The sequence below is a fragment of the Roseococcus sp. YIM B11640 genome, assembly GCF_049727625.1.
GTDB lineage: Bacteria > Pseudomonadota > Alphaproteobacteria > Acetobacterales > Acetobacteraceae > Roseococcus.
On sequence record NZ_JBBJOZ010000007.1, the window covers coordinates 1 to 54,398 of the forward strand.

Below are 54,398 nucleotides of genomic sequence, written 5' to 3' on the forward strand. Positions count from 1 at the left end.
GTCGGATTATCGCCGTCCGAATGCGGCGGTGGATGGGTACGCGCTGCGTCTGACGTATATGCGGAACAACTTCCGTGCGGATATCGGTTCGACGCCGATGGGTTTCGCGAACCCGACGGTGGTGGGCGGTGCGGAGGTGGTTCCGCGGATCAACGAACAGTGGCGGGTGCGGCTGACCTTCGAGCGGCGGGCGGTGACGGACAGCCTGCTGTCCTATGCAGGACTGCGCGAGAAGGACTGGGTCACCAANCGGAGGTGGTTCCGCGGATCAACGAACAGTGGCGGGTGCGGCTGACCTTCGAGCGGCGGGCGGTGACGGACAGCCTGCTGTCCTATGCAGGACTGCGCGAGAAGGACTGGGTCACCAACTGGGGCGGCGTCGTCAGAACAGGCGGACGCGTCCAGTTGGAGTACACGCCGGTCGGCAGGTTCGGTGCCTTCGCCGGGATCGGCGGCTATAGCGTGCAAGGCCAGAACGTTCAGTCGAACACCAAGATCGACGCGGGGATCGGTGCCTACTATTCGGTGCTGCGGGAGCCGAGGCAGAACCTGACGCTGGCGGTCGGCGCCTTCTACATGGGCTACGACCACAACCTCAGCGGCTTTACCTTCGGCCAGGGCGGCTACTTCAGCCCGCAGCAGCACATCATCGGCCAGGTGCAGGCGGAGTATATCGCGCGCTGGGATGACTGGTCGTTCCGCACGGTGGGGGGCATCGGCTACCAGGCGTATCGCACCTCCTCCAACGCGGCTTTCCCGACGAACAGCGCCATGCAGGCGCAGCTGCAACAGGCAGCGGTGCTCGACCCCACGATCCAGACGCAGGTGCGAGGGCAGCGGAGCGCGGGCCTGACCGGCTCGGTCTTTGCCAACCTGGAATACGCGATCAATCCGAACCTGCGCGTGGGCGCGGCGGGCCGCTACGAGCGCGTGGGCAATTATGACGAGGCCGTGGGCCTGTTTTATCTGCGTTGGCGTCTCGACCGCCCGCGCGCCGATCTGGCACCCTATTACGAGGGCGCGCCCTACCCGACGCTCAACGTGAACGATCCCATCCAGTCCAGCTTCCGGCAGGGAAGGCCCGAATGGATTCAGCTTCCGCAAGGCGCGACGCGTCCGACCTGGTGAGGCGCGCGGTGCGGCGCCTGGGCGCCGCACTGGCCCTCTCCGCCCTGGCGCTTCCCGCGCTCGCCGCGTGCCCCGTGGTCAATCGCGGCCAGCCGCTGCCGTGGGAGGCCTCGATCAGCGAAGTGCCCTGGCCGCCCTGGCGCCAGGCGGCGGATGCGCTGACGCAGACGCTCCGCACCACCGATGTCTCTCGCGCCCGCGTCGTCTTCATCGGCGACTCGCTGACGGCGGGATGGCACCCGCAGATTTTCCAGATGTTCTTCGGCAATCTGTCGCCGCTGAACCTCGGCGTGGGCGGCGATGCAACCCAGGGCATGCTCTGGCGCTTGCAGAACGGCAACTGGCCCGCGGCATTGCGGCCGGAGCTGATCGTCCTGATGATCGGCACGAACAATCTGGGCTTCGGCTCCTCGCCCGAGAATGTCGCGATCGGCGTGGGACAGATCATCGCGCGGCTGCAAGGCCTCGCGCCGAACGCGCGCATTCTGCTGCTCGGCATTCCTCCGCGCGGCGCGACGGCCGCGGACCCGCTGCGGGCGACGGTGGCGCGGACGAATGCGCTGATCGCGCCTTGTGCCGACAACCGGCGCGTCTTCTACGCCGATCCCGGCCCGCTGCTGCTGGATGGCGCGGGCAACCTCCAGGACTTCGTGGCCTTCGACCAGCTGCACCTGTCGATGGTAGGCTACGCCATCATCGGGGCGATCATTCAGCCGGCCGTTCGGCAACTGCTCCAGCGGTAGGGTGCAGCCCTACCGCGCGAAGAAGGCGCGCTCCTCGGCCGTGATGGGCTGGCCCATCACGCGCTCCGGAATCTCCCAGATGATCAGGCGCGGCGGCGCCTCGCGAAAGGTCGCGCCGGCGAAATAGGCCGAGGCGGCACCTGCGAAGCCGCCGCCCGCCTGCGCGAGGTTCGTCACCTTGGCGCCGAGCGCCTGCTGCAAGGCGCCATGGAAATTGGCGTTCACCGAATAGGACGATCCGATCAACGCCACCTGCGGCGCGCCTTCATCATCCAGCAGGCCGCCGCCCGAGGCGGGCTCGTCCGTATGGGCGAGGTGCTGGCGGTCGATGGGCGGCCGCAGCCCATCGGGCAGGATATCGAGGCCCATCAGGCGCAGAAGGTCACCGGGGCCTGCCGTCTCAGCCGCATCGTGCCGTGTCGTGAAGCCGCCGGGGCGGTCGATGGTCGCGGCTTGCGCACCTGCGGCGATGGCGGCGGCGGCCGCGGCGGCGCCGTCCTGATTCCAGTGCGTGTCGGTCCGCCAGTAGGCCGGGCGCTGGGCGGCCAGCGCCTGGAGCGGTTCCAGCAGCGAGATAGGGGCCAGGCCCTGCGCCCGCATCGTGGAGAGAAGACGGGCGTAGCGCGCCTCGGATTGCGCCGAGATGGGCGCGCCGCACAGTTCCGCGTGATGGACGCGCGCCTTGTCCGGCACGACGGCGACGATCAGCGTGACATTCTGCGCGGCGAGCCGAGCGCGGATGCGGGCCAGCGCCTCCGCGCGCTCCGCCATGACGCGGTCGGCATCCGGCCAGGGCCGGAGCTCCTCGTTGAGGAAGAGCCAGCCGTTGCAGCCAACGCGCACCTGGGGCCCACCCGAGTGGAAGAACCGCCAGCGGAAGAACCCGCCGGCAGCGCGTGCCCAGGGGTCGATGGGCAGGTTGTGCGCCATGATGTGGTTGACGGCCGCGGCGGTGCGGCCGGCGAGGAAGGCCTCGCCATTCAGCGTCGGCTGCAGCCTTTGCTGCGCGGCGGGAAGCGCGATGGCCCGGACGCCCTCCGTGAAGCCCCAGGCCAGGATGGCGATGACCAGCACCGCTTGCCAGACCGCGATCTTTCGAAGCCAGTTCTGCATCGGTCGGGCTCCCTCAGAACTGGAAATAGAGGAAGGGGACGGCGGCACGGCTGTAAAGCAGGATCATGCCGAGGACGAAGCCCGCCAACGGTCCGATGGCCCAGACGTAGCGCCATGCCACCGGCATCTCCGGCACCGGCCGCAGGAAAGGCAGGCGGTGGCCGAGCAGCGGCAGGTAGACCAGCACCACCGCGATAAGCATGCACCACCACTGGTCGGGCGTGACCTGCCAGGCCAGGGCGTCGGAGATGTGCAGGCTGCCCGGCAGGAACATGGCGCCGTACATCGCGAAGGCGTTGTGGACGTCATGCGCCCGGAAGGCGACCCAGCCGACGATCACTGCCAGCATCAGCAGCATATTCCCGATGACATAGGGCATCGGCCCGTTGCCCGCGCCGCGCCAAGCGCGATGGATGGCCAGCCACCCGCCATGCCAGAAGCCCCAGAGGATGAAGGTCCAGTTGGCGCCGTGCCAGAAGCCGCCGATCACCATGGTGAGCAGCAGGTTCACATAGGTGCGGACTGGTCCGCCCCGGTTTCCGCCGAGCGAGATGTAGAGGTAGTCGCGCAGGAAGCGGCTGAGCGTCATGTGCCAGCGCTGCCAGAATTCCTGGATGTTCCCGGCGAGATAGGGGTTGTTGAAGTTCTCGGGGAAGCGGAAGGCGCACATCTGCGCGAGGCCGATGGCCATCGCCGAATAGCCCGCGAAGTCGAAGAAGAGCTGTAGCGTGTAACCGATGGCGCCTGCCCAGGCATCCGCCATGCTGGGGTTCGGCAGTGCGTAGACGCTGTCCACCATGGGCGAGATGGTGTCGGCGATGAGCACCTTCATGCAGAAGCCGATCATGAAGCGCCGCGCGCCTAGGCCGAATTTCTCCAGCGTATGGACCCGGTTCTTCAGGTCGTCCTCGATCTCCGCATAGCGCACGATCGGGCCGGCGATGAGCTGGCTGAAGATGGCCTTGTAGGCCGCATAGGCCACGAAGTTCCGGCTGACCGGAACCGTGCCGCGCCAGACGTCGACCAGATAGCTGACCGATTGCAGCACGTAGAAGGACAAGCCGATCGGCAGGATGATCTCGGACCACGGCGTCGGCGCGAGGCCGAGCGCGGTCACGGCGTCGTTGTAGGTCTGAACGCCGAAATTGGCGTATTTGAAATAGGCCAGGACGCCCAGGATGACCGTGAGGCCGAAGGCGAGAAGGCGGTTCTTCGTCGTCCCCGCCGGCGTCCGGTCGATCAGCCGCGCCATGGTGAAGGTGAAGACCGTGACCGCCACCAGCAGGCCGAGGAAGTCCACGCGCCACCAAGCGTAGAACGCCCAGGACAACAGCAGGATCGACCAGTTCCGATACCGCGCAGGCGTCAGGAAGTAGATCGCGAAAAATATGGGAAGGAATAGAAATAGAAATTCGAAGGACGCGAAAATCATCGGCGATAGCCTCCATGCGAGGCGCGGCGCACCAAAGGCACGGCAGTATCGCAATCAATAGCGCAGGCCATTGAGTTACCTCGATTCGCGCGGGGGAGCGGCAAATCGCGCTTAGCATTGCAGATGAGAGTTCCGCAATGCCGCGAAGAACGATTCAACTTGAGGTTGCGGCCACCCCGCAGTATGCGCGGGCAGGCTGAGCCTTCGCCATTTCCAGCACGGCCGGAAGCGCACTAAACTCCGCCGCGAATGGCACAATTTGCGGGATGAGCTCGTGCAGGATTCGATGAACGACCCGAACACCCTCACCTACATCGCGCGCAAGAGCGTGCCGTCGCAGTGGCGCACCTTTCTCCGCGCCCTGATGGAGACGTTGGAGAGTCATCTCGACGGCAGCGGGCGCGAGGGGATGATGCGGCTGGTGGGCGCGCGGATGGCGGCGCTGATGCCGCTGCCGGCCTGCGCGACGATGGCCGAGCTGGAAGCCCGCATCAACGACGCGCTGGCCGCGGCCGATTGGGGCTATGTGCAAATGAGCCTCGATATGGGCAACCGGGCCATGGTCCTGCGCCACGTGGCGGCGCCGCTGGTCGGTACGCATTCGGATGTCGCCGGCAATTGGGTCGGCTCGGTGCTGGAGGGGCTTTATGGCGGCTGGCTCGGCAGCCAGCCGGGCGCCGAGCCCGGGACGCCGGTGCGGCGCGTCGGCCCCGAGGCCGGGGCGGTTGTTCTGAAATACGCCAAGGCGGCCTGAAAACAGAAAACCCGCCGCCATCGCTGGCGGCGGGCTTCCTCAGGGCAGCCTTCGAGGTCAGGCCGCGGCGCGGATCGCGGCCTTCTTCACATCCTCGCCGACGGCGCCCGCGAAGGTCTCGAAGTTCTTCTCGAACAGCGAGACCAGCTTCTTCGCCGTCGCGTCATAGGCCGCCTTATCGGCCCAGGACTCGCGGGGGTTCAGCACCTCGGCCGGAATGCCGGCGACGGCCTTCGGAATGGCGAGGCCGAAGAACGGATCCGTTACGAACTCGACCTTGGCCAGCGAGCCGTCCAGCGCCGCGCGCAGCAGGGCGCGCGTGTGCTTGATCGACATGCGGCTGCCGGTGCCGTAGGCGCCGCCCGTCCAGCCGGTGTTCACCAGCCACACCTGCGCGCCGTCCCGGGCGATCAGCTGCTCCAGCATCCTGCCGTAGACTTCCGGATGGCGCGGCAGGAAGGGGGCGCCGAAGCAGGTGGAGAAGGTCGCCTGCGGCTCCTTGCCCAGGCCCTTCTCCGTGCCGGCGACGCGTGCCGTGTAGCCCGAGAGGAAGTGGTACATCGCCTGCGCGGGCGTGAGCTTGGAGATCGGCGGCAGCACGCCGAAGGCGTCCGCCGTCAGCATCACCACGTTCTTCGGCAGGCCACCCATGCCGCCCGGCGCCGTGTTGGGGATGAACTCGATCGGGTAGCAGCTGCGCGTATTCTCGGTGTAGCGGTTGTCCTCGAGGTCGAGCTTGCCGTGCTTGTCGGCGACCACGTTCTCGAGCACGGCGCCGAAGCGGTGCGAGGCGTCCCAGATCTGCGGCTCGGCCTCCTTCGAGAGCTTGATGACCTTGGCGTAGCAGCCGCCCTCGAAGTTGAAGACGCCCGTCTCAGTCCAGCCGTGCTCGTCATCGCCGATCAGCGCGCGCTCGGGGTCGGAGGAGAGCGTCGTCTTGCCCGTGCCGGAGAGGCCGAAGAACAGCGCCGTGTCGCCGTCCTTGCCGACGTTCGCCGAGCAATGCATCGGCAGCACGCCCTGCGCCGGCAGCAGCCAGTTCATGACGGTGAAGATGCTCTTCTTGATCTCGCCCGCGTAGCTGGTGCCCGCGATCGCGATGATCTTCTGCTTGAAGGAGAGGCCGATCAGCGTGGTCGAGCCCTCGCGGCCGCCATCCTCGGCCGGCACGGAGTCCAGCTCCGGCGCGTGCAGGATCGTGTAGTCCGGCGTGAAGCCCTCGAGCTCCGCCTCGGCCGGGCGGATGAACATGTTGCGCGCGAACAGGGCGTGCCAGGCGTTCGTCGTCACCAGGCGGACCTTGATGCGGTACTTCGGGTCGGCGCCGGCGTAGAGATCCTGCGTGAAGAGCTCCTTCTGGCTGCCCAGATAGCCGCGGACGCGCTTCAGGAAGACCTCGTACTTCGCGGCGTCGAGCTTCTGGTTGACCTTGCCCCACCAGATCTCGCCGGTCGTCTCGGGCTCGTCCACCACGAACTTGTCGGCGACGGAGCGGCCGGTGTGCTGGCCGGTGAGGCCGATGAAGGCGCCATCCGCCGAAAGCCGGCCTTCGCCGCGCGCCATGGCGAATTGCACCAGCGGAGCCGCGGTCAGATTGGCGTGCACCGGGTTCGTCGTGGTGACGCCGGTGCCGGCGAGGGAGGTAGCGGTCATTCGTGAGTTCCCAGTGGAGCGATCGCCAGGGCCGGTGGCCCCGGTGGCCCGCCTATCGAGGACAGATACGTCGGAATTAGGGCGGCTAAGTAGCACGCGCAATGGCGGCTCCGCACAGGCTTGCCATGAATTTTTTCGCCTATGCCCAGGCAGGCGTCATTGCTGCGGCGCACTCTTGTGCAGGCGGCCTTCGCGCGCGCCCCGGATCAGATTCATCCGAACATCTTCGGGGCTGGCGGCGGGCGTGAAGAAGGCCCAGCGGCGCACGATCTCCCCGGAAATCAGGTCGATGCCGTCCGGATCCAAGGCGCTGATGCGCCACGCGCCGGTCGCTTCGCCTAGCAGCCCCTCGGCGATCGCGCTGATCGCATCGGCGTGCTCGTCGTTCACATGGGCGATGATCCCGGCCTCCGCAGCGCTGACGGAAGCCAGGGCGGCGTGATCCGGCAGCAACTTTGCGAGGGGAAGCCTGATCGCGCGGGCAAAGCCGCCCACGAGTCGCGCCTCGGCCGGGACGACGCGCCAGAGCCCGAAATCCCCAAAGCCGGCATAGAGCGCCGCATAGGGATGCCGGGCGAGCCAGCGCGCCTTCAGCGCCTCATCCTCGATCCGCTCGGCGGTGCCGGTCACGGTCACGCGCGGCATGGTCTGCGGATTGGCCTCCGCGGCCTCGCCTTGGAAGAGCAGGGCGCAGCGCGGCTCCCGCTTCAATTGCCGCGTGTGCTCCGAGAGGTCCGAGAGCCAGAGCAGGATCGAGAGATCCGGCGCGGCGGCCGGCGTTACCAGCCCGGCATGAGGCTGGCCGTCTTCCTGTGTCGCGAGCGTGGCGAAGGCGGCCGCGCGGATGATGCGGCGCGCCTGGAATCCCGGATCCTCGGTCATGGGGCCAGCCTAGGCGCTTCTCACCGGAAGGAGCAGGCGAAGCGGATCTGCGCACCTACCTGAACGGGGGTCGGCGCGCCGGTGCCCGAGGGGTTGTGAACCTGGAGCGACAGGAAGGCGATGTCCTTCTGCTCATAGGGGTTCAGGTCGAAGTGGCCGATCGGTCGCACGACGGTGAAGTTCCCGATCCGGCTGATGGCCAGCATGGTGGCCGTCATGGCGCGGCGATTGGGATCCAGGTTCTGGAACTGGCCGTGATACTCCACCTCCGCGGTGCGGCCGTTCGATAAGACATTGGAGTAGAAGGAATTCGCAACGAGGGTGTTGTTGCAGAAGCTGGGCCGCTGCGCCATGGCGGGTGCGGCGAGGCAGCCCACCGTAACGGCGGCCCATGCGAGGGTTCGGGCGATAGGGGTCATGGCTTCAAGATCTCCTGGGTTCCCGCATAGCGGACCGCCCCTGTCTTCGGCCATTCGGCTTTACGCATCGGGAGGATAGGCGCCGGCCTATGGTCAAAGCCGGAGATTGCGAATCTCCCCGTCCTGCGTCTGTTTTGTGCCCGAATCGCTGCCTATACAGGGCTTGAAGGAGGCACGCATGCCGCAAACCATCGCCCTCGTGGACGACGACCGGAACATCCTGACCTCGGTCTCCATGACCCTGGAGCAGGAAGGCTATCAGGTGCGCACCTACACGGATGGCGAAAGCGCCCTCCAGGGCCTGATGAGCAAGCCGGTCGACCTCGCCGTGCTCGACATCAAGATGCCGCGCATGGACGGGATGGAACTGCTGCAGCGCCTGCGCGCCCGCAGCGCCATGCCGGTCATCTTCCTCACCTCCAAGGACGAGGAGGTGGATGAGCTGATGGGCCTGCGCCTCGGCGCCGACGACTACATCACCAAGCCCTTCAGCCAGCGCCTGCTGCTGGAGCGCATCCGCGCGCTGCTGCGACGCAACGAGGCCATCAAGCAGGAGAGTAGCGGCAATGTCGCGGGCGGGCTTCTGGTGCGCGGCGACCTGACGCTCGACGAGACGAAGCACACCTGCCTCTGGAAGGGAAAGCCCATCCAGCTGACCGTCACGGAGTTCCTGCTCGTGAAGGCACTGGCGCTGCGCCCTGGCCTCGTGAAGAACCGCGACCAGCTGATCGACGCGGCCTATGGCGAGAACATCTATGTGGACGACCGCACCATCGACAGCCACGTGAAGCGCGTCCGCAAGAAGTTCCGCGCGCAGGATGACGAGTTCGCACAGATCGAGACGCTCTACGGCATCGGCTACCGCTACAAAGAGCAGTGATTCTCTGCCCTCAGGCGCCGGGTGCCGGGAAACAGTCGCGCAACTCGGGCAGGGACGTGATGCGCAGGCACGCGCCGCGCTCCCTGGCGTCATGCACCTCGCCCCAGAGGCCGCGCGGGATGAAGACGGGATGCATGCCCGCGGCGCGCGCCGGCTCCACGTCGTTGTCGAGCCTGTCGCCGACATAGGCGATCTCGGCCGGGGCCGCGCCGGTCGCCTTCAGCACCTCCGCGAAGAAGCCCGGCTCCGGCTTGGACACGCCCCATTGCGCGGAGGTCGCGATGAAATTCGCGCCGAGGGCCAGGGCTTCCAGCGCCTCCGCGACGCCGGGCGGCTGGTTGCCCGCGATGCCGACCTTGAGCCCCGCCTCGCGCAGTGCGGCGATGCCGGCGCGCACATCCGGATAGAGGTCGGCCTCGCCGGGGATCTCCAGCCCGTTGAGCCGCGCGCGATGGGCCTTGATGTCCACATGCGGCGCGAGCTCGCGGATTGTGCCGCCGATACCCTTCTCCGCCGCGATGCCCTCGCGCAGCTTCTGGGTGAAGTCCGCCTCGCTCAGTTCCAGCACCTCGGCCCAGCCACGGATGAGGCGCGCTTCGTCCACCAGCACACCGCCGACATCGAAGACCACCCAGGAAATCACCACGTCAGCTCCATCACGGAGATGCGGTTCTCCGAGAGCGGCACGCCGCGCCCGACCAGCTTCTCCTCGTTGAAGAGGGCGTAGACGGCCGTGCCCGCGCGCCCGGCGGGGAGCGAGCGGGTGGCCGAAGCGATGCTCGCCACACCCTCGCGCTTCTCCACCACTTCCTCGTTGTCGATCAGCACGACATCGCGCGGCCAGGAGAAATATCCGCGCGGGCGGACGAGCCGCACGAGGCAGCCCGCGCCGCGCTCCGCCTCGGTGATCGCCGCTGGCGGACGGAGGTTCACGACGCTCGACGAACGCGGGAAATGCGGGCGGAAGAAATGCGCGATGGGATGGCCCGGTACGGTCAGCACGATCTCCACCGGCATGTAGCGCCAGGCCGGCAGCACCGCGGTGCCCCAGGCGCCGTCCGCGCCCGTCGTCATGCTCAGCAGCGCGTCACCCTCGCGCTGGCCGAGCCAGTCGAGCGTGAAGACCTCGACCGTCGCGCCCGCGACCGGGCGATTGGTGGGGACGCCGTTGGAAAGCCCGGTCACGATGCCGCCGATGCGCGGCCGTTCCTCCGGCATGACGCTGAGCGTCAGGGGCTCGCGCCCCGCGATGTGCTTGAACTGCTCGCGGAACGCACGCCAGTGATAGGCGGTCTCGCGATGGTCGAGGCCGGGCAGCAGGATGTTGGTGGCGCCGCGCAGCGCCGGCCCCTCCTGCGTGACGCCCGTCGGCGTGCCGGGACGACCGACATAGCGGCCGTCGGGCTGGGCGTAGAGGTCGTTGTCGGAGCGGATCGTGAGGAAGCTGACGCCCTTGGTCACCTCGCTCGCGCCGCCGTTCAACCGGCGCAGGAAGGGCGCGCGCCCGTTGAACTCGCTGCCCGCATTGAACTCCCAGTCGTAGACGCCGTGATTGGGCGTCCCGCAGGTGATCGCGTGACTGACCTGGGCCGCGCCCTCGGGCCGCGAGACGACATCGCGGATGGGATAGCCGCCGCGCGAATTGCCGATCAGCGCGACTTTCGCAGCACCCGTCCGCGATCGCAGTTCGGCGATCGCGGCGGCCACGCGCTCCGTCTGCTCGGCGCTGGAGCTGCGGTCGGGCTGGGGCACCGCGTCATCCGCGCGGGCGAGGGGATCGGGCAGACTGATCGCCATCAGCCGTTCGCGCGGCCAGGCATTGGATTCGAAACGCCAGAGCGTCGTCATCCACAGCGCGGCATGGTCCCCGTTGCCATGCACGAAGAGGATCGGCGTCGGCGCCTCCTGCGCGCTCGCCCGGCGAAGGAAGGGCAAAGCCAGGCCGGAGCTCAGCAGGGTGCGGCGCGCGATCGACATGCTCAGCTGTCCAGCTTGATGCCCAGCTCGCGGATCAGCGGGCGCCACAACGCGTTCTCGGCCGCCACGAAGGCCTCGAACTGCGCGGGCGTCCAGGGCTGGTAGTCGATGCCGAGCGTCCGCATGCGGGAGGTGATCTCGGGCGACTGGATGGCGTTGATCATCTCGCCCGAAAGGCGGGCGATGATGGGTGCGGGCGTGCCCTTCGGCACGCTCATCCCCTGCCAGCCATAGGCAACGGTGTTCGGGAAGCCGAGCTCCGCCATGGTCGGTACCGTCGGCGCGTCGGGCGTGCGCGCGTCGGTCAGCGCGGCGAGCGCGCGGACCTTGCCGTCACGGATGAAGGGCAGGCCGGTCGCCGTGTCGATCACCACGCAATCCACCTGACCCGCCAGAAGATCCTGCATGGCGGCCGGGCCGCCGCGATAGGGCACATGCGTCACGTCGATATTCGTGCGGCGGCGTACCAGCTCCATCGCCAGATGGTGCGGCGAGGCGACGGCCGGCGTGCCGTAGGTGATCGAGCGCGTGCGCGAGGCCGCCAGCAGCCCGGCGAAATCCGTGGGCGAACCCTCGGGCCGCACGACGATGTAGAGCGGGAAGCGCCCGATGAAGCCCACACCGGCGAGATCGGTGTCCGGATTGTAGGGCAGGCGGGAATAGAGCGCCGGATTGTAAGAGAGGATGCCGTTGTCGACATGCAGCCAGGTGTAGCCATCTGCCGGGGAGCGCACGACCGTCTCGCTGGCCAGAACGGCGCCGCCGCCGGGCCGGTTCTCCACCACGACGGTCTGGTTTAGGCGCTGGCTCATCGCCGCGCCGATCAGCCGCGCGAAGGTGTCGGAGGCGCCGCCCGGGGGATAGCCGACGATCCAGCGAAGCGAGCGTTCGGGGAAGCCCTGCGCACCAGCGGCGAGGGGCGTGGCTGCGCCTATGGCGGCGGCGGCGCGAAGCAAGTCTCGGCGAGGCAGCATGCCCGGGGTCTCCAGATATCGGGCTGCCATCATGCGGGCGTCAGGAAACACTTCCAAGCCCGTAGGCGAAGCCTGCCCGTCACGCCCAGAGGGCGCCGCCTTCGGGAAGGGCAGGATCGGTGAGCAGACGGTTCCTCCCGCCGCGTTTCGCGGCATAGAGCGCGGCATCGGCACGGGCGGCCAGCCGGGCCGGCGCCTCTCCCGCCTCGGCCCAGGCGAGACCCATGGAGACGGTGATCCGCAAGACCTCTCCCTCCGCCTCGACGGGCGCGGCCGCGATGCGGGCCCGCAGCGTCTCGGCCTCGTGCGCCGCTTCCGAAAGCGCGTGGTCCTGGAGGATGAGCGCGAATTCCTCTCCACCGAAGCGCGCGGCGAGGAGGCTCTCCGACGGCACCGGGAGCATCGCGGCGAGATGGCGGAGGACGAGGTCGCCCACGTGATGGCCGTGCCGGTCATTCACCGACTTGAAGTGGTCGACGTCGATCATCACCAGCGCGGCGGGCCGTCCCGGCAACTCGGCCAGCGCGGCGCGCAGCGCCTCGTCGAACCGGCGGCGGTTGGCGAGGCCGGTGAGCGGGTCGGTGGTGGCGAGGCGCCGGGCCTCGCTCAGCTCGGCCTGGAGCGCCTGCGTCTGGCGCGAGGTCTCGTCGAGGCGCCGCGCTGCGGCCTCGCTGCGCCGGGTCGCCTCCCGGGTTTCCTGGAGCAGGCGCATCAGCACGTCCCGCAGGCCGGCATCGTCATCCGTCGCGGCCTCCGAGACCGATTCGAGCGAGCCGCCATAGCGCAACGCCGCGTCGCGGGCGCCGCTGACCGCGCCCACCGCCTCGCGCACCGCACCGTCCAGCCGGCGCGACATGTCGAGTAAGGCGCGCGATTCGGATTCGGCCGCGAAGAAGCGGTCGTGCAGCGCGGCCATGGCGGCCTGGTCCAGCATGCCATCGGTGCCCAGCAGCCCATCCATGGCGGGCACCAGCCCGGGCTGCGACCCTTCATGATAGCTGAACCAAACGAGGTAGTTGGCAGGCGTCGGCGGCAGCCTGTGCGTGAGCATCGAGGAGATGGCCGCATGGGCGAAGGCCAGGCTCGCATCCTTCGGCCCCGTATCCTTCGGCAATGTCTCGGCCGGCATGTCCCTCTCTCCCGCGCGCTCCGCGCCGGACTAGCAGCCGGGAAGTGAAGATTGGGTTGTCAGCCGAGACCGGTCAGCATCTTCACCAGCAGCATCCAGAGGGGCAGGGTGAGGATGGAGAGGAAATGCTCGGAGGAGGTGATGGCGGCCATGAGCGGCGCATCGCCCCCCATGGCGCGCGCCATGACGTAGGAGGTGGCCGCCGTGGGCAGCGCCATGAACAGCACCGCCATCGCGGTGGGCAGCGGTTCGAGGCCCAGCCAGAGGCAGATGCCCAGCGTGATTGCTGGCACCAGCAGCAGCTTCACCGCCGCCGTCGCGAGCTGGAGCGGCACCCGGTCCGTCAGCGCGCCGGCGGAGAGCGCGGCGCCGACCGCCAGCAGGCCGAGCGCCACCGAGGCACGGCCCAGGGATTCGAGGAGCGGCTTCACCCCCGGCGGCAGCCCGCCCAGCCAGGCGACCAGGAAGCCCACGACGCAGGCCAGCATCAGCGGGTTCATCATGATCTGCCGCAGGATGGGCCAGGGCCGGAACCCCTTCTCCGAGGCGAAGGCCGTGTTGCTGACGAACTGCACGAAGGGAACGATGAGCCCGGAGGAGACGGCGCCGAGCGCCAGTCCCGGCAGCCCGAACATGGCCCCGGCCACCGCGAAGCCGATCAGGTTGTTGAAGCGGATGCCCCCCATCAGCACGCTGGTCATCGAGGCGTGCGGCTGGCGGAAGCGGCGGGACACCAGCAGCGAGAGCACCGTGCCGCTGCCGAGGCCCACCCAGATCGCGGCGAGCATGCCCAGAATCGGCACCTCGCCCAGCTTCACCGAGCCGATGGCGGCCACCAGGAGGGAGGGCAGCAGCACCCAGAAGATCAGCCGCTCAATCCCCGCCCAGAAGACGTCATGCGGCAGGAGCTTGCGCTTCAGCAGCGCCCCGAGCGCCAGCATCCCGAAGCACGGCACGAAGGCGTCGATGTAGGGCAGCACGTCAGGCGCCGAATTCGGCGGGCAGCGATGGTTCCGGCGGCTGGTGGTGCGCGGCCCCCTGGCTCGCGAGATCGCGGAGGCAGGAGGCCTCGGTGCGTTGCGCGAGCCCGCCGGCCCGCGCCTGCACATGGGCGACGCGCGGGCCGCCCTCGGCGCTGTAGAGCACGATGTCGATCTGGCAGCCCGCGGTCGAATAGAGCCAGATCTGCGCGACGCCTTCCTCGCGCCGCATCAGCGGCTCCCCCAGCGTGGCCCGGACCGCCTCAGGCGAGGCGCCCAGCAGGGCTGAGGGCGCGCGGGGCGTCTGGATCCGCGGCGCAGTCGCGCCCTGCGCCGCGACGCGGCCAGGGACTGAGCGGGAGGGCTGAGGTGCGACGGGCGCGGACGCGCCCGCGCCCAAGGCTTCGAGACTGGCCCGGTGGGATGCCAGGGCGGCCTGCGCGGCCTCCACCTCCCGGTCCGGCCCTGCGGCGACGCAGGCCGGAAGCAGAAGAGGAAGAAGGAAGATCCAGCGCGGCATCCCGCGAATATCCCGACAACAAGGTGGGGTGGCCCGCCGCGGGGGCGGGCCGGCCGGCCTCAGCCTTCGCCCTGCAGCATTTCCATGCTGCCGACGATCTGGCCACCCTCTTCGACCGAGAGCTTCTTGTAGCGCGCCATCCCCTTCACCTTGCCGGTGGAGCGGATGATGAGGTTGCCGCGCGCCGTCAGCGTGCCGTCGAAAAGGCCGCCGATCTCGGCGTCCTCGACCTGGACCTCGCCGCGGAAGACGCCGGTCTGCGTCACGGAAAGCTCGGCGGCCTGGATCATCTGGCTCTCGACCGTGCCCTCGACCACCAGGCGCTCGGCGTCGGAGACGGTGCCCTGGAGGCTGATGCCGCGGCCGACGATGAGCGTGCGACGCTCGCCCTGCGGCTCGGGGCGGACCGGGCGGGCCGGGGCGGCAGCCGGCACGCCGGGGCGAGCCGGGGCGGCGCCGGGCTTCGGCGGCACGCCCATCGGCGCGCTGTTCGCCGCCGGGGCGCGGTAGGTCGGCATGGTCAGCTCGGCGTCGCGGGAGGCCGGCACGCTCACCGACTCTGACGTGCCCGTGGCTTCCGATCCGTCGTCCTTCTTGCGGCCGAAGATAGACATGCTGGCAATCCTTCAAATTCCAGGCGTTCCACCCGGTTTATAACGAGGCGTCTTCCCTCGGCAACGCCGCGATGAAATGATTCGGGTAGAGCTTTGCAATTCAGGCGATTACGCGTAACCGCTCATCCATTCCAGCCGATAGGACTCGCAGAAGCATGACCCTTCCGACGCTCGACATCCTCGGTATCGGTAATGCGATCGTGGACGTCCTGGCCCCCACGGACGACGCTTTCCTGGCCGCCCGGAGCCTGGCCAAGGGCGGCATGCAGCTGATCGACACGGCCCAGGCCGAGGCTCTCTACGCCGCCATGCCCTCGGGCGTGGAGAGCTCCGGCGGGTCGGCGGCGAATACCTGCGCCGTGGCCGCGGCCCTCGGCGCCAAGGTCGGTTTCCTGGGGAAGGTCGCGACCGACCAGCTGGGCGACGTCTTCGCCCACGACATCAAGGCGACCGGCGTGCATTTCCCGACCGAGCGCCTCGCGGGCGGCGCGCCCACGGCGCGGTGCCTCATCCTGGTCACGCCCGATGGGCAGCGGACCATGAACACCTTCCTCGGCGCCTGCGTAACCTTCTCGGAGAGAGACGTGGACGCCGCCGAGGTCGCGCGCGCCAAGGTGGTCTACCTGGAGGGCTACCTCTTCGACCCGCCGGCGGCGCAGGCCGCCTTCCGCGCCGCCGCCCAGGCGGCCCACGCGGCCGGCCGCAAGGTGGCGATCACGCTCTCCGACCCCTTCTGCGTCGGCCGCCATCGCGAGGCCTTCCGCGCCTTCGTGGCGGAGGAGGCCGATATTCTCTTCGCCAACGAAGCCGAGATCCTGGCGCTCTACGAGACGGACGACTTCGAGAAGGCCGCAGCCATGGCCGCCGCCGATGTCGAGATCGCGGCCCTGACGCGCAGCGAGAAGGGCTCCATCATCCTCTCGGGCGGGAAGCGGCATGCCGTTGCGGCCCAGCCGGCTCAGGTGGTGGACACGACCGGCGCCGGGGATGCCTATGCGGCTGGCTTCCTGGCCGCCTGGGCGAAGGGCCTTCCCCTGGCGGAGGCCGGGCGCTGGGGAAGCGTCGCGGCCGCCGAGGTGATCAGCCATTATGGCGCGCGGCCGCTGGCCGACCTGAAGGAGCTCGTGGCATGAGGCGTTTGTTCATCCTGGGCCTTGCCGGCCTTCCTGCCAGCGCCTGGGCCCTGCCCGGTGAGCGCGGCGCCAGCACTCCGCAGCTGGCGCAAATGGATTCCATCCGCGAGCTCCAGCGCCAGCAGGCCAATCCGGACCAGCCGACCGGCCTGACCGGCCAGCGGCGCGACCAGGCCGATGCGGACGCCGCCTCGCTGGACGATGCCGCGAGCCAGCTTCAGGCTGCGCTGACGGCACTGCGAGCCGGCCGGGCGGGCCAGGCGAACGAGTTCCTGGAGCGGGCCGAATCCCGCCTGCTGACCCGTGATACCGCCCCCGCGCGGGCGGGCGAGCCGGTCCGCGGCGGTCCGGTGGGCCACATCTCGACGGCCCGCGCGGCGCTGCTCCGGAATGACCGGCCGGGCGCGCAACGCGAGATAGAGGCAGCGCTGGCGGCGATGAACCGCCCCGCCCGCCGGCGGAACGGCCGGCCCGACTAGCGGCAGGTGAGGCGGATGCCCTCGATGATCCGCGTGGCATCCGAGACCGACAGCCCGTTGGCCAGCACATATTCCCGATAGGTGCGGCCGCCGAGCGACTGGGTCGAGAAGATGTCCCGGTTCGGCTGGGCGTTGTGCATCACGAAGCGCAGGTCGAACCGGATGGGCTGCATCGAATAGTTAGCGATCCGGGCGGTGTAGTTCCACGTGCCGCCGGAGCCCGGACGGGTCTGAGCGGCCTGGACGGCGAGCTTCTCCGGCCCGATGCAGGCAGCCTGCCGCGATGGGGAAGAGGGCGAGCGCGGCTGCGCGGCGGCGGAACCGCACAGCACGGCCATCATCATCGCTAGCACACGCACCCGCATGGAGTTTTTCCCCGCAGCCGAGGCCGATATGCCTGCGACCCGGCCTCCCGGCAATGACTTAATTTGTCGCATTTGTCTCAAAGATGGGAAACTCCGGCGCGCGTCCGGGACACCCTCATGTGACCCTCGCATGGCCAGGGCCGCTTCTTCGCTGGCAATTTCGCCGCCGGGCGCTTATGTGTGCGCCGCAACAGACCGACATCGCAGAAATCAACGCCGCCCGGGCGCCTATCGCGCGGGCCACAACCACGCCCGGAAGCAACCCCATGCCCATGCGTAACCTCGCGATCATCGCGCACGTCGACCACGGCAAAACCACGCTCGTCGACCAGCTCCTCAAGCAGTCCGGCACCTTCCGGGAAAACCAGCAGGTCGCCGAGCGGGCCATGGACCGCAACGACCTGGAGCGCGAGCGCGGCATCACCATCCTCGCCAAGTGCACGGCGGTCGACTGGAACGGCGTCAAGCTGAATATCGTCGACACCCCGGGCCACGCCGATTTCGGTGGCGAGGTGGAGCGCATCCTCTCGATGGTGGACGGCGCGATCCTCCTGGTCGACGCGGCCGAGGGCGTTCTGCCGCAGACCAAGTTCGTGCTCGGCAAGGCGCTGGCCCGCGGCATCCGCCCTATCGTCGTCGTGAACAAGGTGGACCGCCAGGACGCCCGCCCGCACGAGGTGCATGACGAGGTGTTCGACCTCTTCGCCGCGCTGGACGCGACGGACGAGCAGCTCGACTTCCCCATGCTCTTCGCCTCGGGCCGCCAGGGCTGGGCCGACGACAGCATGGACGGCCCGCGCCAGAACCTGGACGCGATGTTCGACCTCATCGTCCGCCACGTGCCGGAGCCGACGGTCGATCTCGACGCGCCCTTCGCGATGAACGCGTCGATCCTCGAATACGACAACTTCCTGGGCCGCATCCTCACGGGCCGCATCGAGCAGGGCACCGCCAAGCTCAACATGCCGGTGAAGGTGCTGCGCTCCGACGGCACGACGGTCGAGACCGGCCGCCTCACCAAGCTGCTGACCTTCAAGGGCCTGGAGCGCGTGCCGGTGGACGAGGCGCAGGCGGGCGACATCATCGCCATCGCCGGCCTCTCCGACACGACCATCCCCGACACCATCTGCGCCCCCGAGCAGGCCGCGCCGCTCCCAGCGATCCCGGTCGATCCGCCGACGCTGGCCATGACCTTCCGCGTCAATGACGGCCCGCTCGGCGGCCGCGAGGGCAAGAAGGTCACGTCGCGCCAGATCCGCGACCGCCTGATGCGCGAGGCCGAGGGCAACGTCGCCATCCGCATCCGCGAGAGCGAGGAGACGGACGCGTTCGAGGTGGCCGGCCGCGGCGAGCTCCAGCTCGGCGTGCTCATCGAGACGATGCGCCGCGAGAGCTTCGAGCTCACCATCGGCCGCCCGCGCGTGCTGATGCGCGAGAATGCCGAGACCGGCGTCCGCGAGGAGCCGTTCGAGGAGGTTCTCGTCGACGTGGACGAGGCCTATACGGGCGTGGTCGTCGAGAAGCTGTCGCTGCGCAAGGCGCAGATGCAGGACATGCGGCCTTCGGGCGGCGGCAAGACGCGCATCACCTTCCTGATGCCCTCGCGCGGCCTCATCGGCTACCACTCGGAGTTCCTGACCGACACGCGCGGCACGGGCATCATGAACCGCCTGTTCCACGGCTACGAGCCCTATGCGGGCCCGATCGAGGGCCGCCGCAATGGCTCGCTGATCTCCAACGTGGATGGAGAGACGACGCAGTACGCGCTCTTCGCCCTGCAGGAGCGCGGCCACCTCTTCGTCGACCCGGGTGCCAAGGTCTATGAGGGCCTGATCATCGGCGAGAACTCGCGCGGCGACGACCTCGAGGTGAACCCGGTCAAGGAGAAGAAGCTCACCAACATCCGCGCCGCCGGCAAGGATGATGCGCTGCTGCTGATCCCGCCCCGGCGCATGAGCCTTGAGCAGGCGATCGCCTATATCGAGGATGACGAGCTGGTGGAGGTGACGCCGTCGGTGGTCCGCATCCGCAAGCGCTACCTCGATCCGCACGAGCGCAAGCGCATGAGCCGCAAGGCCGAGGGCCTGCCCGTGAAGGGCGAGGCGGCCTGATTGAAAAAGCGGCCCGAAAGGGCCGCTTTTTTTATGGCCTGAGACGCCGGGCGGCCGCATCCGCCGCCTGGCCTTCGTGCCGTTCCTTGTGATGCTAGGACGCGGTCCCGGTCAGCTGCGTCCGCACCAGTTCCGCGAAGCGCCCGTTGAGGGCGATCAGATCCTGGAAGCTGCCGCGTTCCGCGACGCGGCCCTGGTCGAAGACCAGGATCTCATCCGCATCGCGCACCGTGGAAAGCCGGTGCGCGATGATGAAGGTGGTGCGGCCCGACATCAGCGCGCGCAGCGCCTTGGCCACCTTCGCTTCCGTCGCCGCGTCCAGGGCGCTCGTCGCCTCGTCGAGGATCAGCACCGGCGGATCCTTCAGCAGCGCGCGCGCGATGGAAAGGCGCTGCCGCTGCCCGCCCGAGAGCGTGGTGCCGCGCTCGCCCACCATCGTGTCGTAGCCATGGGGCTGGCGCATGATGAAGTCGTGCGCCTCGGCCATCCGGCAGGCGCGCTCGATCTCCTCCTGCGTCGCGCTGGCGCGGCCGACGAGGAGGTTGTCGCGGATCGAGCGGTTGAAGAGCATGCTCTCCTGGAACACCACGCCGATGTTGCGGCGCAGGCTCTCCAGCGTGATGTCGCGCAGGTCCGTCCCGTCCAGCGTGATGCGCCCCTCCGTCGGGTCCCAGAGACGCTGCAGCAGTTGCATCGAGGTCGTCTTGCCCGCGCCGGTGGCGCCGACCAGCGCGACCGTCTGGCCGGGATGCGCGACGAAGTCGATGCCGCTCAGGATGCGGCCGCTGTTGGGGTAGGAGAAGCCCACGCCCTCGAAGCGCACCTCGCCCGTGGCCCGGCCGATATCCCGCGCATCCGCGCGCTCGGGCACCGTGCTGACGGTGTCCATCACCTTGAAGTACTGCGTCAGCGAGGGGGCCTGGAACAGCATGTGGGAGACGAAGGCCACGGCGCCTTCCATCCGCGCCACCAGCAGCGTGGCGAAGCCCATGAAGCTCACGATCTCGCCCACCGTCGCCTGGCCGCGCATGTGCAGCAGCGTGCCGAGCATGAAGATGGTGATGACGGTCAGGGTGCTGGAGGCGCGCGTCAGCACGTTCACGACCGCCCACCAGTTCAGCACCGGGAACTGGTGGTCCAGCACCTGGCGCATGATGTCGCCGAACATCTTCGCCTCGCTGTTGAGGCGCGTGAAGGACTGCACCACCACCACGTTCGAAAGCGCATCCTGAGCCGAGCCCGCGAGCTGCGTGTGGAACTCCTCCACCTTCTGCTGCGCCGTCTGCGTCTTGCGGATGACGAAGGCGGTCAGGCAGGTGAAGACGACGACCAGGCCGATCAGCAAGAGCCCCAGCCGCCAGTTCAGGATCATGGTCAGCGGCAGCAGCACGAGCGCGCTGATCGCCGTGATCAGATGCTCCCGGAAGAAGGAGAGCCAGAGGCCGAAGAGGTTGTCGGAGCCGACGAGCATCACCTTCATCAGCCGGCCGGACTGCACGTCGCCGTGGAACTCCAGCGGCAGCGCCAGCACGTGCTGGAAGTAGCGCGACATCATGAGCAGCCGGTTGCGGTGCGCCATGCGGTCCGCGAGGAGCGAGACGGCGACATTCGCCCCGATGGCGGAAAGGCCCACCGTCGCCCAGACGGCCAGCAGCACATACGCCTCGCTCCACACCACGTCGGGCGGGAGGATGTCCGTCTTGCTCAGAAGGTCGATGACGCGCCCGAAGAGAACGGGCTCGAGGAATTGCAACCCCGCCAGCGCCACGGCCGCGGCGGTGAGGCCGAGGGCCACCCACTTGTCGGCACGCAGCAGCGCCAGCACTCGGACGTAGAGACGCAGAAACTCCATCGGGCCCTCATGCTGGTCTGAGGGCACGGCGAATCGCCCCCTTGCTCAGAGCTTAGTCCGTTCCCCCGGCAATGAACCACGCGAAGCGGCGCATGGTTGCAGCGAGGCGGAGGCTTGAACCATGCGATACGAAAGTCCAGTCTCCATGACAAAGATACAAATTGGAGACGTCCCCGATGCAGCTTCCGCGCCCTTCGCGCCGCACCATCCTGTCCGCGGGCCTGGCTGCGCCCTTCCTCGGAAGCGCGGCGCGCGCCCAGGGCACGTGGTCACCCACGCGCCCGGTCCGCCTCGTGGTCGGCTTCACGCCGGCGGGTACCACGGATATCGCGGCGCGCCTCTTGGTCGAGCCGCTTTCGCAACGTCTCGGTCAGCAGGTGGTGATCGAGAACCGGCCGGGCGCGGGCGGCAATGTGGGCGCGGACGTCGTCGCGAAGGCGGATCCCGACGGGCACACGCTGCTGATGCAGACCATCAGCTCCGGCGCCATCAACTACGGACTCTATGCCGCGCGCATGCCCTACAAGCCCGAGGATCTCGTGGGCATCAGCCTCGTGACGCGCGTGCCCAACGCGATCTTCGTGAATCCCAATGTCCGAGCCAATACGCTGGCCGAGCTGGTGGCGCTGGCCAAGGCCAATCCCGGCAAGCTCAACATCGGCAGCAGCGGCGTCGGCACCTCGCTGCACATGACGGGTGAGCTGCTGAAGCTCGCGGCCGGCATCGACCTCACCCACGTGCCGTTCCGCGGCGCCGGCCCCATGCTGCAGGAGATGATCGCCGGCCGCATCGAGGTGGGCGTCGACAACCTGCCCAGCGTCATCAACCACCTGCGGGAAGGCCGCCTGCGGCCGCTCGCCGTCACGACCAAGACGCGCAGTGCGCAGATGCCCAACGTGCCCACCACGGCCGAGGCGGGGTTGCCCGATGTCGAGGCCACCGCCTGGTTCGGCGTGGTCGGCCCCGCGCGCATGCCGCGCGCCGCGATCGTGCGCATCAACCGCGAGATCGAGGCCATTCTCAAGGAGCCCGCGCACTGGGCGAAGTTCGACGATCTCGGCGGCATGCGCGCCGATCTCGAGCCCGATGGCGGCAGCTCGCCCGAGAGCTTCGACACCTTCATCCGCAACGAGATCGCGAAATGGACCGAGGCGGTTCGGCGCTCCGGCGCGACGGTGGAGTGATGAGCCCGCGCACCTCCCGCCGTACCGTACTCTTGGCGGGGCTGGCCGCGCCGGCGCTGGCCCAGGCCCAGCCCTGGGCGCCCACGCGGCCCCTCAAGCTCGTCATTCCCTTCCCCCCGGGCGGCACGACGGATCTCGTCGGCCGCATGGTGGCGGAGCGGCTGTCGCCGAAGCTGGCCCAGCCGGTCATTGTCGAGAACCGGCCCGGCGCCGGCGGCAACATCGCGGGCGAGAGCGTGGTCCGAGCCGAGCCGGATGGCGGGACGCTGCTCTTCACCTCCATCGGCACGGGCGCCATGAACTACGGCGTCTATGGCGCGCGCATGCCCTGGCGGCCGGAGGAGATGGCGGCGGTCGGCCTCGTGACCCGCATGCCCAACGTGCTCATGGTCGCGAACCGCATGCCGGTCATGAACATGGCCCAGTTCCTGGATTTCGCGCGCGGCCGCCAGGGCGAGATCACCTACGGCACCGCCGGCATCGGCAGCAGCCCGCATGTCTGCATGGAGCTGCTGAGCCAGATCACCGGCATCCGCCTCGTCCACGTCCCCTTCCGCGGTTCGGGCCCCATGCTGACCGAGCTGATGGCCGAGCGGGTGGATTGCGGCATGGACAACATCCCCTCCGCGCTGCCCTTCATTCGCGAGAACCGCATCCGCGCGCTGGGCATGAGCAGCGCGCGCCGCGCCGCCGTCGTGCCCGACGTGCCGGTGATCGGCGACAGCATCCCGGGCTTCGAGGCCACGGCCTGGTTCGGCGTGCAGACCTCCGCCCGCGTGCCGCGCCCGGCCATCGACCGGCTGGGGGCGGAGATCGACGCCATCACGCGGGATCCCGGCTTTCGCGCGCGCCTGGCGGAGTTCGGCGCCGATGGGCCCAACCTGACGCCCGAGGGCGGAACCACCCCTGCGGCCTTCGAGGCCTTCGTGGCCGCCGAGATCCGCAAATGGGGCGAGGTTGTCCGCAAGGCCCAGCTTTCCGTGACCTAGCGCCGGGTTCCGGCTGGCGCTATCAGGCGCCCAACGTCTGGAGAGCCCGCCCATGATCACGCGCCGTTCCGCCCTGGCCTTCCCCACGCTGGCCCTGCCCGCGGCCGCCCTCGCGCAAGGCGGTTGGGCTCCGACGCGCTCCATGCGCCTCATCGTTCCCTTCGCGGCCGGCGGGGCGACGGACGTCATGGCGCGCATCATCGCCGAGCGCCTGGGCCAGATGCTGGGCCAGCCCTGCGTGGTGGAGAACCGGCCCGGCGCCGGCGGCAATGTGGGTGTCGAGGTGGTCGCCAAGGGCGATGCCGATGGCCATACGCTGCTGATGTGCACGATCGGCACCGCCAGCATCAACCAGTTCCTCTACCCGCGCCTGCCCTTCGACCCGGTGAAGGACCTGACCGCCATCGCGCTGGCCTCGCTGGTCACCAATGCCGTGATCGTGAACCCGGATGTCCGCGCCACCAGCATCCGCGAGCTCATCGACCTCGCGAAGCGCGACCCGGGCGGGCTGAACTACGGCACGCCGGGCAACGGCACCTCGGGCCATATCTGCGGCGAGTACTTCAAGAACCGCACCGGCACCGACATGGGGCACGTCCCCTACCGCGGCACGGGCGCGCTGATCCCCGACCTGCTGGCCGGGCGCATCCAGCTCACCTTCGACAACCTGCCCGCCTATATCCCGCACCTCCGCGAAGGCCGCCTGCGGATCCTGGCGATGACGAGCAAGGAGCGCTGGTTCGCCATGCCGGAGGTTCCGACTGTCGCCGAGAGCGGCGTCGAGAATTTCGAGGCGGTGGCCTGGTTCGGCCTCCAGGCTCAGGCCCGCACCCCGCGCCCAGCCATCGACCGGCTGACGGCCGCGGTGCAGGAGATCTGCCGTGAGCCCGCGACCATCGCGAAGTTCCGCGAGCTCGGCGCCATGCCCTCGCAGCTCGGCGGCGCCGATTTCGACCGCTTCATCGCGGCCGAGAACGAGAAGTGGGGCGGCGTCGTGCGGGCTGCCGGCATCCGGCTGGAGTAACGCCGCCTTACTATACTATCTTACCATCTTACTATCTTACCGTTCCGCGACGTGCGCCGGTTTCGGACAAAATCCCAACCCGGCCCCGGCGCCTGGGTTTAGCCTCCGGGAACAACGCCCGGAGGAATCCCATGGCCGACAGCTATCTCACGCTCTCTCCCTATCTCGTCGTGAAGGACGCGGAGGGGGCGCTCGAATTCTACCGCAAGGGCCTCGGCGCCGAGGAGCTGTATCGCCTCCGCGAGAAAGGCTCCGACCGCATCGGGCATGCGGAGATGACCATCCACGGCGCGCTGTTCATGCTCTCCAGCGAGTTTCCGGAGATGGGCGCCCTCGGCCCCCAGGGCATGCCGCCCATCCGCCTGCATCTGATGGTGCCGGACGTGGACGCGGCGCTGGAGCGCGCGGTCGAGGCCGGGGCCACGGTGATCCGCCCGCCCACGGACGAATTCTACGGCCACCGCCAGGCCAGCTTCACGGACCCGTTCGGCTACATCTGGATGCTGAGCAAGGAGTTCGAGAAGGTCTCGCCGGAGGAGATGCAGCGGCGATACGACGCGATGATGGACGAGCTGGCCGCCAAGAAGCCGACCAACGCCGCGTGATCCCGGATTTCTAGGAAGATCGTCCCAGAAAGTCAACCGCTTTCCAGGATCGCGCGGCCGCAGAGCGTCCGGCGCCGCCTATAAGCCAAATGCCGCCGGGCGAGCCGGCGGCGCCTGGGGCGAAAGAAAATCGAAGATCGCTATGCGATCTTCGAAGCGATCCAGTCCTTCATCTGGCCGCGCGGCATGGCGCCGACCTTGGTGTCGACCGGCTTGCCGTCCTGGAACAGGATCATCGTCGGGATGCCGCGCACCGAATAGTTGTTCGGCGTCATCGGGTTGTCGTCGATGTTGACCTTCGCGACGGTCAGCTTGCCCTGATACTCCTGGGCGATCTCATCCAGGATCGGCGCGACCATGCGGCAGGGGCCGCACCATTCGGCCCAGAAATCCACCAGAACGGCGCCCTTCGCCTCCAGCACATCCTGCTTGAAGCTGTCGTCGCTCACGGCCTTGGTCAGTTCGCTCATGGGATCCTCGAATTCTGGTGAGGGGAAAGGTCGTGTCGCTCCCCCGCTTGGTCAAGCGGGCGCGTGCCGATCCAGGAGATCGGGCGGCAAGGGCATCACACGCGGTCCATAGGTCCAGACCAGCGCGCAATCCACGGCCCGGCCCGGATAGGCGGCGCGCAGCACGGCCCGGTAGGCCGCCATCTGGCGCAGATAGGCCGCCGGAGCCGCTTCCGCCAGCCGGGGCGGAGGGCGGTTGGTCTTGAAGTCCAGCACCAGGATGCGGTCCGGCGAGACCACCAGCCGGTCCGCCTGGCCCAGGATCAGGCGCTCGCCGATGCGTCCCGCCAGGGGCGCTTCGGCCAGGCTGCCGGGGCCGAAGGCGGGGGCGATGGCGGCATCGGCCATGACCGCCAGCGCCTCGGCGAGGATCTCCTCCTGCTGGGCGGCATCCAGCCCCTGGCCCGGGCGGGCCAGGAAGGCGCGGCCGGCGGGCTCGCGCATCTCCCCCGGCAGGTCGGGCAGGGATTGCAGCAGCGCATGGATCAGGTTGCCGCGCCGGAAGCGGCGGCCCAGCGGGTCCCCCGGCGCATGGGGCGCGGCGGCGGCGAGGTCCGGCACCTCGTCCTCCATGTGGGAGGGCGTGGCGACGCGCGGCCCCTCGAAGAGGCGGGCGGGAATGCGCGCCCAGGCGGGAAGCGGCGGTGCCTCGGCATCGGCGGGGCGGGAATCGTCGCGGCGCGGGTCGGATTGCGGGGATTCGTGGCGCAGCAGCGGGCCGTTCGCGAAGCCGGCGGAATCGGCGCCCCAGCCGGCGGGCTCGAAGGGGCGCTCCTCCAGCGGGACCAGGCGGCGGAAGCCGGATTCGATCTTGTGGTACCAGCAATCGGCGGCCGGCTTGCGGCTGCGGTGCCAGCCGCAGACCAGCAGCCGGTCCTCGGCGCGGGTCAGGGCCACGTAGAGCAGGCGGTTGCCCTCCTCCGCCTCGCGGCCGGCGCGGGCCTGCTCGGCGGCCAGAAGCTCGGCCGTCTCGAAGCCCTCCTTGCGGGGAGCCCAGAGCGGCAGGCCGTCATCCGTCCAGCGCAGGCCCTGCGCGCGGGGGGGCGCCCCGGTGGTGTCGGGCAGGATGACGATGGGCGCCTGGAGGCCCTTGGCGCCATGCACCGTCATGACGCGCACGAGGTCCGCGCCCGTGTCCGGCTCGCGCTTGATCTCGGCGGCCGAGCGCCGCAGCCAGTGCAGGAAGCCCTGGAGCGAGGCGGGATGCGCCGCCTCATGCGCCAGCGCGGCGTTCAGCAGCTCGTCCAGCGGGTCCGCCGCATCGGGGCCGAGGCGTGCCAGCAGGCGGGCGCGCCCGCCGCGCTCGCCCAGCATCTCCGCGATCAGCGCGTGCGGCGGCAGGTGGTCGGCGCGGGCCGTCAGCTCGGCCAGCAGGCCGGCCGCCCGGCCGATAGGCGTCTCGGCCCCGCGCTCGGCCATCAGGCGGGCGTGCAGCGTGCCGGGGCGGCCATGGGCGAGGGCGAAGAGCGCCTCCTCGTCCAGCCCGAAGATCGGCGATTTCAGCGCGGCGGCGAGCTGCAGGTCGTCGCGCGGCAGCAGGATGGCATCGAGCGTGGCGAGGACGTCCTGCACCGCCAGCTGCTCCACCAGCACCATGCGGTCCACGCCGCCGACGGGGATGTTGCGGTCCTTCAGCGCGCGGACGAGCTGCGCGAGGAAGGCGTTGCGCCGCCGCACGAGGATCAGGATGTCGCCTGGCCGTATGGGGCGGCCCTGCGCCGGGTCGCCGTCATGGCGCGCGGGCAGGCGCTCGTGGCGGATCATGTGGTCGATGCGCGCGGCGAGAGCGAGGGCGAGGCGCGCATCGGGGCCGGATTCCGACAGCAGTTCTTCGGGTGCGTCCCATTCCGGCGGCGCCTCGCTTTCGTCGGCGGATTGCAGCGGCCAGAGCTCGACGAGGCCGCCGGCGCCTTGCCGGTCGGCGAGGTGCTTGAGCGGCACGTCGCCCGTCACCACGCCCGCGCGTGCCGCGCCCTCGGCGAAGACTTCATCCACCAGCGCGAGCACGGGCGGCGCTGAGCGGAAGGACACGTCCAGCGTGACGGGGCGGAACTTCTGATCCGCGCGCTTCACGGTGGCTTCGAACTCGGCGGAGGCGCGCGGGAGCCCGCCCGCGTCCGCGCCCTGGAAGCCGTAGATGGATTGCTTCACGTCGCCCACGGCGAAGATGGTTCGGCCCGTGGCCGTGCCCTCGCCGGTGAAGAATTCCGCGGTGAGCGCGCGGGCGATGCCCCATTGCGCGGGGTTGCTGTCCTGCGCCTCGTCGAGCAGCACGTGCTCCAGCCCGCCATCGAGCTTGTAGAGCACCCAGGCCGCGCCCGGGTCGCGCAGCAGGCGGCCGGCGGCCTGGATCAGGTCGTCATAGTCGAGGCGCCCGATGCGCTCCTTGGCGGCGCGGAACCGCTCCAGCACCGGCAGGCCGAGCAGGATGGCCGCCTGTGTCGCCTCGAAGAGGTTGAGGGCGTTCTGGCTGGCCTCGGCCGCGCACAGGCGCTCGCCCTCGGCGGTGAGAATGGCCTGGATCTCGGCCTGGCCCGCGCCCGCATCCTTGGTGGCGAAGCGCTTCCGCACCTCGCGTTTCTCCGTCAGGAAGATCGCGCACCAATCGAGGCGCGCCGCGACACGCGCGGTGCCTTGCCGCGCGAGGAAGCCGCGCATGGCCTCTCCGCGCTGCTGGTCGTTCGCGTTGCGGCTGGCGAGCAGCAGCGTCGCGGCGCGGGCGAGCGCGGACTCGTCCGGCGGATGCGCCATGGCATGCGCGATCGCCTCGGCATCGTCCGTCTCGCCGAGGCCCAGGCGGCGGCGGATGCGCAGCAGCAGCGGCATGGGCCCGCCCGCATCGGCCATGGCCTCGCGCAGCCGCGCTTCCGCCTGCCGCAGCTCCTGCGTCAGATCGCCCAGCCGCTGGCTGGTGGCGTAGGTCGCGAGCAGCGGCAATTGCTGGTGGCCGGGCAGCACGGCCTCGCGCGCGGAGGCGAGCTCGGAGGCGGCGTCCATGTCCTCCAGCACGGTGAAGCCGGGCGAGAGATCCGCTTCCAGCGGGAAGCCGCGCAGCAGGCTCTGCGCGAAGCCATGCAGCGTCGCGATGCGCATGCCGCCGGGCAGCTCTAGCACGCGGGCGAAAGCGGCGCGCGCGCGCTCGACCTGTTTCGCGCCCGGCGCGGTGCCGAGCAGGCGATGCAAGTCGCGCTCCAGGGCATCCGGCGTGGCGATGGCCCAGTCGCCGAGGCGGCGGTTGAGGCGCGTCGCCATCTCGGCGGCGGCGGCCTTGGTGAAGGTGAGGCAGAGCAGCCGCTCCGGCGCCGCGCCGCCGAGGATGAGGCGCAGCAGGCGGTCCGTCAGCAGCTTGGTCTTGCCCGAGCCCGCCGAGGCCGTGACGAAGGCCGAGGCTGCCGGATCGGAGGCGAGCCCCTGGTCGTGTTCAGCCTTGTCCCGCGCGGCACTCATTCGCCATCTCCCCCCGCCGACCATTCCGCGAAGCGGGCGAGGTGGCGGTAGTCGATCGCGGCGCGGCGGCCGGGATGCGGGTTGGCGGGGAAGGCGCGCGTGCCCAGCAGGAAGCCGTCGGTCAGGCGGTTCAGCGCATCCTCGGCCGCGGCGATGGCGGCGGCGACATCCGCGTCGATGGGCTTCACGTCGCCCGGCTCCAGCGCGCCGGTGAGGCGCCAGTATTCCAGGATGGAGACGGGGGCGGCGGGCAGCTCGCGAAAGGCGCCGCGCTCGGCCAGCAGGGCCTCGAGCGGCAGCTGCGGCGCGGTGCCGGCACGCACCTCCTCCTTCGACGGCACGGTGCCTGATTTGTAGTCGAGGATCCGGAGCGAGCCATCCGCAAGGCAGTCGATGCGGTCGGCGCGCGCCTCCAGCGTCACGCTGCCGCCGGGGCGCCGCACCTCCCATTTCGCGGCGAGCTCGGAGAGCGTCCGCGCGATCAGCGGCCTGCGCTGCGCCTCCATCGCCTGCACGAATCCTCCCACGCGCGCGAGGCGCGTGCGCCACAGCGCCTCGACGGCGGGGCGGAGCGCGGCTTCCTCCAGCGCGCGGGCGGCGGCGATGTCCCAGACGCGCGCGGCTTCCTCCTCGCCCGGAAACGGCGTGGGCAGCGCGGCGAGGAAGAGATGGATCGCGCGGTGGATCAGGTTGCCGTAATCGGCCGCGCCCGGCTCCTGTTCCAGCGGGTCGAGCGCCGAGAGGTTCAGGATGCGCCGCGCGTAGAAGCCGTAGGGATCGGCGATGAGCATGGCGACGTCGCTCAGCGTCAGCCGGTGCGGGCGCGCCTCGCGCGGCGGGCGCGGCGCGGGCGGCGGGCAGGGGCGCGGGTTCGGCGCGAGGTCGAGCAGCGGTCCCCAGGCGGCGCAGGGATCGGCGGGCACGGAAAGCCCGCGCCGCTGTCCGGCGAGGAAGGTGTCGAGCCGCGTGAGCCAGCGCGCCGGCACGCTCGGGCTGCCGCCGCGCCGGCTGGCGCGCGAGAGCACGACCTGGCGCGAGGTCGTCGCCGCCAGCAGGAAATCCGCCGAGACGCGGCCGATGCGAAGCTCGGGCGAGGGCAGCCCGAATTCGCGCCGCATGGGGCGGCTCATCCAGGGGCCGGGATCGGCGGCCTGGGGCCAGATGGTCTCGTCCAGCGCGCCGAGCACGACGTGGTCGAAGCCGAGCAGGCGCGCCTCCAGCAGGCCCAGGATCTCGACCTGCGGATGCGCGGAATCCGGCCTGCCGCGCGAGATGCGCGGGGCGCGCGTGGTGCCCTGCGCCAGCGCGGCCTCGAAGAGCGTGGGCCATTGCTCGGGCGGGATGGGCGGCATGGCGGCCATGGCGGGCGCGAGGTCCGCCAGGTGCCGTGCGAGCGCCTCGCCCTCGGCCTGGGCGTAGAGGCGGATGCCGCCGGGCAGCGCGGGGGTGGAGGCCAGCGCCTCCGCGGCCGCCAGATGCTCGGCCAGCAGGTCGGCGGGCGGGCGCAGCACGGTGCCGGGCAGCGCCTGGAAGGGGCCAAGCGCGGCTTCCAGCGCGTCGAGCAGCGAGGCGATGCGCGGTGCGTCCTCGTCGCGCAGGCGCGCCTTGGCGAGCTCGGCGCGGATGCCCGCGATGCCGGTGCCCGGGGCCGGGCCGCGCAGCAGCCGCGCCTCCATCAGCTGCGTCGCGGCCAGCAGTTCGCCGCGCTCCCAACCTGCCGCGCAGAGCGGGTGCTTGAGGACGGAGAGCAGCGGCACCGGCCCGCATTCGCCCGCCGCGAGATGCGCGATGAGGCGCAGGAAGGCGCCCGGCGGCGTGTCGGAGAGTGGCTGGCCCGCGCTGTCGTCGGCCAGGATGCCGTGGCGCGGCAGCTCGGCCGCGACGCGGCGGGCGAGGTCGCGGTCCGGCGTCACCAGCGCGGCGCGGATGCCTGGCGTCTCCAACGCGCCGCGCAGCGAGAGCGCGATGGCCGCCGCCTCGTGCTGGCTGCTCGTGCCCTCGATGCGCGTGACACCGTGAAGCGCGGCTTCCCAGCGCGCGGGGGCGCGGTCCTGCCAGGCTTCCAGCGCGCCGGCCGGCAGCAGCGCGGTGCCGAGCAGGCCGGCGCGACCGGATGGCGCGGCCTCGGTCCAGGGCCGCGCATCGCCGGCCCGCGCGCCCATGCGGCGCAGCATGGCGCGCTGGCCCGCGAAGGGATGGGTGGGCGCCTCGTCCAGCGCGTCCTCGCCGAGCCGCGCGGTCGCCTCGTCCTCGCCGGGGAGGACGACCGCACCTTCGGGCAGGCGCGTCGCGATGATGCGCAGCAGGTCGGCGGCGGCAGGGATGGTGCCGCCGAGGCCGATGCCGGCCGCGATCACCGCATGCTCCGGCGGCTCGCGCTCCCAGGCCTCGCGCTGCGCGCGCAGCGCCAGCACGCGGCGCACGCCGATGTCGAGCAGCCCCTGCTCCGAGAGCCAGTCCTGCCAGGCCTCCACGGCGCCGCGCAGGAAGAGCGTGGTGATCTTCCAGTGGTCGGCCAGCGCGTCCGGCGCCAGCGCATCCAGCCGCTCGAGCCAGAGATGGCCGAGGAGGGCGGGGTCCTCCGGCAGGGGCTCCGCTTCCTCCAGCGCGATCTCGTCCAGCAGCTTGCCGAGCTCGGCGCCCAGCGCCCAGGCGTGCTCGGCGGTGCGGGGGCCGCCATGGGCGCGGGGCCAGCGCATGGCGAAGCCGGCGAGCACCGCCTGGCGGCGCAGCGGGTCCACGGCGGGCGGCAGCCGCAGCAGTTCGGGCAGCGCGAGCTCGTCCGCGTCCTCCACGGAAAGCCCGGCCAGCGCGCGCATGCGCGGCAGCAGCAGGGCGGGCGCCTCCACCTCGCGCAGGAAGGCAGCCTGCAGCGCGCGGGCGGCGCGGCGCGTGGGCAGCAGGATGGTCGCCGCCGCCAGCCGCTCTCCCGCGCCCAGGCGCGCCAGGGCGCCCCGTGCCAGCGCCGGCAGGAATTCCTGTCCGGCGGCGATGGCGAAGAGCTTCACAGCCAGCCGGTGCCCCGCCCGTCGCGCAACCGCCGCTCGGTGCGGGCAAGATCGGGCGGGGTGGAGATGTGGAACCACTCGCCGTCATGCACCAGGCCGTAGAGGCGCCCAGCCTCGATGGCGCGGTCGAAGCAGCGGTTGAGGCTGAAGCGGCCCTGCGGCTCCGGCGCCATCAGCGCGGGCGACATGACCTGCACGCCGCCGAAGAGGAAGGGCGCGATCTCCGCCCCCTGGGGGCGGCGCAGCCGGCTTTCGCCATCGAGGAAGAAGTCCCCGCGCCCCACCTCGCCCTCCACCTGCGTGGTGCGGATCAGCAGCAGCAGCGCGTCCATGCGCGCGGGGTCGAAATGCTCGGCGAGCAGGGAGAGCGCGGGGCGCGGGCCGTCGAGCCAGAAGGCATCGCCATTCACCACGGCAAAGGGCTCATCGCCCAGGCGCGGGAGGGCGAGGCGCAGGCCGCCGCCGGTTTCCAGCAGGTCCGGCTCCAGCTGCAGGCGCAGGCGGGGCGGCGTGCCCTCGCGCGCCGCCAGCGCGGCCGCGACCTTGGGCGCGCACCAATGCGCGTTGACCACCGCTTCCTCCACGCCCGCCTCCGCGAGCCGGTCCAGCGCATGGTCCAGCAGCGAGCGGCCGAGCAGGGGCAGCAGGGGCTTGGCGGTATCCACCGTCAGCGGCCGCATGCGGGTGCCGAGCCCCGCCGCCAGAACCATCGCCCGCTTCACTTCGGATTGGCCCGCAGGTTCTGCGGCACGTGCCGGTCCAGGAACTCGCGCAGCGGCGCCGTCGCGGGGTGCTCGAGCGCGCGCGCCAGCAGCGCCCAGCAACGCGGCCCGTGCGCGAGGTAGTGCGGCTTGCCGTCGCGCCGGTCGAGCCGCACCCAGAGCGCCGCGACGCGCAGGTGCCGCTGCGCGCCATGCGCCGCCATCGCGGCGTCCAGCGCCGCGCGCTCCACGGTGCCGCGCGCGGCGAGGTATTCGCGCACCACCGCCTCGCGCAGCGCGGGCGCCACATCGCGCCGCGCATCCTCCACGAGCGAGACGAGGTCGTAGAGCGACTGGCCCACCGCCGCATCCTGGAAGTCGATCACGGCCATGCCGCGCGGCGTCGGGATCAGGTTCGCGGGGAAGAAGTCCCGGTGGACGATGCCCTGGCCCGCGAAGGGCGCCAGCATGTCCCGGATCGCACCGTCCAGCTCCGCCCGCACCGCGTCGGAGGGCGGCGCGCCGAAGACCGCGGGCCACCACCAGTCCAGGAAGGTCGCCGCCGCCGTGCGCGACTGCGCCTCGGCGTCCCAGGCCGGCAGGCCCTCGGGCGGCGGGGCGGCGTGCAGGCGCGCCATGCTGCGCGCGGCATCGAGATACAGGGGCAGCGGATCCGCGCCGGCATCCAGCGCCTCAGCCATGCTGGCGGTGCCGAGATCCTCGACCAGGGCCAGGTTCTCGGCCTCTTCCACGCCGATCACGGCGGGGGCCGGCACGCCGATCGCCTCCAGGTGGCGCGCCACGCGGAGGAAGGCCGCGAGGTACTCATCGTCCGGCGTCTGCATCAGCAGCGCACGGCGCGGGCCGCCGGTCAGGCGCGTGTAGCGCTTGGAGGCATCCGCGGGCAGCGCCTCGTGCCGGGCCGCGCCGAAGCCGTGGACGTCGAGAAAGCGCGCGCTCATGCCAGGCGGCCCTCCCAACCCTCGATCAGCGCCTCGCGGGCATCCTCGCTGTCGCCCGGGGCCAGGGTGACGCGCAGCGCGCCCCGGGGGGCCAGCTTGCCCAGCCGGTCCGGCCATTCCACCAGCACGATCCCTTCCCGTGCCTCGTCCCAGCCGAGCTCGGCCAGGCCGCCGGGGCCTTCCAGCCGGTAGAGGTCGTAGTGATGCGCCATGATGCCGCCGGGAAGATCGTAGGATTGAACGAGGGTGAAGGTCGGGCTCGGCACCTCCAGCGCCGGGTCGCCCGCCGCGAAGCGCAGGAAGGCCCTGGCCAGGGCGGATTTCCCCGCCCCCAGCGGCCCTTCCAGCAGGATGGCGTCGCCCGGCCGGGCCAGCCCGGCCAGGCGGGCGGCCAGGGCTTCCGTCGCGGCCAGGTCGGCGAGAATCATCTGCATGCCCCCCCATCTTGCCGCCCGGAGCGCGCGCGCGCAAAGGCTGGACGAGGGGATCAAAGGGAGGCATGCGAGGACCATGAGCGAGATCATCCAGACCGACGTGGCCATCATCGGCGCGGGGCCCTGTGGCCTCTTCGCCGTCTTCGAGTGCGGCATGCTGAAGATGAAGAGCGTCGTCATCGACACGCTCGAGGAGATTGGCGGCCAGTGCGGCGCGCTCTACCCCGAGAAGCCGATCTACGACATCCCCGCCCATCCGCAGATCGCGGGCGCGGCGCTGATCGAGCAGCTCGCCAAGCAGGCCGAACCCTTCGCGCCGCAATTCCTGCTCAACCAGCGCGTCGAGAAGCTGGCGCCCAACGAGGCCGGCTTCCTGCTGGAGACGAGCGCGGGGCGCCAGGTCCAGGCCAAGGCCGTGATCATCGCCGCCGGTGCGGGCGCCTTCGGCCCCAATCGCCCGCCGCTGGAGGGCCTGCCGGGCTACGAGGCCTCGGGCGGCGTGCGCTACATGGTCACGAAGCGCGAGGAGTTCCGCGGCAAGCGCGTCGTCATCGCGGGCGGGGGCGATTCGGCGGTGGACTGGGCGCTGAGCCTGAAGGACATCGCGAAGGTCACCGTGGTGCACCGCCGGCCGAAGTTCCGCGCCTCGCCCGAGACGGCGGCGCAGCTCGAGGCCGCCGCCCAGCGCGGCGAGATCGAGGTGGCCATCCCCTATCAGCTTCACGGGCTTTCGGGCGACGGCGGCAAGCTCGACGCCGTGATCCTGGCCACGCTGAAGGGCGAGGAGAAGCGCGTGGAGGCCGACCACCTGCTGGCCTTCTTCGGCCTGTCCATGGAGCTCGGCCCCATCGCGGAATGGGGGCTCGGCCTCGACCACAGCCACATCAAGGTCGATCCCGCGACCTGCATGACCAACATCCCCGGCATCCACGCCATCGGCGACATGGCGACCTATCCGGGCAAGCTGAAGCTCATCCTGCAGGGCTTCTCCGAGGCCGCGATGGCCGCGCACGCCATTCACCCGCGCGTCTTCCCCGGCGAGGCGCTGCATTTCGAGTATTCGACGAGCAAGGGCGTTCCCGCCGAGTGAACCCCGAGGAGCGCAACGCCCAGTTCGGCGAGGCTGGCGCGGATGCGCGCCGCTACGCGCCCGCCGCCGCCCGAAACCGCGAGCCGCTGCTGGAGGTGCTGCGCGGCGTGCTGCCGGGCGCCGGGACCGTGCTCGAAGTGGCCTCCGGTTCCGGCGAGCATGCGGTGCATTTCGCGGCCGCGCTGCCGGACCTCACCTGGCAGCCGAGTGACCCCGACGAGGGAGCGCGCGCCAGCATCGATGCCTGGGCGAGCGAAACGGGGCTGGCCAACATACGCCCCGCCCTGGCGCTCGATGCCGCGGCCTGGCCCTGGCCCGTGGAGCGGGCCGATGCGCTGCTCTGCGTGAACATGATCCACATCGCGCCGTGGGGCGCGACGCTCGGCCTGCTGCGTGGCGCGGCGGCGATCCTGCCGCGGGGTGCGCCTCTGGTTCTCTACGGGCCCTATATCCGCGCGGGCGTGGCGACGGCGCCGGGCAATCTCGACTTCGACGCCAGCCTGCGCGCGCGCAATCCGGCCTGGGGGCTGCGGGCGCTGGAGGATGTGGCCGGCGCGGCCCAGGGCTTCGTGCTGGACCGCGTGGCGGAGATGCCGGCCAACAACCTGACGCTCGTCTTCCGGCGCAGCCTCTGAACGGCTGCTTCACCGCCTCGGCGTTTCCGCCGAAGCGGATCAGACGCTAGGCCGGAACGCTCTCCGCTGCGCGCCGCGTCACCAGCTGCGCGAAGGGGCTCTGCGGCTTGGCCGCCAGCCGCTCCGCCGCCAGGGCCTGGGCGAGCCCCCTCTGACCGCCGCGCAGCGCGGCCTCGAGCAGCGTGAGGTCAATGACGTCGCGCTGCGCGTGGCTGCCGCCGAACATCGCCGCCCGGCTGCGCACCATGCGGAGCGCGCGGATGGCGGCGTCGTAGCTGCCCTCGGAAAAGGCGCGGAAACCCAGCATCAGCGGCAGCGCGACCTCGCGCGTCGCGCGGGCATTGTCGCCCGTGCCGCGCGCGGCCTCGCCGGCGCCATCCAGCGCGGCGTGCACGCGATCCGTCCGCCCGGCGCCGAGATAGGCCATCAGCGCGTGCAGGTCGTTGAAGCCGTAATGGCCGGGCTGCCAGATGGCGTCGAACCGGTCCGCCAGGCGGGCCCAGTGCCGCTCCAGCTCCACGCCCCGCAGCTGCAGGCGCCAGAGCATCGCGGCCATGTCCAGCAGCTCGAGCATGATGGGCGGATCGGCGCCGAGGATGGGGCCGTCCAGCAGGGACTGAACCTCCGCGATCTCGCCGCGCTCCAGGTGATAGAGCGCGAGGTGCCACCAGTTGTGCACGGCGAGGAAGCTGCCCTCCGACCAGCTCGCGACATCGCCGCGCAGCCAGGAGATGCCCTCCGCCTCGCGGCCCTGCATCTCCAGCACATGGGCCACGGCGTGGCGCGCCCATCCGTCGCGGCGCTCGAGCTCGATGGCCTGGCGGCCGGCGCGCTCGGCGGGGGCGTAGTCGCCCGTCTCCTCCAGCCCGAAGGCCAGCATGCCCTGCATGGCGTGGTAGCCGGGGCGCGCGGCATCCCAGGCCGGCATGGCCCGGAGCAGGCGGTCGCGCAGCATGCGGGAATGCCCGGTGAAGAAGTCGATCTGGTGGCCGCCGAGCAGGGCCAGCAGGTCGCGCGGATGGTCGATGCTGACATCCTCCATGATGCGCGAGGCTTCCCACCAGCGCCCCTCGGCGAGCTGCGTGAGGGCGGCGAGGTGGCCTTCCTCGCGGGCGGTGCGCGGCAGGGCGCGCACGGCGTCCAGCGCCTCGCGCGCCGGGGGCAGCGCCTGCGGCTCGGTGGAGAGCAGCAGCATCCAGGCCTTCAGCAGATGCGGCATGACGAAGTCCGGCCGCGCCTCGATGAGGCGGTCGGAGCCGCCCAGCGGATCGCCCGCATAGAGGACCGTTTCGGCCAGGAGGGCGTTCCATCCCTCGGCGGTGTCGGACGAGGCGCCGGAAAGCGGCTGCCCGTGGATGTCTGCGGTGGTCATGGGCGGATCCTCAGGGTTACTGCCGCAGGATGGTGGTGGCGCGGATCGCGTCGCGATTCTCGGCGGCCCTCAGGCCCATGTCGTCGAGAATGTGCTCGTCCATCCCGGCCATCAAGCGTCGTGTCTGCTCGCGCGCCCGCAGATGGAGGAACAGGGCGCGGGCGCCGAGCCAGCCCTGGCTGAGCAGGTGGAAGAACCGCCCGGCGGCGGGCAGGGCGAGGGGCGGATCCTGGGCAGGGGCGGCCGGCATGAGGTGCGTCTCCATCTCGCGGCGCCGGGACGGGCGCCCCTGGCCTGTGGAGCTTGCGTCGATGGCGCGTGAATCCGGTCAAGCTAGACCGCGCCCTGTCGCGGTAGCATCGCGCCTCCGTCGCGTTCTTGTCGCCGCGCTGCCGGCCGGTTCCCGGTCAGAATCCCAGCGCGGCGGCAAGGCTGCGCGGATCGAGCTCCCGCATCACCGGGTGCGGCGAAAGCGCCGAGCCGGATGCGGCCTCCAGCAGCCGCAGCGCGGCGGCGGCGAGCGGCGCCGGCTTGTGCGCCGCGCGCGCCAGCCCGTCCAGGAAGGCGAGGCCCGCCGCCGTCTCCTCCAGCGAGGGCGTGGCCTCGGGGAGGCCGCCTTGCTCCTCGATCAGCTTGAGGATGGGCGGCAGGGCGCCGCAGCCCATCGCCCTGGCCATGGCATCGCGCTCGGCCGCGAGGCCCAGCACGAGCCGGCCGACCGCATGCGCCAGGCCCGGCGGTGCCAGCAGCCGCGCCGCGCCGATCAGCGGCGCGGGTTCCGCCAGCGCGGCGCCGAGGACGCCGGCCAGCGGTTCCACGGGCAGGCCGAACAGGCCATCCAGCCTCGCCATCAGCGCCGCCTGCTCCACGGGCGCCAGGGCGCCGAGCCAGAGGCGCGGCCGCACCGCCGCGACATGCAGGCCGCCGCCGGGCTCGCGCCGCGCTGCCAGGGGCGGCACCGGCAGGGCGCCGATTCGCGGGGTCAGGCCCCGCGCGGCGACGAGGTCGCGCAGCAGCAACGGCGCCAGCGCGCCGGGCGGGGCGAGGAAGACGTCCGGCGCGCCGACCAGCACGGCGGCGAGGCGATGGAGCAAGGGAGGGATGACGTGGCCCGGCATCGCGACGAGAAGCGCGTCCGCGCCCTCCACGGCGCGGCCGAGATCGGCCGCGATGCGGATCTTCCAATGGCCCTCGAAGGCACCGCGCGTCCGTAGCCGGTCACCGAGATGGCGCGTGCCGCCGCCGCGCGGCGACCAGAGCGCGACGTCGTGCCCGCGATAGGCCAGGAGGCCGGCCATCGCGCTACCCGCCGGCCCGGCGCCGAGAATGCCGACCCTCATCACCCGAAAAGCCCCCCGATGGCGCCAGAGTGCCCGGGGCCCCTTTCCCCGGCAATCTCTGTCATACAGGATTCGCGAGGTCGTCATTGCCCTGTTGCGGGGCGCAGGATAGCGGGAAGGAATGAACGCAGAGGTCGCAACCAGCCCGCGGGCCCTGGCGGGCCGCCTCAAGCGCGGCGGCCCCATGCTCCGGCCGCTGCTGCCGGGGCGCCATTGGAACGACGTGCTGGGCGACCGGCCGCTCGGCGGGCGCTTCCGCGCCTTCCGGCGCATCGCCTCGGTGCTGGTCTTCACGCTCCTGTGCATCCCGGTGCAGGCGGTGCTGATCCAGCTGCCCGGCCGCGGCTCCCGCCACCTCGCGCGCTTCTACTTCCGGACGCTGTGCCGGCTCATCGGGCTGAAGCTGCGCGTCATCGGCACGCCCTCGGCCCAGGACGGGACGCTCTTCGTCTCCAATCACACGTCCTGGCTGGACATCCTGGTGCTCGGCGCCACGGTGGAGACCTGCTTCGTCTCGAAGGCCGATGTCGCGGACTGGCCGCTGATCGGCTGGGTGGCGAAACTCGGACGCTCCGTCTTCGTCAGCCGCAGCCGGGGCCGCACGGGCACCGAGGCGCAGGAGATCCGCGCGCGGCTGGAGGCGGGCGACAGCCTTGCCCTCTTCCCCGAGGGCACGACGAGCGACGGCTCGCGCGTGTTGCCCTTCCGCTCCTCCTTCTTCGCGGCGGCGGGGGCGGCGCAGCACATCCAGCCGGTGACCATCGTCTATGACCGGCTAGGCGGCCTGCCCATGGGCCGGCGCGACCGGCCGCTCTTCGCCTGGTACGGCGACATGGAGACCGGCAGCCACGCCTGGCGCCTGCTGCGCCGCACGGGTACGCGCGCCACGATCGTGATGGAGGAGGGCTTCGCGCCCTCCACGCAGCCGGACCGCAAGCTTCTCTCCGCCACGCTGAGCCGGCGCATCACGGAGACGGCGGCGGCGCTGCGGCAGAACCGCGACATTCCGCGCTAGCCCCGTGCCGCAGCGCAGCACGGGATTTGATTGCAACCTGGGCGAGCAGGGACCAACCTAAACCCGACGCAATGATGCATCGGAGGAGGAAGTCCCCATGATCATCCAGAGCATCCTGCGGGACAAAGGATCGCAGGTTATCTCCGTCCGCACCGGGGATTGCGTGGCTTCGATCTCCCGCACGCTCGCGCAGCACAGGATCGGCGCGGTCCTGGTGGTGGAGCCGGATGGCACGGTCCTGGGCATCGTCAGCGAGCGCGACATCGTGCGCGCCATGGCCGGCGTGGGCGAGGCGGTGATGAACATGACCGCGGGGCAACTCATGACCCGCGTCCTGCACACGGTGACGCCGGGGAGCACCGTCCAGGAAGCGCTCCGCCGGATGACGGAGCACCGCGTGCGCCATCTGCCGGTGCTGGGCGAGGAGGGCGGCCTTGTCGGCCTGGTGTCGATCGGCGATCTCGTGAAGGCCCGCATCGCCGAGGCCGAGCAGGAGACGGAGGAGCTGAAGCTCTACGTCGCGACGGCGGGCTAGCCCTTTTAGCCCCGGGGCGCGTCAAAGCGGCTTCGGGCCTGCCTGCCGCGCGGGCAGAACGCGGTGCGTGGCGCTGGCGCGCCGATGGTGGCGGGCTTGCATCCCGCCGGGGCCTCGGCTGATGATCCCGGTCGCAAAATTCCTCCGGGAGAGGCCCTAACGATGAATGTCACCCGCCGTTCCCTCCTGGCGGCCGGCGCCGCCGCGCCGCTGACGCCGTCCCTCGCCTCGGCGCAGACGCGCTGGCAGATGGCGACCGCCTATCCTGACGGGAACTTCCACACCCGCAACATCCAGGCCTTCATCGCCGACCTCCAGTCGGCGAATGTGGCGGTGCAGCTGCACTCCAACGCGGCGCTGCTGCCCATGGGCCAGATCAAGCGCGGCGTGCAGACCGGCCAGGTGCAGATGGGCGAGATCCTGCTCTCCGCCTACGGCAACGAGGACCCCTTCCTCGAGGTCGACAGCATCCCCGGCCTGGTGCCGGACTTCGCGGCGGCCAAGAAGCTCTCCGACCTCGCCAAGCCCTACATCGAGGCGCGGCTGAACCGGCAGGGCGTGAGCCTGCTCTACATGGTCGCCTGGCCCCCCGGCGGCTTCTATTCCAACGCCCCGCTGCCCTCGCTGGAGGCGCTGCGCGGCACGAAGTTCCGCACGTTCAACGTCATGACCAACCGCTTCGCGACGCTGATCGGCGCGAACCCGACGCTGGTACAGCAGGCGGAAGTGCCGCAGGCCTTCGCGACCGGCGTGGTGAACGCGATGGCGACTTCGGCGCAGACGGGCGTGGACACCCAGGCCTGGGACTACAGCCGTGTCTTCACGCCCGTCGGCTTCACCTTCACCCGCAACGCGGTGATGGTGCAGAAGCGCGCCTTCGACGCGCTGCCGGCCGCGACGCAGGCCGCGATCCGCGCCGCCGCCGCCACCGCCGAGACGCGCGGCTGGCGTGCGAGCGAGGAGGCGACGGCCAGCACCGAGGCCACGCTGCGCCAGCGCGGCATGACCATCGCCCAGGCCTCGCCGGAGCTGATGGAGGGCATGCGCCGCGTCAGCGCGCAGATGACGGAGGAATGGGTGGCGCGCACCGGCGAGGATGGCCAGCGCCTGATCGCGGCCTATCGCGCCTAAGCCGCCGCCGATGCGCCGCGCGCTGGACGCCCTCTACGCAGCCAGCGCCGGCCTCGCCGCGCTGTCTCTCTTCGCCATCTTCGTGGTCATGATGGCGCAGGTCGCCATGCGCGAGATGAATATGCAACTCCCGGGCGCAGACGATCTCAGCGCCTATCTCTGCGTGGCGACGACCTTCTTCGCCCTCGGCGCCACCTTCAAGCGCGGCGAGCTCATCCGCGTCGGCATGGGCATCGAGCGAGCGGGCCCCCGCCTGCGCCGCGCGATGGAGCTGCTGGTGCTGGCGCTGGCCGCCGTGCTCATCGGCTACGTCGCCTGGTGGACGGCGCAGGACGTCATCTTCTCGCGGGAGATCGAGGAGGTCGCGCAGGGCACCGTGCCCTTCCCGCTCTGGATCCCGAAGCTCGCCATGCCGCTCGGCTCGGGCATCCTGCTCATCGCCATCCTGGACGAGTTCGTGACCGTCCTGCGCGGCGAGATTCCCGGCTATGTCCGCGCGGCCGAGGAACGTGCCGCGGCCGGCGACTTCTCGGCGGAGGTCTGAGCCGATGGATTTGCTGACCTTCGCGCTGCTCCTGCTCGTCCTGCTGTGCCTGCTGCTGGGCATGGGGCTCTGGATCTCCATGTCGCTCGCGGCCGTGGGCTATGTCGCCATGGCGGCGGTGCATCCCTCGCCGGGCCTGTACCTCGCCTCCTCCTTCTGGGAGGCAACGGGGTCCTGGACGCTGGCGGCCCTGCCGATGTTCGTCTGGATGGGCGAAATCCTCTTCCGCACGAAACTCTCGGAGGAGTTGTTCAACGGCCTCGCGCCCTGGGTGCGGCGCATTCCGGGCGGGCTGCTGCACGTCAACATCCTGGCCTGCGGCATCTTCGGCTCGGTCTCCGGCTCCTCGGCCGCGACCTGCGCCACCGTCTCCAAGATCGCGCTGCCGGAGCTCAAGAAGCGCGGCTATGACGAGGATGTGGCGGTGGGTTCGCTCGCGACCTCGGGCACGCTCGGCATCCTCATCCCGCCCTCCATCATCATGGTGGTCTACGCCGTGGCGGCCGAGGTCTCCATCGTGCGCGTCTTCATCGCGGGCTGCATCCCCGGCCTGATGGTGATGCTGCTGTTCAGCGCCTACATCGCGATCTGGGCCAAGCTGAATCCGGCCAAGCAGCCCGCGCCGGAGCCCGCCGTGCCCCTCAGGGAGAAGCTTCGCCAGAGCGCGAAGCTCATCCCCTGCACCGTGCTCATCGTCGTCGTCATCGGCACGATGTTCGTGGGCTGGGCGACGGCGACGGAGGCCGCGGCCTTCGGCGTGCTCGGCTCGCTGCTGATGGCGGCGGGGCGCTGGACGGGCGTGGCGCTGCTGGTGCTGGACCTGCTGGCCTGGGCACTGGGCTTCATCGGTTTCTCCCAGGCCTGGCCCATCGCCTTCTTCGCGCTGCTCGGCCTTGCGGCTGGCGAGCGCGTGCTGACCTGGCAGAGCTTCATCGACAGCGTGAAGGGCGCGACGCGCCTTTCCTGCATGATCATGTTCATCCTGGCGGGCGCGGCCTTCCTGACCAAGGCGATGGCCTTGACCGGCATCCCGGCCGCGCTGGCCGAGGGCGTCGCGCATCTCAACCTCGGCCCCTATGGGCTGATCGCCATCCTGACCGTGGTCTATGTGATCCTGGGCACGGCGCTGGACGGCGTCTCGATGATCGTGCTCACCACCTCCATCGTCATCCCGCTGGTGCAGCATGCGGGCTTCGACCTGGTGTGGTTCGGCATCTTCATCGTGCTGCTGGTGGAGATCGCGGAGATCACGCCCCCGGTGGGCTTCAACCTCTTCGTCATGCAAACCATGACAGGAAAGGAACAGTTCGAGGTCGCCAAGGCCTCGCTGCCCTTCTTCCTGATGCTGGTGCTGACGGTGGTGCTGGTGACGCTCTTCCCGGTCACGCTGGTGACGGGCCTGCCGGACTGGCTGTTGAGTAGATGAGCGGAGTGACCTCGCCCGGCCGCGATGAGCGGCCGGCGTCCGAGGGCATGAAAATCTTCAATCTTCCGGCAGCGTGCGCTCGCCCTCGCCGAGGGCGCGCTGCATGGTGACGACGTCCACCCACTCGCCGAACTTCAGGCCGACGGCGCGCATCACCCCGGCCTGGCGGAAGCCGAGCGAAGCGTGCAGGCCGATCGAGCCGACATTCAGGCTATCGCCGATCACCGCGATCATCTGGCGGAAGCCGCGCGCGGTGGCGCGCTCGATCAGCTCCTGCACCAGCGCCTTGCCCACGCCCATGCCGCGCACGTCGTCGCGGACATAGATGCTGTCCTCGGCCGCGAAGCGATAGGCGCTGCGGTCCCGGAACTGGGCGAAATAGCCGTAGCCGAGGACCACGCCCTCGTCGCTTTCCGAGACCAGCCAGGCGCAGCCCGCGCCCTGCACCTTGGCGAGCCGCGCGGCCATCTCCGCCTCCGTGGGCGGCTCCTCCTCGAAGGTGCCGGTGCCGGTACGGACGTGATGGGCGTAGATCGCGGTCATCGCCGGCAGGTCGGCGGGCGTCGCGTCGCGGACGATCATGGCAGGCCAAGCTCCTGTGCCAGCCGGCTGGCGAGCCGCAGCAGCGCCCGGTCCCGCCCCGGGGCGGCGACCAGCGAGAGGCCGACCGGCGCCCCCTCCACCCGCGCCACCGGCAGGCTCACCTCGCACAAGGCGCCGAGGCCGGCGATGGCGGTCACCCCCATGGTCGCCTCGCGCACCGCGTTCTGTTCCTCCTGGCCGGCCGTGAGCCGGGGGGCGGGGGCGGGACTGGTCGGATAGGCCATGACGCCCCCGCCCGCGAGCAGCGTGGCCATGCGGAGGCGGAACTGCCGGCGGAAGGCGCGGCCGGCGGCGGCCTTCGCGGGCTCCATCCCACGGGCGGCGGCGAAGCGCTCGCTCACGCCGGGGCCGAAGCGCGGGCTGGTGGCCGCGACCCAGCTTCCCAGCGTCGCCCACGCCTCCTGCGCCTGCATGCAGCGGAAATGTTCGTAGAGGACGGGCAGCCCCTCGGGCGCCACCTCGACGCGCATCGCCGCGCCCGCGATCCTCTCCAGCGCGGCCATGGCCGGAACCATGGCGGCGGCGACGGCGGGCATCGCGTTGATCCAGGCTTCCTCGGCCTTCAGCACCGGGCCCAGGCCCTGGCCACTCTCGGCCGGCAGCAGGGCCTGGCCGACCTTCTCCAGAACGTCGGCCGAGCGCGCGAACCAGCCGCAGGTATCGAAGCTCGGCCCCAGCCCGCAGGCGCCCGCGAGGCTTACCGCCCCCCAGCTCGGCCGGATGCCGAAGACGCCGCAATAGCTGGCGGGGATGCGCACGCTGCCGCCGGTGTCGGAGCCCAGAGCGAAATCCACGAGGCCCGCGCCGACGGCGGCGGCGGAACCGCAGGAGGAGCCGCCGGGGAAGCGGTCCGGCGCGGCGGGGTTGATGGGGGTCTCGTACCAGACGTTCTCGCCGGTCAGCCCGTAGGCGAGCTCGACGGTCTTGGTCTTGCCGAGGAGCTCGGCGCCGGCCTCCAGCAGGTCCATGATCGGCGGCGCGGTCGCGGCGGCCACGGGATGCGTGCGCGCCCAGTCGGGATTGCCGTAGGTGGTCGGCGCGCCCTCGACGTCGAAGAGGTCCTTCACCGCGAAGGTCAGGCCGTCGAGAACGCCGCTCGCGGTGGGGGCGCGCAACACGCGCGCGCCTGGCATGAAAGCCTTCACAACATCATCGGAGAGCATGGAACGGACCTCGAATCTGCAACCCATGCTAGGGCCCTGGCCGCGCCATGCAAGCATGGACGCGCCCCTTGCAGGGCGCGTCCCGTCGCGTTCAGCGCGCGCGGAGCAGTTCCGGCACGCGCAGCAGGATCAGCTCGTTGTCGTCGGCGCGGGTCAGGTGGCGGCCGGCGCTGAAGGGCAGATTGTTGTCGTTGCCCACGATGATGTGGTCCGCATCCACCATTGCCACGTTCTCGATCGTGAAGAAGGGGAAGGTGAAGCGGCCGGCGGGCGCGCCCTGCGGCAGGTCGCCGCGCAGGCGGGCGCGGTTGTCCGGGTCCTGCATCGCCATCAGGTCGATATAGCCGATCTTGCGGACGAAGCCGTCGGCGTCGACCTGGCTGAAGTCGACCAGGGTGACGCGCTTCACGCGCGCCGGCATCACGAAGCAGGCCGGCGGGCGCTGGCCCTCGCGGCATTCCAGGCCCGGGTCGCCCTGGCCGTTGTCGCGCTCGATGATCAGGGCGCGGTTGTCGTCGATGAAGTTGAAGTCGCCGATGGCGGTCGCGCCCTCGGCCAGCTGGAAGCGGAGGTTCCGGCCGGTCCACTCGCCGCGCGCCACGTCGAATTCGATCAGGCGGAGGAAGTTGCCCTCGGAGCGATCGGTGCCCGCGGCGAAGAGCGGCTGCTCCAGCAGGCCCCAGAGGCGCTGGCCGTTCGGCGTCATTGCCATGCCCTCGTAACCGCCCGAGCGGCGGGCGCGGAAGGCGACGCCAGTGGTCGGCGAGGCGGGAACCGAGAAGGCCGGGTGGTCGGGCGAGCGGATCGGCTGGCCGTCCAGGCGCGTCTCGACGACGCGCAGGACGCGGCCCTGGGCGTCGACATGGATCAGGAAGGGACCGAATTCCTCGCCGATGTAGAAGGTGCCGTCGGCCAGGGGCTGGATGCTCTCCGGGTCGAAGTCGGCGCCGGTCAGGAAGCGCTCGCGGCTGCCCTCGGTCGTGATGCGGAAGGGGACGACGCTGTTGGGGTCGGAGAGGAAGATGGTCTGCTCGACCGTCACCTGGCCGGTGGCGAAGTCGGGGCGGATGCGGTGGAACATCAGCATGGCATCGGGGCTGTTGGCGCGGGCGCCGAAGCCGTTGTCGGTCAGCACCCAGTAGGCGCCGTTGCCGGCCGGCTTGATGCCGGAGAAGCCCTGCACGGGCTGGCCGCGGAAGGGCAGGCGGATGCCGGTGTCGCGGTTCCCATAGGCGGCGCCGGTATTGCCCATCACGCTCTCGGGCTGCGCGATGCGCGCGTTCTCGGCCCCATTGAAGCGGCCGGAGATGTCGAAGCCAGGGGGCGCGCCCTCCGGCGGCGGGGTGAAGGTGGCGGCGGGCAGGAGCGCATGGCCCGCGAGGCGCGCCTCGAAGCGGGTTTCCTGCGCGGCGGCGGGAAGAGCCAGGCCGATGGCGGCTACGGTGGCGAAAAGAAAACGACGCATTGGGAACTACCCCTCCAGTCTTGGAGGGGCCCGCCTACCAGCGCCGCATGACAGTCGGCTGACGATCCCGTGGCAGTCGCGTCAAACCAGTTCGAGCAGGACCGACTTGGCCAGCAGCGCCGCCAGCACGCCCGCCCCGGCCGCCGCGCCGAGCGGCAACCACCGGTAGCTCATGGCAAAAGCGGCGCCGCCGATGATGAGGGCCCAGGCGAAGAGGTCGCCATATTCGACGTATTGCATGATGAGCCTCCTCCCTCGTTGATTCCGAAGATTATCCTACTCCTGTCGTTCCGATGACGCAAGATTAATCTTCAACGAGGCCTTCGGGCGCCCGGCGGCGTCCCAGTTGGAATCGTCCAGCCAGGCCTCGATGGCGTCGCGCCTCGCGGGCCATTCGCCCTCGAGAATGGAGAACCAGGCCGTGTCGCGGCGGCGGCCCTTGATGGTCAGCACGGCGCGCAGCGTGCCCTCGTAGGTGAAGCCCAGCCGGCCGGCGGCGCGGCGGGACGGCGCGTTCAACGCATTGCACTTCCACGTCATTCGCCGGTAGCCGAGGTCGTCCATCGCGTGGCGCAGCAGCAGGTACATGGCTTCGGTCGAGGCCCTGCTGCGCTGCATGCGGGGGCTGAACCAGATATTGCCCAGCTCGATCGCGGCGTGGCCGGGAAAGATCTCCATCAGCGCAAGCCAGCCATCCACCGTGCCCGTCCGGTGCGGGCGGACGGCCCAGACCATGGGGTCGTGCGCCGTGGCGAACTGGCCGACGAAGCTGCGTAGCGCGGCCTCCGTCGCGAAGGGGCCGTAGCCCATATAGGCCCAGCTCGCCTCGGCCTGGTCAGCCTGGGCGGCGAGCCATAGGTCCGGCACGTGCCGGATGTGCAACGGCTCCAGGTCCACGCTGCGGCCCTTGTGCGGGATGCGGGCCGGCAGGGGGCGCGGGGTGGTGTCCACCTTCGGGCCGACGGGCGGATCCGTCGCCGGGTCATGCGGCGGCTGAAAATCTCTCATGCGCTCATATTCTTCATCTTGCACCGCAGCGGAACCCACCCCAAAACGGCCGGATGGACATCGATGTCGAACCCATCCTTGACGCGCCGCCTGGATTCTTCGCCGAAGAAGTGACCTGGGTCCATCACTGGACGGACCGCCTGTTCAGCTTCAAGTGCGGGCGCGACACCTCGCTGCGCTTCACCTCCGGCCAGTTCGCGATGATCGGCCTGAAGGTGGCGGGCAAGCCGCTGGTCCGCGCCTATTCGATGGTGAGCCCGGCCTGGGAGGATCATCTCGAGTTCCTCTCCATCAAGGTGCCGGACGGCCCGCTCACCTCGCGCCTCCAGCACATCCAGGTGGGCGACAAGGTGCTGATCGGCCGCAAGCCGGTGGGCACGCTGATCCCCGACAACCTGCTGCCCGGCCGCAACCTCTGGATGCTCGCCACCGGCACCGGCCTGGCGCCCTTCATGTCGCTGATCCGCGATCCGGAAGTGTATGAGCGCTACGACCGCGTCATCGTCGCTCACACGGTGCGCGAGGTGAAGGAACTCGCGTATCGCGACTACATCACCGGCGAGCTGCGCGAGCACGAGCTGCTGGGCGAGATGGTCAGCGAGAAGCTCATCTACCTCCCCTCAGTGACGCGCGAGCCCTTCCCCATCCAGGGCCGCATCACCACGCGCCTGGAGAGCGGCGAGGCCGAGAAGCAGGCCGGCGTGGAGCCGTTGGATCCCGAGTTCGACCGCGTGATGATCTGCGGCAGCGAGGCGATGAACGCCGATGTGAAGGCGCTGCTCGAAGCGCGGGGCTTCATCGAGGGCACCAACCATGCCCCGGGCAGCTACGCGCTCGAAAAGGCCTTCGTCACGAAATAGTTCGCCGCGTCGCAACCTGCGCCCCACCCAATGTGTTAGGGTGGGACCATGGGAATGCCGCCGAAAATCCCCCGCGCCGTGCCGAGCCGGGGGGATGTCCTGTCTCGCGCGGCGCTTCTTCTCGACATCGACGGAACGTTGCTCGAGATCGCGCCCCGGCCCGACGAGGTCGTCGTTCCTCCGGGGTTGCGGGAGACGCTCGCACATCTGCATCACGTGTTGGACGGTGCCGTCGCGCTCGTCACCGGCCGCACCCTCTCGGATGCCGAGCGCCTATTCGCGCCGCTGAAGCTGCCGACGGCAGCGGAGCATGCGGGCCTGCTGCGCCTCAAGCCCGATGTCGAGCCGCTGCGCCTCGCGGTGCCGGAGGCGCCGGGCGCCTGGCGCGATGCCGCGCTCGCCTTCGCGAAGGAGCACCCGGGCGTCGTCTTCGAGAACAAGCTCGCGGGCTTCGTCCTGCATTATCGCCTCGCGCCCGAGCAGCAGCAGCCCGCGCTGCTGCTGCTGCGCGCGCTGCTGGAGGGGCGCGAGGATTTCGAGATCCTGCCGGCGCAGATGGCGTGGGAGATCCGTCCGCTGGGCGTCAACAAGGGCATGGGTGTCCGCGAGATCATGAACCTGTCCCCCTTCCGCGGCCGCTGGCCCATCTTCATCGGCGACGACGTGACGGATGAGGATGGCATCGTCGCCGCCGAGTCCCTCGGCGGCCTCGGCTTCCGCGTGCCTACGGATTTCGCCACGCCCGCCGACGTGCGCGCCTGGCTGGCTTCGCTGACGGGAGGCGCCGATGCCGCAACCGCTTGATCTCGCGGCCATCGGCAACGGCACGGTCTCGGCGCTGGTCTCGCGCGAAGGGCGCGTCGGATGGATGTGCTGGCCGCGCCTCGATGCCGATCCCGTCTTCTGCTCGCTGCTCGACGGCACCGAGCCCGAGGGCGGCTTCGCCGAGGTCGCGATGACGAACTTCGCCGGGTCGGAGCAGCATTACCGCCGCAACACCGCGATCCTGGAGACGGAGTTGACGGACGCGCAGGGCAACCGCCTGCGCATCACCGACTGCATGCCGCGCTTCCGCCGCTTCGGCCGCATGTTCCGCCCGCCCATGCTGGTGCGGCGCATCGAACCCATGGCGGGCCGCCCGCGCATCCGTATCCGCATCCGCCCGCGCTTCGCCTGGGGCGAGGAGGTGCCGCGCGGCCGCGCCGGCTCCAACCACATCCGCTTCGTCGGCTCCTCCGACACGCTGCGGGTCACGACCGACGCGCCGCTGGGCTTTCTGCTGGGCGAGACCGAGTTCGCGCTGGATCGGCCCATCTCCATCCTCATCGGCCAGGACGACACCGTGGACGGTGCCGCCGCGCGCATCGCCCGCGAATTCGAGGACGAGACGACCTCCTACTGGGAGGATTGGGTGCGCGGCCTCTCCGTGCCCTTCGAATGGCAGGATGCGGTGATCCGGGCGGCCATCACCCTCAAGCTCTGCGCGCATGACGACACCGGCGGCATCGTCGCGGCGCTGACCACCTCCGTTCCCGAGGCGCCGGGCACCTCGCGCAACTGGGACTACCGCTTCTGCTGGATCCGCGATTCGCACTTCACGGTGATGGCGCTGAACCGCCTCGGCGCCACGCGCACCATGGAGGGCTTCATCAACTACCTGACCGGCGCGGTGCTGGAGCAGGATTCGGTGCTGCGCCCCGTCTACCCGCTTGTGCCCAACGGGCCGATCGACGAATGGGTCGCGACATCGTTGAAGGGCTTCCTGGGCGACGGTCCCGTGCGCGTCGGCAACGCGGCCGCCGTGCAGGTGCAGAACGACGTCTGGGGCTCGGTCGTCATGGCGGCCGCCATGATGTTCTTCGACCGCCGCCTGCCGCAGCCGGGTGACGAGGCGCTCTATCGCCGCCTGGTCCGCATCGGCAACGCGGCGGAAGCGGCGGCGCTGACGCCGGATGCGGGCATCTGGGAATATCGCGGCCGCGCGCGCATCCACACCTTCTCGGCCGCGATGTGCTGGGCGGCGCTGGACAGGCTGGGCCGCATCGCCGCGCATCTCGGCATCGAGGACGAGGCCGCCGACTGGAAGCGCCGTGGCGACCGGCTGCGCGCCGCCATCCTGGATGGCGCCTGGAGCAAGTCCTCCGGCTGCCTGCAGGAAGTCTTCGGCGGCGAGGGGCTCGACGCCGCGCTGCTGCTGCTGCCCGAGATCGGCCTGCTGGCGCCCACGGACCCGCGCTTCATCGCGACGGTGGAGGCCATCGAGCGCGACCTGATGAGCGGCGGCCTGCTGCTGCGCTACAGCCTGCCGGACGATTTCGGTGTGCCCGATACCGCTTTCCTGGTCTGCTCCTTTTGGCTGGTGGATGCGCTGCATGCCATCGGCCGCAAGGAGGATGCGCGCGCGCTGTTCGAGAAGATCCTCAGCCTGCGCAATCACGTCGGCCTGCTGGCCGAGGACGTCGATCCGAAAAACGGACAGCTCTGGGGCAATTTTCCGCAGAGCTATTCGCAGGTGGGTTTGATCTTGTCTGCCATGCGACTGTCCCGAAGCTGGGAGGAAGGCTTTTGGCGCGCCTGGTAATCGTCTCGAATCGTGTTTCCCCCCTCCGGGATTCAGGCCCCATGGCGGGCGGCCTGGCCGTTGCCCTGCAGGAGGCGATCAAGCGAAGGGAACTGCTGTGGTTCGGCTGGTCGGGCGAAACCTCGGACCGGCGGGAGCCGCGCTTCGCGAGTGCCGGCAACACGACCAATGCGCTGATCGACCTCACGGCCACCGAGCACCGGCTCTACTACACCGGCTTCTGCAACGGCATGCTCTGGCCGCTGCTGCACTACCGCTTCGGCCTCGCGCAGTTCCGCCGGCAGGAGGAGGAGGGGTGGCGTGCCGTCAACCACCGCTTCGCCGAGCAGCTCATGCCGCTGCTGCGCGAGGACGACACGATCTGGATCCACGACTTCCACCTCTTCCCGCTCGCGGCCGCGCTTCGCGCCCTGGGCGCCACGCAGAAGATCGGCTTCTTCCTGCACGTGCCCTTCCCGCCGCCTGCGCTCTTCGCCGCGCTGCCCCGCGCGGCGGCCCTGCTGGACGACCTTGGCGCCATCGACCTCATCGGCGTGCAAACGGCGGATGATGCGCGGCACCTCTCCGACGCGCTGGCCGAGCGCGGGCTTTCCACGCCCGTCGGCGTCTTTCCGGTGGGCATCAACGCGGAAGCTTTCGCCCGCGCTGCCGAGGCCGCCGCCGCGCGCAAGGATGCGCGGCGGTTCCAGGAAAGCCTCGTCGGCCGGCAGCTCATCTTCGGCGTGGACCGGCTGGACTACAGCAAGGGACTGCCGCAGCGCGTGCTGGGCTTCGCCGACCTGCTGAAGCGCTACCCGCAGCATCGCGGCAAGGTGACCTTCCTGCAGGCGGCGCCGATCTCGCGCGGGGAGGTCGCGCAATACCGCATGCTCCGCCGCGAGATGGACGAGCTGGTGGGCCGCATCAACGGCGAGTTCGCGGAAGTGGACTGGGTGCCGCTGCGCTGGACCACGCGGCCCATCCAGCGGCGGACCCTCGCAGGATTCCTGCGCATCGCGCGCATCGCCCTGGTGACGCCATTGCGCGACGGGATGAACCTCGTGGCGAAGGAGTTCGTCGCGGCGCAGCCGCCCGAGGACCCGGGCGTGCTCATCATCTCCCACTTCGCCGGGGCGGCGCGGGAGATGGAGGGCGCGATAAAGGTGAACCCCAACGACCCGGACGAGATCGCCGAGGCGCTGGACCTCGCGCTGAACATGCCGCTGGCCGAGCGGAAGGAGCGCTGGAAGCAGGATTTCGACAAGCTGGTCGCGGTGGGGGCCAGCGGCTGGTCCCGCGATTTCCTGGCGCGCCTCAACCAGACGGAATTCCACGAGAATTGCTGACTCCGCCTTCCGGGGTTAGCGTGCCGCGCCTTTTGGAGAGGAACCCGCGGCATGATCGTCGAAGAACGCATCTACACCATGCATCCCGGCCAGATCGGCCACTATGTGAAGGCCTATGCCGCGGAGGGCCTCGCTATCCAGAAGCCCATCCTGGGCCGCCTCGTGGGTTACTACACGACCGAGTTCGGGCCGCTGAACCAGGTCATTCACATGTGGGGCTACGAGAGCCTCGCTGAGCGTTCCGAGCGCCGCGCCAAGCTCTTCGCCAACCAGGCCTGGCTGGACTACCTGGGCAAGGTGCGCGGCTACATCGCGACGCAGGAGAGCAAGCTGCTCATCCCCGCGCCCTTCATGCAGGTGAAGTGGCAGGACTGAGAAGTCCCATGACGGCCCCGGCGGCGAGGCGCAGATCCTCCGCCGCCGGGCTGTTCGGAGACCGCGTCAGCAACGGCGCCTGCGCGCGGATGGCGGCCGGCACGCGCGGATCGCGCCGCACCGCTCCCAGATAGGGAACCGGCGCCCCCAGGAAATTCCGGCAGGCGGCATCGAGCGCGGCATGCACGCGCAGCCCATGCGACGCCTGGCCCACCATGTTCGCGAGCACAGCCGCCCGCCCGCCCGGCGCATCCTGCCGGTGCAGCTTCAGAACCGCATAGGCATCGGTGAGGCTCGTCGGCTCCTCATTGGCGAGCACGACCAGCAGGTCGGCCGCCGCCGCGAGTTGCCGCTGCGCGGCTCCGAGCCCGGCGCCGAGATCGAGAAGCACCAGCCCCTCCTGCCGCGCCAGCAGCGCCGCGAGAGCCCTGCCGTCCAGCCCCGCCAGCATGCCGGAGCCCGAGCGGCCGGGCAGCACGCGGAAGCCCGCTGGATGCGCGATCGCGACATGCTCCAGCCCATGCCGCCCAGCCAGCACGTCCGAGAGGTCGTGCACGGGATGCAGGCCGAGCTGCACGTCGAGATTGGCGAGGCCGAAATCCCCATCCACCAGCAGCACGCGCTCCCCCGCCTCCGCCAGGGCCTGGGCGAGGCCGATGGCGCAGAACGTCTTGCCGACGCCGCCCTTGCCGGAGGCGATGGCGATCAGGCGCGCGGTCATGCGGTCGGTTCCCGTTGCAGCAGGCGCTCCGCCAGCCAGGCGGGCGTGAGCGTGGTCATTCCATGGGCGACCTGCGGGCCGGTCCCGGCCTCGGTCAGCGCGAGGCCGGCGGCGGCGGCGGCCAGCACGCCGCCCAGGCGCCGCGCCATGTCCAGCCGCGTAGGCAGCAGATGCCGCGCGCCGAGGAGATGGAAGGCGCGCGCGATCTCGGCACTCTCCTCGGCGTCCAACCCGGCGGGGAGCACCAGCACCGGATCGGCATCCGCGGCGCGGATCAGCTCCAGCAGCCGCTTGGCCTGGGCGAGATCGAAGGGGTTGCAGCCGAAGCCGTCGATCAGCGCGGGCTGTCCCGGCCGCCGGCGCGCCAGCGCCTTGCGCAGAACCTCGGGCTGGGCGGCGACGGCCAGCGGCAGGTTCAGCAGGCGCGTGAAGGCGGCCAGCTGCTCGACCGCGCCCGCCCGCGCGCCATCGGCCGTGACCACGATGGGCTCGCGCTGCGCCATGGCCGCCCGCGCGGCGAGCTTCGCGCAGGCCAGAGTCTTGCCCGCGCCGGGTGGGCCGACGAGCATGATCGGCCTCTCGTCGGGCAGGGGCGCGAAGGACAGGCGCTCACCCAGCCCGCGCTCCAGCGGCGTGGCGGAGAGGCGCTGCGCGAGCTCCGTCGGCATGTTGTGGCGCAGCAGCTCCGCGCTGGGCGGCACGGGCGCGGGATCGGGCAGGATGAACTCGGGCTCGGCGGCCTCGACCGCGGCCGTGATTTCCACGCCATGGGCGGTGCGGCGCGTGGCCAGGACCACCGCGTCCTCGCCCAGCTCCTCCCGTGCCTCGGCGAGAGCGAGGGTGGCGTTGCGGGCCTTGAAGACGCGAAGGCGCATGGCTCAGACGCTGCCCAGGGTTCGCACGCGGACGCGCGCATGGATCTCCGCCTGGGAAAGCACGGTGGTCGCGGGGCGGAAGCGCTCCACGATGGAGCGCAGATGAGGGCGCAGCGCGCCGGAACACAGCAAGGCCGGGCTCTCGCCCTGGGCGGCCTGCGCGTCCATCACGTCGCGCAGGCGCTGCACGAAGGCCTGGAGGCGCGTGGCGTCCATCAGCAGCTGCCGGTCCTCCGGCGGGCCGCTCAGCGATTCCGTGAAGGCGATCTCCCATTCAGGCGACAGTGTCACCAGCGGCACGTAGCCGTTCGGCCCGCGCGCTGCCTCGGAGAG

Annotated in this window: 55 protein-coding genes (1 of these 55 running past the window's edge); 24 read left to right on the forward strand and 31 right to left on the reverse strand. The window is 70.6% G+C overall.

Annotated features, from left to right (window positions below):
* The first annotated feature begins 58 nt into the window (after positions 1-58).
* The 3 genes from WJM96_RS21445 to WJM96_RS21455 are packed head-to-tail and all read left to right on the forward strand — an operon-like array spanning position 59 to position 1,871.
* A complete protein-coding gene (locus WJM96_RS21445; protein WP_424814768.1) occupies positions 59-295 on the forward strand; it encodes a cellulose synthase subunit BcsC-related outer membrane protein in 237 nt (78 codons plus the stop codon).
* Positions 256-1,128, forward strand: coding sequence for a cellulose synthase subunit BcsC-related outer membrane protein (locus WJM96_RS21450; RefSeq protein ID WP_424814602.1), 873 nt, complete (start codon positions 256-258; stop codon positions 1,126-1,128). The genes WJM96_RS21445 and WJM96_RS21450 overlap by 40 nt, the downstream gene beginning before the upstream one ends.
* A complete protein-coding gene (locus WJM96_RS21455) occupies positions 1,086-1,871 on the forward strand; it encodes a GDSL-type esterase/lipase family protein (protein WP_424814603.1) in 786 nt (261 codons plus the stop codon). The genes WJM96_RS21450 and WJM96_RS21455 overlap by 43 nt, the downstream gene beginning before the upstream one ends.
* A gap of 9 nt (positions 1,872-1,880) precedes the next feature.
* Here WJM96_RS21455 and WJM96_RS21460 read toward each other — a convergent pair whose 3' ends face one another.
* Together WJM96_RS21460 and WJM96_RS21465 are read right to left on the reverse strand one after the other, a co-directional pair.
* The gene (locus WJM96_RS21460) at positions 1,881-2,984 is read right to left on the reverse strand and encodes an alginate O-acetyltransferase AlgX-related protein (protein ID WP_424814604.1); all 1,104 of its coding nucleotides are present in this window, start codon (positions 2,982-2,984) and stop codon (positions 1,881-1,883) included.
* Positions 2,985-2,997: 13 nt separating this feature from the next.
* On the reverse strand, positions 2,998-4,416 hold the full coding sequence (locus tag WJM96_RS21465) for an MBOAT family O-acyltransferase (protein WP_424814605.1): 1,419 nt from the start codon (positions 4,414-4,416) through the stop codon (positions 2,998-3,000).
* A 286-nt stretch (positions 4,417-4,702) separates the two neighbouring features.
* Between WJM96_RS21465 and bcsD the strand changes: the two genes are divergently transcribed.
* Positions 4,703-5,170: a cellulose biosynthesis protein BcsD gene (bcsD, locus tag WJM96_RS21470; RefSeq protein ID WP_424814606.1), complete on the forward strand. Its 468-nt coding sequence runs from the start codon at positions 4,703-4,705 to the stop codon at positions 5,168-5,170.
* Between the two features lie 57 nt (positions 5,171-5,227).
* Here the strand turns inward: bcsD and pckA are convergent, their stop codons facing one another.
* The 3 genes from pckA to WJM96_RS21485 all read right to left on the reverse strand — a co-directional run bounded on the left by pckA (position 5,228) and on the right by WJM96_RS21485 (position 8,124).
* Positions 5,228-6,823, reverse strand: coding sequence for a phosphoenolpyruvate carboxykinase (ATP) (pckA, locus tag WJM96_RS21475; protein WP_424814607.1), 1,596 nt, complete (start codon positions 6,821-6,823; stop codon positions 5,228-5,230).
* 156 nt (positions 6,824-6,979) lie between these two features.
* Positions 6,980-7,705 carry a HugZ family protein gene (locus WJM96_RS21480; protein WP_424814608.1) on the reverse strand — a complete coding sequence of 242 codons (726 nt, stop codon included), beginning with the start codon at positions 7,703-7,705 and terminating at the stop codon, positions 6,980-6,982.
* Positions 7,706-7,725: 20 nt separating this feature from the next.
* Positions 7,726-8,124 (reverse strand): hypothetical protein, encoded by a 399-nt coding sequence (locus WJM96_RS21485; RefSeq protein WP_424814609.1) that lies wholly within the window; start codon positions 8,122-8,124, stop codon positions 7,726-7,728.
* 178 nt (positions 8,125-8,302) lie between these two features.
* Between WJM96_RS21485 and WJM96_RS21490 the strand changes: the two genes are divergently transcribed.
* Positions 8,303-9,004, forward strand: coding sequence for a response regulator transcription factor (locus WJM96_RS21490; protein ID WP_424814610.1), 702 nt, complete (start codon positions 8,303-8,305; stop codon positions 9,002-9,004).
* A 10-nt stretch (positions 9,005-9,014) separates the two neighbouring features.
* Here WJM96_RS21490 and WJM96_RS21495 read toward each other — a convergent pair whose 3' ends face one another.
* The 7 genes from WJM96_RS21495 to WJM96_RS21525 all read right to left on the reverse strand — a co-directional run bounded on the left by WJM96_RS21495 (position 9,015) and on the right by WJM96_RS21525 (position 15,198).
* Entirely contained in the window at positions 9,015-9,650 is a 636-nt protein-coding gene (locus WJM96_RS21495; RefSeq protein WP_424814611.1) for an HAD family hydrolase, read from the reverse strand.
* The gene (locus tag WJM96_RS21500) at positions 9,644-10,981 is read right to left on the reverse strand and encodes a hydrolase (protein WP_424814612.1); all 1,338 of its coding nucleotides are present in this window, start codon (positions 10,979-10,981) and stop codon (positions 9,644-9,646) included. The genes WJM96_RS21495 and WJM96_RS21500 overlap by 7 nt, the downstream gene beginning before the upstream one ends.
* A gap of 2 nt (positions 10,982-10,983) precedes the next feature.
* On the reverse strand, positions 10,984-11,955 hold the full coding sequence (locus tag WJM96_RS21505; RefSeq protein WP_424814613.1) for a Bug family tripartite tricarboxylate transporter substrate binding protein: 972 nt from the start codon (positions 11,953-11,955) through the stop codon (positions 10,984-10,986).
* Positions 11,956-12,034: 79 nt separating this feature from the next.
* Positions 12,035-13,084 (reverse strand): GGDEF domain-containing protein, encoded by a 1,050-nt coding sequence (locus WJM96_RS21510; RefSeq protein WP_424814614.1) that lies wholly within the window; start codon positions 13,082-13,084, stop codon positions 12,035-12,037.
* Between the two features lie 59 nt (positions 13,085-13,143).
* On the reverse strand, positions 13,144-14,064 hold the full coding sequence (locus tag WJM96_RS21515; RefSeq protein ID WP_424814615.1) for an AEC family transporter: 921 nt from the start codon (positions 14,062-14,064) through the stop codon (positions 13,144-13,146).
* Between the two features lies 1 nt (position 14,065).
* Positions 14,066-14,584, reverse strand: coding sequence for a hypothetical protein (locus WJM96_RS21520; protein WP_424814616.1), 519 nt, complete (start codon positions 14,582-14,584; stop codon positions 14,066-14,068).
* Positions 14,585-14,643: 59 nt separating this feature from the next.
* Positions 14,644-15,198, reverse strand: a complete 555-nt coding sequence (locus WJM96_RS21525; protein WP_424814617.1) for a polymer-forming cytoskeletal protein — start codon at positions 15,196-15,198, stop codon at positions 14,644-14,646.
* 155 nt (positions 15,199-15,353) lie between these two features.
* Between WJM96_RS21525 and WJM96_RS21530 the strand changes: the two genes are divergently transcribed.
* A complete protein-coding gene (locus WJM96_RS21530; RefSeq protein WP_424814618.1) occupies positions 15,354-16,331 on the forward strand; it encodes an adenosine kinase in 978 nt (325 codons plus the stop codon).
* Positions 16,328-16,810 (forward strand): hypothetical protein, encoded by a 483-nt coding sequence (locus tag WJM96_RS21535; protein WP_424814619.1) that lies wholly within the window; start codon positions 16,328-16,330, stop codon positions 16,808-16,810. The genes WJM96_RS21530 and WJM96_RS21535 overlap by 4 nt, the downstream gene beginning before the upstream one ends.
* Here the strand turns inward: WJM96_RS21535 and WJM96_RS21540 are convergent.
* On the reverse strand, positions 16,807-17,175 hold the full coding sequence (locus WJM96_RS21540) for a hypothetical protein (protein WP_424814620.1): 369 nt from the start codon (positions 17,173-17,175) through the stop codon (positions 16,807-16,809). The genes WJM96_RS21535 and WJM96_RS21540 overlap by 4 nt on opposite strands.
* Before the next feature lie 266 nt (positions 17,176-17,441).
* Between WJM96_RS21540 and typA the strand changes: the two genes are divergently transcribed.
* Entirely contained in the window at positions 17,442-19,286 is a 1,845-nt protein-coding gene (typA, locus tag WJM96_RS21545; protein ID WP_424814621.1) for a translational GTPase TypA, read from the forward strand.
* A gap of 94 nt (positions 19,287-19,380) precedes the next feature.
* Here typA and WJM96_RS21550 read toward each other — a convergent pair whose 3' ends face one another.
* Complete coding sequence (locus tag WJM96_RS21550) at positions 19,381-21,138, reverse strand: glucan ABC transporter ATP-binding protein/ permease (protein WP_424814622.1); 1,758 nt, start codon at positions 21,136-21,138, stop codon at positions 19,381-19,383.
* Between the two features lie 176 nt (positions 21,139-21,314).
* Between WJM96_RS21550 and WJM96_RS21555 the strand changes: the two genes are divergently transcribed.
* The 4 genes from WJM96_RS21555 (at position 21,315) to WJM96_RS21570 (ending at position 24,940) form a co-directional block, all read left to right on the forward strand.
* On the forward strand, positions 21,315-22,322 hold the full coding sequence (locus tag WJM96_RS21555; RefSeq protein ID WP_424814623.1) for a Bug family tripartite tricarboxylate transporter substrate binding protein: 1,008 nt from the start codon (positions 21,315-21,317) through the stop codon (positions 22,320-22,322).
* Positions 22,322-23,311: a Bug family tripartite tricarboxylate transporter substrate binding protein gene (locus tag WJM96_RS21560; RefSeq protein ID WP_424814624.1), complete on the forward strand. Its 990-nt coding sequence runs from the start codon at positions 22,322-22,324 to the stop codon at positions 23,309-23,311. Before WJM96_RS21555 ends, WJM96_RS21560 begins: the two co-directional genes overlap by 1 nt.
* 52 nt (positions 23,312-23,363) lie before the next feature.
* Positions 23,364-24,335, forward strand: coding sequence for a Bug family tripartite tricarboxylate transporter substrate binding protein (locus WJM96_RS21565; RefSeq protein WP_424814625.1), 972 nt, complete (start codon positions 23,364-23,366; stop codon positions 24,333-24,335).
* Between the two features lie 131 nt (positions 24,336-24,466).
* The gene (locus WJM96_RS21570; protein WP_424814626.1) at positions 24,467-24,940 is read left to right on the forward strand and encodes a VOC family protein; all 474 of its coding nucleotides are present in this window, start codon (positions 24,467-24,469) and stop codon (positions 24,938-24,940) included.
* Positions 24,941-25,080: 140 nt separating this feature from the next.
* On the opposite strand, the gene trxA is transcribed toward WJM96_RS21570, so the two are convergent.
* The 6 genes from trxA to tsaE are packed head-to-tail and all read right to left on the reverse strand — an operon-like array spanning position 25,081 to position 34,001.
* Entirely contained in the window at positions 25,081-25,410 is a 330-nt protein-coding gene (trxA, locus tag WJM96_RS21575; protein ID WP_424814627.1) for a thioredoxin TrxA, read from the reverse strand.
* Between the two features lie 51 nt (positions 25,411-25,461).
* Complete coding sequence (gene addA / locus WJM96_RS21580; RefSeq protein ID WP_424814628.1) at positions 25,462-28,896, reverse strand: double-strand break repair helicase AddA; 3,435 nt, start codon at positions 28,894-28,896, stop codon at positions 25,462-25,464.
* Entirely contained in the window at positions 28,893-31,904 is a 3,012-nt protein-coding gene (addB, locus tag WJM96_RS21585; protein ID WP_424814629.1) for a double-strand break repair protein AddB, read from the reverse strand. Before addB ends, addA begins: the two co-directional genes overlap by 4 nt.
* The gene (locus tag WJM96_RS21590) at positions 31,901-32,614 is read right to left on the reverse strand and encodes a nucleotidyltransferase family protein (RefSeq protein WP_424814630.1); all 714 of its coding nucleotides are present in this window, start codon (positions 32,612-32,614) and stop codon (positions 31,901-31,903) included. The genes addB and WJM96_RS21590 overlap by 4 nt, the downstream gene beginning before the upstream one ends.
* A gap of 8 nt (positions 32,615-32,622) precedes the next feature.
* Positions 32,623-33,567: an aminoglycoside phosphotransferase family protein gene (locus WJM96_RS21595; RefSeq protein ID WP_424814631.1), complete on the reverse strand. Its 945-nt coding sequence runs from the start codon at positions 33,565-33,567 to the stop codon at positions 32,623-32,625.
* Positions 33,564-34,001: a tRNA (adenosine(37)-N6)-threonylcarbamoyltransferase complex ATPase subunit type 1 TsaE gene (gene tsaE, locus WJM96_RS21600; protein WP_424814632.1), complete on the reverse strand. Its 438-nt coding sequence runs from the start codon at positions 33,999-34,001 to the stop codon at positions 33,564-33,566. Before tsaE ends, WJM96_RS21595 begins: the two co-directional genes overlap by 4 nt.
* A gap of 76 nt (positions 34,002-34,077) precedes the next feature.
* On the opposite strand from tsaE, the gene WJM96_RS21605 reads away from it, so the two are divergent.
* A complete protein-coding gene (locus WJM96_RS21605) occupies positions 34,078-35,091 on the forward strand; it encodes an NAD(P)/FAD-dependent oxidoreductase (protein ID WP_424814633.1) in 1,014 nt (337 codons plus the stop codon).
* Positions 35,088-35,726: a DUF938 domain-containing protein gene (locus tag WJM96_RS21610; RefSeq protein ID WP_424814634.1), complete on the forward strand. Its 639-nt coding sequence runs from the start codon at positions 35,088-35,090 to the stop codon at positions 35,724-35,726. The genes WJM96_RS21605 and WJM96_RS21610 overlap by 4 nt, the downstream gene beginning before the upstream one ends.
* Positions 35,727-35,772: 46 nt before the next feature.
* On the opposite strand, the gene WJM96_RS21615 is transcribed toward WJM96_RS21610, so the two are convergent.
* From WJM96_RS21615 to WJM96_RS21625, 3 genes are all read right to left on the reverse strand, one after another.
* Positions 35,773-37,098 carry a tetratricopeptide repeat protein gene (locus WJM96_RS21615; protein ID WP_424814635.1) on the reverse strand — a complete coding sequence of 442 codons (1,326 nt, stop codon included), beginning with the start codon at positions 37,096-37,098 and terminating at the stop codon, positions 35,773-35,775.
* A 16-nt stretch (positions 37,099-37,114) separates the two neighbouring features.
* Positions 37,115-37,363 carry a hypothetical protein gene (locus WJM96_RS21620; RefSeq protein WP_424814636.1) on the reverse strand — a complete coding sequence of 83 codons (249 nt, stop codon included), beginning with the start codon at positions 37,361-37,363 and terminating at the stop codon, positions 37,115-37,117.
* A 142-nt stretch (positions 37,364-37,505) separates the two neighbouring features.
* Positions 37,506-38,438, reverse strand: coding sequence for an NAD(P)-binding domain-containing protein (locus tag WJM96_RS21625; protein WP_424814637.1), 933 nt, complete (start codon positions 38,436-38,438; stop codon positions 37,506-37,508).
* A 121-nt stretch (positions 38,439-38,559) separates the two neighbouring features.
* Here WJM96_RS21625 and WJM96_RS21630 point away from each other — a divergent pair, with 121 nt between their 5' ends.
* The 5 genes from WJM96_RS21630 to WJM96_RS21650 all read left to right on the forward strand — a co-directional run bounded on the left by WJM96_RS21630 (position 38,560) and on the right by WJM96_RS21650 (position 43,089).
* Positions 38,560-39,453 carry a lysophospholipid acyltransferase family protein gene (locus WJM96_RS21630; RefSeq protein WP_424814638.1) on the forward strand — a complete coding sequence of 298 codons (894 nt, stop codon included), beginning with the start codon at positions 38,560-38,562 and terminating at the stop codon, positions 39,451-39,453.
* A 97-nt stretch (positions 39,454-39,550) separates the two neighbouring features.
* On the forward strand, positions 39,551-39,988 hold the full coding sequence (locus tag WJM96_RS21635) for a CBS domain-containing protein (RefSeq protein WP_424814639.1): 438 nt from the start codon (positions 39,551-39,553) through the stop codon (positions 39,986-39,988).
* Positions 39,989-40,150: 162 nt separating this feature from the next.
* Positions 40,151-41,119, forward strand: coding sequence for a TRAP transporter substrate-binding protein (locus tag WJM96_RS21640; protein ID WP_424814640.1), 969 nt, complete (start codon positions 40,151-40,153; stop codon positions 41,117-41,119).
* A 10-nt stretch (positions 41,120-41,129) separates the two neighbouring features.
* Positions 41,130-41,663, forward strand: a complete 534-nt coding sequence (locus tag WJM96_RS21645) for a TRAP transporter small permease (protein WP_424814641.1) — start codon at positions 41,130-41,132, stop codon at positions 41,661-41,663.
* A 4-nt stretch (positions 41,664-41,667) separates the two neighbouring features.
* Entirely contained in the window at positions 41,668-43,089 is a 1,422-nt protein-coding gene (locus tag WJM96_RS21650) for a TRAP transporter large permease (RefSeq protein ID WP_424814642.1), read from the forward strand.
* A gap of 57 nt (positions 43,090-43,146) precedes the next feature.
* Here WJM96_RS21650 and WJM96_RS21655 read toward each other — a convergent pair whose 3' ends face one another.
* The 5 genes from WJM96_RS21655 to WJM96_RS21675 all read right to left on the reverse strand — a co-directional run bounded on the left by WJM96_RS21655 (position 43,147) and on the right by WJM96_RS21675 (position 47,328).
* Entirely contained in the window at positions 43,147-43,671 is a 525-nt protein-coding gene (locus tag WJM96_RS21655) for an N-acetyltransferase family protein (RefSeq protein ID WP_424814643.1), read from the reverse strand.
* Positions 43,668-44,912, reverse strand: a complete 1,245-nt coding sequence (locus WJM96_RS21660) for an amidase (protein WP_424814644.1) — start codon at positions 44,910-44,912, stop codon at positions 43,668-43,670. Before WJM96_RS21660 ends, WJM96_RS21655 begins: the two co-directional genes overlap by 4 nt.
* Before the next feature lie 34 nt (positions 44,913-44,946).
* Positions 44,947-46,320 (reverse strand): esterase-like activity of phytase family protein, encoded by a 1,374-nt coding sequence (locus WJM96_RS21665; RefSeq protein ID WP_424814645.1) that lies wholly within the window; start codon positions 46,318-46,320, stop codon positions 44,947-44,949.
* Positions 46,321-46,401: 81 nt separating this feature from the next.
* A complete protein-coding gene (locus WJM96_RS21670) occupies positions 46,402-46,560 on the reverse strand; it encodes a hypothetical protein (protein ID WP_424814646.1) in 159 nt (52 codons plus the stop codon).
* A gap of 36 nt (positions 46,561-46,596) precedes the next feature.
* Positions 46,597-47,328, reverse strand: coding sequence for a GNAT family N-acetyltransferase (locus tag WJM96_RS21675; protein WP_424814647.1), 732 nt, complete (start codon positions 47,326-47,328; stop codon positions 46,597-46,599).
* A gap of 53 nt (positions 47,329-47,381) precedes the next feature.
* On the opposite strand from WJM96_RS21675, the gene WJM96_RS21680 reads away from it, so the two are divergent.
* The 5 genes from WJM96_RS21680 to WJM96_RS21700 are packed head-to-tail and all read left to right on the forward strand — an operon-like array spanning position 47,382 to position 52,469.
* Positions 47,382-48,188 (forward strand): ferredoxin--NADP reductase, encoded by an 807-nt coding sequence (locus WJM96_RS21680; RefSeq protein WP_424814648.1) that lies wholly within the window; start codon positions 47,382-47,384, stop codon positions 48,186-48,188.
* Positions 48,189-48,242: 54 nt separating this feature from the next.
* Complete coding sequence (gene otsB / locus WJM96_RS21685) at positions 48,243-48,992, forward strand: trehalose-phosphatase (protein WP_424814649.1); 750 nt, start codon at positions 48,243-48,245, stop codon at positions 48,990-48,992.
* The gene (locus WJM96_RS21690) at positions 48,976-50,769 is read left to right on the forward strand and encodes a glycoside hydrolase family 15 protein (RefSeq protein ID WP_424814650.1); all 1,794 of its coding nucleotides are present in this window, start codon (positions 48,976-48,978) and stop codon (positions 50,767-50,769) included. Before otsB ends, WJM96_RS21690 begins: the two co-directional genes overlap by 17 nt.
* On the forward strand, positions 50,754-52,094 hold the full coding sequence (locus tag WJM96_RS21695; RefSeq protein ID WP_424814651.1) for an alpha,alpha-trehalose-phosphate synthase (UDP-forming): 1,341 nt from the start codon (positions 50,754-50,756) through the stop codon (positions 52,092-52,094). The genes WJM96_RS21690 and WJM96_RS21695 overlap by 16 nt, the downstream gene beginning before the upstream one ends.
* A gap of 51 nt (positions 52,095-52,145) precedes the next feature.
* Entirely contained in the window at positions 52,146-52,469 is a 324-nt protein-coding gene (locus tag WJM96_RS21700) for an NIPSNAP family protein (RefSeq protein WP_424814652.1), read from the forward strand.
* Here the strand turns inward: WJM96_RS21700 and WJM96_RS21705 are convergent.
* The 3 genes in view from WJM96_RS21705 to flhA are tightly spaced (at most 3 nt apart) and all read right to left on the reverse strand, a layout consistent with a single transcriptional unit that may run on beyond the window.
* On the reverse strand, positions 52,444-53,190 hold the full coding sequence (locus WJM96_RS21705; protein ID WP_424814653.1) for an AAA family ATPase: 747 nt from the start codon (positions 53,188-53,190) through the stop codon (positions 52,444-52,446). The two genes, WJM96_RS21700 and WJM96_RS21705, sit on opposite strands and share 26 nt — an antisense overlap.
* Entirely contained in the window at positions 53,187-54,065 is an 879-nt protein-coding gene (locus tag WJM96_RS21710; protein ID WP_424814654.1) for a GTP-binding protein, read from the reverse strand. Before WJM96_RS21710 ends, WJM96_RS21705 begins: the two co-directional genes overlap by 4 nt.
* Positions 54,066-54,068: 3 nt before the next feature.
* On the reverse strand, positions 54,069-54,398 hold the final stretch of the coding sequence (gene flhA, locus WJM96_RS21715; RefSeq protein WP_424814655.1) for a flagellar biosynthesis protein FlhA. The gene runs 1,731 nt beyond the window's last position; the window shows 330 of its 2,061 coding nt (coding positions 1,732-2,061); its start codon lies beyond the right edge, outside the window — the gene reads right to left on this strand; the stop codon is at positions 54,069-54,071.

What these genes read in the sequence shown, in the direction of transcription:
- WJM96_RS21455 (WP_424814603.1), top strand. Translation starts at nt 1,086, where the DNA reads ATGGATTCAGCTTCCGCAAGGCGCGACGCGTCCGACCTGGTGAGGCGC.
- WJM96_RS21460 (WP_424814604.1), bottom strand. Translation starts at nt 2,984, where the DNA reads ATGCAGAACTGGCTTCGAAAGATCGCGGTCTGGCAAGCGGTGCTGGTC.
- WJM96_RS21465 (WP_424814605.1), bottom strand. Translation starts at nt 4,416, where the DNA reads ATGATTTTCGCGTCCTTCGAATTTCTATTTCTATTCCTTCCCATATTT.
- bcsD (WP_424814606.1), top strand. Translation starts at nt 4,703, where the DNA reads ATGAACGACCCGAACACCCTCACCTACATCGCGCGCAAGAGCGTGCCG.
- pckA (WP_424814607.1), bottom strand. Translation starts at nt 6,823, where the DNA reads ATGACCGCTACCTCCCTCGCCGGCACCGGCGTCACCACGACGAACCCG.
- WJM96_RS21480 (WP_424814608.1), bottom strand. Translation starts at nt 7,705, where the DNA reads ATGACCGAGGATCCGGGATTCCAGGCGCGCCGCATCATCCGCGCGGCC.
- WJM96_RS21485 (WP_424814609.1), bottom strand. Translation starts at nt 8,124, where the DNA reads ATGACCCCTATCGCCCGAACCCTCGCATGGGCCGCCGTTACGGTGGGC.
- WJM96_RS21490 (WP_424814610.1), top strand. Translation starts at nt 8,303, where the DNA reads ATGCCGCAAACCATCGCCCTCGTGGACGACGACCGGAACATCCTGACC.
- WJM96_RS21500 (WP_424814612.1), bottom strand. Translation starts at nt 10,981, where the DNA reads ATGTCGATCGCGCGCCGCACCCTGCTGAGCTCCGGCCTGGCTTTGCCC.
- WJM96_RS21505 (WP_424814613.1), bottom strand. Translation starts at nt 11,955, where the DNA reads ATGCTGCCTCGCCGAGACTTGCTTCGCGCCGCCGCCGCCATAGGCGCA.
- WJM96_RS21510 (WP_424814614.1), bottom strand. Translation starts at nt 13,084, where the DNA reads ATGCCGGCCGAGACATTGCCGAAGGATACGGGGCCGAAGGATGCGAGC.
- WJM96_RS21520 (WP_424814616.1), bottom strand. Translation starts at nt 14,584, where the DNA reads ATGCCGCGCTGGATCTTCCTTCTTCCTCTTCTGCTTCCGGCCTGCGTC.
- WJM96_RS21525 (WP_424814617.1), bottom strand. Translation starts at nt 15,198, where the DNA reads ATGTCTATCTTCGGCCGCAAGAAGGACGACGGATCGGAAGCCACGGGC.
- WJM96_RS21530 (WP_424814618.1), top strand. Translation starts at nt 15,354, where the DNA reads ATGACCCTTCCGACGCTCGACATCCTCGGTATCGGTAATGCGATCGTG.
- WJM96_RS21535 (WP_424814619.1), top strand. Translation starts at nt 16,328, where the DNA reads ATGAGGCGTTTGTTCATCCTGGGCCTTGCCGGCCTTCCTGCCAGCGCC.
- WJM96_RS21540 (WP_424814620.1), bottom strand. Translation starts at nt 17,175, where the DNA reads ATGCGGGTGCGTGTGCTAGCGATGATGATGGCCGTGCTGTGCGGTTCC.
- typA (WP_424814621.1), top strand. Translation starts at nt 17,442, where the DNA reads ATGCCCATGCGTAACCTCGCGATCATCGCGCACGTCGACCACGGCAAA.
- WJM96_RS21550 (WP_424814622.1), bottom strand. Translation starts at nt 21,138, where the DNA reads ATGGAGTTTCTGCGTCTCTACGTCCGAGTGCTGGCGCTGCTGCGTGCC.
- WJM96_RS21555 (WP_424814623.1), top strand. Translation starts at nt 21,315, where the DNA reads ATGCAGCTTCCGCGCCCTTCGCGCCGCACCATCCTGTCCGCGGGCCTG.
- WJM96_RS21560 (WP_424814624.1), top strand. Translation starts at nt 22,322, where the DNA reads ATGAGCCCGCGCACCTCCCGCCGTACCGTACTCTTGGCGGGGCTGGCC.
- WJM96_RS21565 (WP_424814625.1), top strand. Translation starts at nt 23,364, where the DNA reads ATGATCACGCGCCGTTCCGCCCTGGCCTTCCCCACGCTGGCCCTGCCC.
- WJM96_RS21570 (WP_424814626.1), top strand. Translation starts at nt 24,467, where the DNA reads ATGGCCGACAGCTATCTCACGCTCTCTCCCTATCTCGTCGTGAAGGAC.
- trxA (WP_424814627.1), bottom strand. Translation starts at nt 25,410, where the DNA reads ATGAGCGAACTGACCAAGGCCGTGAGCGACGACAGCTTCAAGCAGGAT.
- addA (WP_424814628.1), bottom strand. Translation starts at nt 28,896, where the DNA reads ATGAGTGCCGCGCGGGACAAGGCTGAACACGACCAGGGGCTCGCCTCC.
- WJM96_RS21590 (WP_424814630.1), bottom strand. Translation starts at nt 32,614, where the DNA reads ATGGTTCTGGCGGCGGGGCTCGGCACCCGCATGCGGCCGCTGACGGTG.
- WJM96_RS21595 (WP_424814631.1), bottom strand. Translation starts at nt 33,567, where the DNA reads ATGAGCGCGCGCTTTCTCGACGTCCACGGCTTCGGCGCGGCCCGGCAC.
- tsaE (WP_424814632.1), bottom strand. Translation starts at nt 34,001, where the DNA reads ATGCAGATGATTCTCGCCGACCTGGCCGCGACGGAAGCCCTGGCCGCC.
- WJM96_RS21605 (WP_424814633.1), top strand. Translation starts at nt 34,078, where the DNA reads ATGAGCGAGATCATCCAGACCGACGTGGCCATCATCGGCGCGGGGCCC.
- WJM96_RS21615 (WP_424814635.1), bottom strand. Translation starts at nt 37,098, where the DNA reads ATGACCACCGCAGACATCCACGGGCAGCCGCTTTCCGGCGCCTCGTCC.
- WJM96_RS21620 (WP_424814636.1), bottom strand. Translation starts at nt 37,363, where the DNA reads ATGGAGACGCACCTCATGCCGGCCGCCCCTGCCCAGGATCCGCCCCTC.
- WJM96_RS21625 (WP_424814637.1), bottom strand. Translation starts at nt 38,438, where the DNA reads ATGAGGGTCGGCATTCTCGGCGCCGGGCCGGCGGGTAGCGCGATGGCC.
- WJM96_RS21630 (WP_424814638.1), top strand. Translation starts at nt 38,560, where the DNA reads ATGAACGCAGAGGTCGCAACCAGCCCGCGGGCCCTGGCGGGCCGCCTC.
- WJM96_RS21635 (WP_424814639.1), top strand. Translation starts at nt 39,551, where the DNA reads ATGATCATCCAGAGCATCCTGCGGGACAAAGGATCGCAGGTTATCTCC.
- WJM96_RS21640 (WP_424814640.1), top strand. Translation starts at nt 40,151, where the DNA reads ATGAATGTCACCCGCCGTTCCCTCCTGGCGGCCGGCGCCGCCGCGCCG.
- WJM96_RS21645 (WP_424814641.1), top strand. Translation starts at nt 41,130, where the DNA reads ATGCGCCGCGCGCTGGACGCCCTCTACGCAGCCAGCGCCGGCCTCGCC.
- WJM96_RS21650 (WP_424814642.1), top strand. Translation starts at nt 41,668, where the DNA reads ATGGATTTGCTGACCTTCGCGCTGCTCCTGCTCGTCCTGCTGTGCCTG.
- WJM96_RS21655 (WP_424814643.1), bottom strand. Translation starts at nt 43,671, where the DNA reads ATGATCGTCCGCGACGCGACGCCCGCCGACCTGCCGGCGATGACCGCG.
- WJM96_RS21660 (WP_424814644.1), bottom strand. Translation starts at nt 44,912, where the DNA reads ATGCTTGCATGGCGCGGCCAGGGCCCTAGCATGGGTTGCAGATTCGAG.
- WJM96_RS21665 (WP_424814645.1), bottom strand. Translation starts at nt 46,320, where the DNA reads ATGCGTCGTTTTCTTTTCGCCACCGTAGCCGCCATCGGCCTGGCTCTT.
- WJM96_RS21670 (WP_424814646.1), bottom strand. Translation starts at nt 46,560, where the DNA reads ATGCAATACGTCGAATATGGCGACCTCTTCGCCTGGGCCCTCATCATC.
- WJM96_RS21675 (WP_424814647.1), bottom strand. Translation starts at nt 47,328, where the DNA reads ATGAGAGATTTTCAGCCGCCGCATGACCCGGCGACGGATCCGCCCGTC.
- WJM96_RS21680 (WP_424814648.1), top strand. Translation starts at nt 47,382, where the DNA reads ATGGACATCGATGTCGAACCCATCCTTGACGCGCCGCCTGGATTCTTC.
- otsB (WP_424814649.1), top strand. Translation starts at nt 48,243, where the DNA reads ATGCCGCCGAAAATCCCCCGCGCCGTGCCGAGCCGGGGGGATGTCCTG.
- WJM96_RS21690 (WP_424814650.1), top strand. Translation starts at nt 48,976, where the DNA reads ATGCCGCAACCGCTTGATCTCGCGGCCATCGGCAACGGCACGGTCTCG.
- WJM96_RS21700 (WP_424814652.1), top strand. Translation starts at nt 52,146, where the DNA reads ATGATCGTCGAAGAACGCATCTACACCATGCATCCCGGCCAGATCGGC.
- WJM96_RS21705 (WP_424814653.1), bottom strand. Translation starts at nt 53,190, where the DNA reads ATGACCGCGCGCCTGATCGCCATCGCCTCCGGCAAGGGCGGCGTCGGC.
- WJM96_RS21710 (WP_424814654.1), bottom strand. Translation starts at nt 54,065, where the DNA reads ATGCGCCTTCGCGTCTTCAAGGCCCGCAACGCCACCCTCGCTCTCGCC.